47 protein-coding genes, 1 tRNA gene and 1 pseudogene (1 of these 49 running past the window's edge) are annotated in these 57,671 nt (G+C 74.4%); 28 read left to right on the forward strand and 21 right to left on the reverse strand.

What is annotated here, in order from left to right; translation table 11 throughout:
- Positions 1-257: 257 nt before the first annotated feature.
- The 8 genes and pseudogenes from AB0O36_RS31310 to AB0O36_RS31345 form a co-directional block, all read right to left on the reverse strand.
- Positions 258-776 (reverse strand): hydrogenase maturation protease, encoded by a 519-nt coding sequence (locus AB0O36_RS31310; RefSeq protein WP_365116020.1) that lies wholly within the window; start codon positions 774-776, stop codon positions 258-260.
- A complete protein-coding gene (locus tag AB0O36_RS31315; protein WP_365116021.1) occupies positions 773-2,239 on the reverse strand; it encodes a hypothetical protein in 1,467 nt (488 codons plus the stop codon). Before AB0O36_RS31315 ends, AB0O36_RS31310 begins: the two co-directional genes overlap by 4 nt.
- Positions 2,240-2,448: 209 nt before the next feature.
- Positions 2,449-3,084 (reverse strand): annotated as a pseudogene (locus tag AB0O36_RS31320) (DUF6084 family protein); the annotation flags it as partial.
- Complete coding sequence (locus AB0O36_RS31325; RefSeq protein WP_365116022.1) at positions 3,081-3,785, reverse strand: DUF5947 family protein; 705 nt, start codon at positions 3,783-3,785, stop codon at positions 3,081-3,083. The gene AB0O36_RS31325 and the pseudogene AB0O36_RS31320, both read right to left, overlap by 4 nt.
- Entirely contained in the window at positions 3,782-4,354 is a 573-nt protein-coding gene (locus AB0O36_RS31330) for a hypothetical protein (RefSeq protein ID WP_365116023.1), read from the reverse strand. Before AB0O36_RS31330 ends, AB0O36_RS31325 begins: the two co-directional genes overlap by 4 nt.
- A complete protein-coding gene (locus AB0O36_RS31335) occupies positions 4,351-6,135 on the reverse strand; it encodes a nickel-dependent hydrogenase large subunit (RefSeq protein WP_365116024.1) in 1,785 nt (594 codons plus the stop codon). The genes AB0O36_RS31330 and AB0O36_RS31335 overlap by 4 nt, the downstream gene beginning before the upstream one ends.
- Positions 6,136-6,262: 127 nt before the next feature.
- A complete protein-coding gene (locus AB0O36_RS31340) occupies positions 6,263-7,318 on the reverse strand; it encodes a hydrogenase expression protein HypE (RefSeq protein ID WP_365116025.1) in 1,056 nt (351 codons plus the stop codon).
- An 88-nt stretch (positions 7,319-7,406) separates the two neighbouring features.
- A complete protein-coding gene (locus tag AB0O36_RS31345) occupies positions 7,407-9,104 on the reverse strand; it encodes an enoyl-CoA hydratase-related protein (RefSeq protein ID WP_365116026.1) in 1,698 nt (565 codons plus the stop codon).
- An 825-nt stretch (positions 9,105-9,929) separates the two neighbouring features.
- On the opposite strand from AB0O36_RS31345, the gene AB0O36_RS31350 reads away from it, so the two are divergent.
- From AB0O36_RS31350 to AB0O36_RS31375, 6 genes are all read left to right on the forward strand, one after another.
- Positions 9,930-10,301: a hypothetical protein gene (locus AB0O36_RS31350; protein WP_365116027.1), complete on the forward strand. Its 372-nt coding sequence runs from the start codon at positions 9,930-9,932 to the stop codon at positions 10,299-10,301.
- Between the two features lie 106 nt (positions 10,302-10,407).
- Positions 10,408-10,481 (forward strand) — tRNA-Gly (locus AB0O36_RS31355).
- A gap of 3 nt (positions 10,482-10,484) precedes the next feature.
- Complete coding sequence (locus tag AB0O36_RS31360; protein ID WP_365116028.1) at positions 10,485-12,986, forward strand: hypothetical protein; 2,502 nt, start codon at positions 10,485-10,487, stop codon at positions 12,984-12,986.
- A 172-nt stretch (positions 12,987-13,158) separates the two neighbouring features.
- Complete coding sequence (locus AB0O36_RS31365) at positions 13,159-13,704, forward strand: hypothetical protein (RefSeq protein ID WP_365116029.1); 546 nt, start codon at positions 13,159-13,161, stop codon at positions 13,702-13,704.
- Positions 13,705-13,952: 248 nt separating this feature from the next.
- Entirely contained in the window at positions 13,953-17,969 is a 4,017-nt protein-coding gene (locus tag AB0O36_RS31370; RefSeq protein WP_365116088.1) for a Pls/PosA family non-ribosomal peptide synthetase, read from the forward strand.
- Positions 17,970-18,118: 149 nt separating this feature from the next.
- Positions 18,119-19,453 (forward strand): M1 family metallopeptidase, encoded by a 1,335-nt coding sequence (locus tag AB0O36_RS31375; RefSeq protein ID WP_365116030.1) that lies wholly within the window; start codon positions 18,119-18,121, stop codon positions 19,451-19,453.
- A gap of 69 nt (positions 19,454-19,522) precedes the next feature.
- Here AB0O36_RS31375 and AB0O36_RS31380 read toward each other — a convergent pair whose 3' ends face one another.
- Positions 19,523-20,278 (reverse strand): GntR family transcriptional regulator, encoded by a 756-nt coding sequence (locus AB0O36_RS31380; protein WP_365116031.1) that lies wholly within the window; start codon positions 20,276-20,278, stop codon positions 19,523-19,525.
- 302 nt (positions 20,279-20,580) lie between these two features.
- On the opposite strand from AB0O36_RS31380, the gene AB0O36_RS31385 reads away from it, so the two are divergent.
- The 7 genes from AB0O36_RS31385 (at position 20,581) to AB0O36_RS31415 (ending at position 28,281) form a co-directional block, all read left to right on the forward strand.
- Entirely contained in the window at positions 20,581-21,738 is a 1,158-nt protein-coding gene (locus tag AB0O36_RS31385; RefSeq protein WP_365116032.1) for an extracellular solute-binding protein, read from the forward strand.
- Between the two features lie 22 nt (positions 21,739-21,760).
- On the forward strand, positions 21,761-22,711 hold the full coding sequence (locus AB0O36_RS31390; RefSeq protein WP_365116033.1) for an ABC transporter permease subunit: 951 nt from the start codon (positions 21,761-21,763) through the stop codon (positions 22,709-22,711).
- Positions 22,699-23,544 (forward strand): ABC transporter permease subunit, encoded by an 846-nt coding sequence (locus tag AB0O36_RS31395; protein ID WP_365116034.1) that lies wholly within the window; start codon positions 22,699-22,701, stop codon positions 23,542-23,544. The genes AB0O36_RS31390 and AB0O36_RS31395 overlap by 13 nt, the downstream gene beginning before the upstream one ends.
- 8 nt (positions 23,545-23,552) lie before the next feature.
- Positions 23,553-24,734 carry an ABC transporter ATP-binding protein gene (locus tag AB0O36_RS31400; RefSeq protein WP_365116035.1) on the forward strand — a complete coding sequence of 394 codons (1,182 nt, stop codon included), beginning with the start codon at positions 23,553-23,555 and terminating at the stop codon, positions 24,732-24,734.
- An 83-nt stretch (positions 24,735-24,817) separates the two neighbouring features.
- Positions 24,818-26,773, forward strand: coding sequence for an HAD-IA family hydrolase (locus tag AB0O36_RS31405; RefSeq protein WP_365116037.1), 1,956 nt, complete (start codon positions 24,818-24,820; stop codon positions 26,771-26,773).
- A 132-nt stretch (positions 26,774-26,905) separates the two neighbouring features.
- Positions 26,906-27,487 (forward strand): GNAT family N-acetyltransferase, encoded by a 582-nt coding sequence (locus AB0O36_RS31410; protein ID WP_365116038.1) that lies wholly within the window; start codon positions 26,906-26,908, stop codon positions 27,485-27,487.
- A 56-nt stretch (positions 27,488-27,543) separates the two neighbouring features.
- Entirely contained in the window at positions 27,544-28,281 is a 738-nt protein-coding gene (locus tag AB0O36_RS31415) for a class I SAM-dependent methyltransferase (RefSeq protein ID WP_365116039.1), read from the forward strand.
- Here the strand turns inward: AB0O36_RS31415 and AB0O36_RS31420 are convergent.
- Together AB0O36_RS31420 and AB0O36_RS31425 are read right to left on the reverse strand one after the other, a co-directional pair.
- On the reverse strand, positions 28,250-29,032 hold the full coding sequence (locus AB0O36_RS31420) for a PIG-L family deacetylase (RefSeq protein WP_365116041.1): 783 nt from the start codon (positions 29,030-29,032) through the stop codon (positions 28,250-28,252). The two genes, AB0O36_RS31415 and AB0O36_RS31420, sit on opposite strands and share 32 nt — an antisense overlap.
- Before the next feature lie 32 nt (positions 29,033-29,064).
- A complete protein-coding gene (locus AB0O36_RS31425) occupies positions 29,065-29,715 on the reverse strand; it encodes a TetR/AcrR family transcriptional regulator C-terminal domain-containing protein (RefSeq protein WP_365116042.1) in 651 nt (216 codons plus the stop codon).
- Positions 29,716-29,794: 79 nt separating this feature from the next.
- Between AB0O36_RS31425 and AB0O36_RS31430 the strand changes: the two genes are divergently transcribed.
- Positions 29,795-31,288 carry an FAD-dependent oxidoreductase gene (locus AB0O36_RS31430; RefSeq protein ID WP_365116089.1) on the forward strand — a complete coding sequence of 498 codons (1,494 nt, stop codon included), beginning with the start codon at positions 29,795-29,797 and terminating at the stop codon, positions 31,286-31,288.
- A 119-nt stretch (positions 31,289-31,407) separates the two neighbouring features.
- Positions 31,408-31,836: an STAS domain-containing protein gene (locus tag AB0O36_RS31435; RefSeq protein WP_365116043.1), complete on the forward strand. Its 429-nt coding sequence runs from the start codon at positions 31,408-31,410 to the stop codon at positions 31,834-31,836.
- A gap of 50 nt (positions 31,837-31,886) precedes the next feature.
- Here AB0O36_RS31435 and AB0O36_RS31440 read toward each other — a convergent pair whose 3' ends face one another.
- From AB0O36_RS31440 to AB0O36_RS31450, 3 genes are all read right to left on the reverse strand, one after another.
- Positions 31,887-34,208, reverse strand: coding sequence for a SpoIIE family protein phosphatase (locus AB0O36_RS31440; protein WP_365116044.1), 2,322 nt, complete (start codon positions 34,206-34,208; stop codon positions 31,887-31,889).
- 117 nt (positions 34,209-34,325) lie between these two features.
- Positions 34,326-37,256, reverse strand: a complete 2,931-nt coding sequence (locus tag AB0O36_RS31445; RefSeq protein ID WP_365116046.1) for a HAMP domain-containing protein — start codon at positions 37,254-37,256, stop codon at positions 34,326-34,328.
- 129 nt (positions 37,257-37,385) lie between these two features.
- Positions 37,386-38,486 carry a glutamate--cysteine ligase gene (locus tag AB0O36_RS31450; protein ID WP_365116048.1) on the reverse strand — a complete coding sequence of 367 codons (1,101 nt, stop codon included), beginning with the start codon at positions 38,484-38,486 and terminating at the stop codon, positions 37,386-37,388.
- A 164-nt stretch (positions 38,487-38,650) separates the two neighbouring features.
- Between AB0O36_RS31450 and AB0O36_RS31455 the strand changes: the two genes are divergently transcribed.
- From AB0O36_RS31455 to AB0O36_RS31475, 5 genes are all read left to right on the forward strand, one after another.
- Positions 38,651-39,208: a hemerythrin domain-containing protein gene (locus AB0O36_RS31455; RefSeq protein WP_365116050.1), complete on the forward strand. Its 558-nt coding sequence runs from the start codon at positions 38,651-38,653 to the stop codon at positions 39,206-39,208.
- Positions 39,209-39,355: 147 nt separating this feature from the next.
- On the forward strand, positions 39,356-40,021 hold the full coding sequence (locus tag AB0O36_RS31460; RefSeq protein WP_365116052.1) for a hypothetical protein: 666 nt from the start codon (positions 39,356-39,358) through the stop codon (positions 40,019-40,021).
- The gene (locus AB0O36_RS31465) at positions 39,990-40,253 is read left to right on the forward strand and encodes a BON domain-containing protein (RefSeq protein WP_365116053.1); all 264 of its coding nucleotides are present in this window, start codon (positions 39,990-39,992) and stop codon (positions 40,251-40,253) included. The genes AB0O36_RS31460 and AB0O36_RS31465 overlap by 32 nt, the downstream gene beginning before the upstream one ends.
- The gene (locus AB0O36_RS31470) at positions 40,250-40,990 is read left to right on the forward strand and encodes a metallophosphoesterase (protein WP_365116054.1); all 741 of its coding nucleotides are present in this window, start codon (positions 40,250-40,252) and stop codon (positions 40,988-40,990) included. Before AB0O36_RS31465 ends, AB0O36_RS31470 begins: the two co-directional genes overlap by 4 nt.
- A 159-nt stretch (positions 40,991-41,149) precedes the next feature.
- The gene (locus tag AB0O36_RS31475) at positions 41,150-41,344 is read left to right on the forward strand and encodes a CsbD family protein (RefSeq protein ID WP_365116056.1); all 195 of its coding nucleotides are present in this window, start codon (positions 41,150-41,152) and stop codon (positions 41,342-41,344) included.
- Positions 41,345-41,485: 141 nt separating this feature from the next.
- Here AB0O36_RS31475 and AB0O36_RS31480 read toward each other — a convergent pair whose 3' ends face one another.
- The 3 genes from AB0O36_RS31480 to AB0O36_RS31490 all read right to left on the reverse strand — a co-directional run bounded on the left by AB0O36_RS31480 (position 41,486) and on the right by AB0O36_RS31490 (position 43,694).
- A complete protein-coding gene (locus tag AB0O36_RS31480; protein ID WP_365116058.1) occupies positions 41,486-42,511 on the reverse strand; it encodes an NAD-dependent epimerase/dehydratase family protein in 1,026 nt (341 codons plus the stop codon).
- Positions 42,508-43,110 carry a hypothetical protein gene (locus AB0O36_RS31485; protein WP_365116060.1) on the reverse strand — a complete coding sequence of 201 codons (603 nt, stop codon included), beginning with the start codon at positions 43,108-43,110 and terminating at the stop codon, positions 42,508-42,510. Before AB0O36_RS31485 ends, AB0O36_RS31480 begins: the two co-directional genes overlap by 4 nt.
- A 149-nt stretch (positions 43,111-43,259) precedes the next feature.
- A complete protein-coding gene (locus AB0O36_RS31490; RefSeq protein ID WP_365116062.1) occupies positions 43,260-43,694 on the reverse strand; it encodes a MarR family transcriptional regulator in 435 nt (144 codons plus the stop codon).
- A gap of 156 nt (positions 43,695-43,850) precedes the next feature.
- Here AB0O36_RS31490 and AB0O36_RS31495 point away from each other — a divergent pair, with 156 nt between their 5' ends.
- The 5 genes from AB0O36_RS31495 to AB0O36_RS31515 all read left to right on the forward strand — a co-directional run bounded on the left by AB0O36_RS31495 (position 43,851) and on the right by AB0O36_RS31515 (position 47,621).
- Entirely contained in the window at positions 43,851-44,414 is a 564-nt protein-coding gene (locus AB0O36_RS31495) for a DUF6153 family protein (RefSeq protein ID WP_365116063.1), read from the forward strand.
- 122 nt (positions 44,415-44,536) lie between these two features.
- Entirely contained in the window at positions 44,537-45,211 is a 675-nt protein-coding gene (locus AB0O36_RS31500; protein WP_365116064.1) for a DUF305 domain-containing protein, read from the forward strand.
- A gap of 254 nt (positions 45,212-45,465) precedes the next feature.
- On the forward strand, positions 45,466-46,380 hold the full coding sequence (locus tag AB0O36_RS31505; protein WP_365116065.1) for an SDR family NAD(P)-dependent oxidoreductase: 915 nt from the start codon (positions 45,466-45,468) through the stop codon (positions 46,378-46,380).
- Between the two features lie 313 nt (positions 46,381-46,693).
- The gene (locus AB0O36_RS31510; protein WP_365116066.1) at positions 46,694-47,302 is read left to right on the forward strand and encodes a DUF5709 domain-containing protein; all 609 of its coding nucleotides are present in this window, start codon (positions 46,694-46,696) and stop codon (positions 47,300-47,302) included.
- A gap of 55 nt (positions 47,303-47,357) precedes the next feature.
- Positions 47,358-47,621 (forward strand): hypothetical protein, encoded by a 264-nt coding sequence (locus AB0O36_RS31515; RefSeq protein ID WP_365116068.1) that lies wholly within the window; start codon positions 47,358-47,360, stop codon positions 47,619-47,621.
- Between the two features lie 81 nt (positions 47,622-47,702).
- Here the strand turns inward: AB0O36_RS31515 and AB0O36_RS31520 are convergent, their stop codons facing one another.
- The 3 genes from AB0O36_RS31520 to AB0O36_RS31530 form a co-directional block, all read right to left on the reverse strand.
- Entirely contained in the window at positions 47,703-48,506 is an 804-nt protein-coding gene (locus AB0O36_RS31520; RefSeq protein WP_365116069.1) for a methyltransferase, read from the reverse strand.
- A 162-nt stretch (positions 48,507-48,668) separates the two neighbouring features.
- Positions 48,669-49,331 carry an NAD(P)-binding domain-containing protein gene (locus AB0O36_RS31525; RefSeq protein ID WP_365116071.1) on the reverse strand — a complete coding sequence of 221 codons (663 nt, stop codon included), beginning with the start codon at positions 49,329-49,331 and terminating at the stop codon, positions 48,669-48,671.
- Positions 49,332-49,455: 124 nt separating this feature from the next.
- On the reverse strand, positions 49,456-49,887 hold the full coding sequence (locus tag AB0O36_RS31530; RefSeq protein ID WP_365116073.1) for a VOC family protein: 432 nt from the start codon (positions 49,885-49,887) through the stop codon (positions 49,456-49,458).
- Between the two features lie 185 nt (positions 49,888-50,072).
- On the opposite strand from AB0O36_RS31530, the gene AB0O36_RS31535 reads away from it, so the two are divergent.
- From AB0O36_RS31535 to AB0O36_RS31545, 3 genes are all read left to right on the forward strand, one after another.
- Entirely contained in the window at positions 50,073-51,434 is a 1,362-nt protein-coding gene (locus tag AB0O36_RS31535; RefSeq protein ID WP_365116074.1) for a serine hydrolase domain-containing protein, read from the forward strand.
- Between the two features lie 187 nt (positions 51,435-51,621).
- A complete protein-coding gene (locus AB0O36_RS31540) occupies positions 51,622-54,159 on the forward strand; it encodes a SpoIIE family protein phosphatase (protein ID WP_365116075.1) in 2,538 nt (845 codons plus the stop codon).
- Positions 54,156-56,798 carry a SpoIIE family protein phosphatase gene (locus AB0O36_RS31545; protein WP_365116076.1) on the forward strand — a complete coding sequence of 881 codons (2,643 nt, stop codon included), beginning with the start codon at positions 54,156-54,158 and terminating at the stop codon, positions 56,796-56,798. Before AB0O36_RS31540 ends, AB0O36_RS31545 begins: the two co-directional genes overlap by 4 nt.
- A 34-nt stretch (positions 56,799-56,832) precedes the next feature.
- Here AB0O36_RS31545 and AB0O36_RS31550 read toward each other — a convergent pair whose 3' ends face one another.
- A protein-coding gene (locus AB0O36_RS31550) for a virginiamycin B lyase (RefSeq protein ID WP_365116077.1) crosses the window boundary here: on the reverse strand, positions 56,833-57,671 show its 3' portion. The gene runs 70 nt beyond the window's last position; only the last 839 of its 909 coding nucleotides appear in the window; its start codon lies off the right edge, out of view; its stop codon occupies positions 56,833-56,835.

A 57,671-nucleotide genomic window follows, 5' to 3' on the forward strand; every position in this document is an offset into this window, starting at 1 on the left:
ACCATCGCGGTCGACGACGGCATCGCCATGGGCCACGCCGGCATGCTCTACTCCCGCCACGGGGGGTGCGGGGCCGTAGGGGCGGGTCAGATCCTGCGGATGTGCAGGTACCGCCTGATGTCGGGCAGCACCATCACCATGACGGCGGCTGCGACGGCGGCGAGGAACGCCCCGCCGGCGGCTGATTTGGTCATGCGCATCTCCTCGGTTCAGCGGTTGCGGAGTTCAGCGGTTTCGGAGTTCAGCGGTCGCGGAGTTCAGCTGTTGCGGAGTTCAGCGGTACCGATCAGGTCCAGGACCATCCGTACGGCCTCCGGCACGGCGGCGGCCACCGGGCCGCTGAGCCCGATGCCCTCCTCCACGCGGGCCGGTTCGCAGCCCAGGACGAGGACCCGCCGCGGCGGGGTCCCGCCCGTGCCCGCGCACAGCGTGCCGAGCAGGGCGAGCACCGTGTCGGGGGTCATGTGGTGGCCGTCGAGCACCGGCGCCCCGCCGGGGCCGCCCGGGGCCGCGGGCGGCGGTCCGCCGGCCGGGTCCGCATCGATCAGGTACAGGGTGCCGGGCGCGCCGCCGCGGGCGGTGGCGTCGACCAGGACCACGGTGTCGTACCCGTCGAGCATCTGGTACGCGAGGTGGACGCCGCGCACGCCGAAGTCCACCGCCTCGGTCCCCTCGGGCAGTGGGTGCCGGGACAGTTCGCGCACCGCCTCCACGCCGAACCCGTCGTCGCCGAGGAAGACGTTCCCGATGCCCGCGACCAGGGTTCCACCGCTCACCGAGCCTCCTCCAGGGGGGTGACCTCGTCCGGCTTGAAGTACAGGAAGCGGCCCTGCTCGCGGCGGATGTCGGCGCCCGGGTCGCCCTCCACGGTGACCGCGAGGTGCACCTCCCCGTCCACGTCGTGCAGTAGCGCCTCCACCAGCGCGGTCCGGTCCCGGAGGAACAGGTCCTGGGCGTCGGTGCGCCGGGCTCCGGGCCGCAGCCGCACCCGGCTGCCCGCGCCCACCGGGACGCCGTCGAGGTGGATCCACTCCGGCGGCGGGGGCCCCGCGTCCGACCCGGCGGGATCCCACCAGGGCGACTCGGGCCGGAACAGGGCGCCCTCCTCGCCGGATTCCGCCTGCGGGCCGGACGCGGCCCCCGCTCCGGACGCCGGCTGCCCGGTGATCTCGCGCAGGGACCGCACCGCGCCGTGCAGCCGGTCCAGGACCTCCGCGGGCAGCGAGTCGGCGAGGTCGATCACGGCGGCGGCCCGGTCGTCCGTGCCGCGCGCCTCCCGCTTCTCCTCGTCGGTCAGGGCCGCGGTGCGCAGGGCCAGGATCTCGTCGATCTCGAGGGCGTCGTACATGGCGCCGGCGCTCTCGGGCGCGATCGCGGGATGGTCCTCCAGGATGATCGGGGAGGACAGCACCACGTCGGTCCGGCCGGGCCCGCCGGCCAGCACCGGCCAGGTGTGCCGGTTCCCGCACGCGGCCACTTCGTGCCGGGCCCACTCCGGGGGGTCCGTCATCGACAGGAAGGCCCCGGCGCTCAGGCCGAGCAGCAGGTGCGCCGCGACCAGCGACCGGGGCAGGGCCGCGTCCCGGTCGGCGGCCTCGATGCCGTCCTCCGGCTGCCAGCCGCTGGTGTTCTCCACGACGGCGGTGAGCCGGAACGCCCGGTAGGGGACGTCGAGTTCGTCTGCGTGCAGCCGGACCGTGCCGTGTACGGGTGCGCTCCGACGGACGAGCCGTCCCACGGTCCGGCCGGCCTCGTCGAGCACGTGCTCGGTCTCCTCCCGGGCGGGCCGGGAGAAGGGGAAGACCAGCCCGTCGCCGGTGAGCCCGGCCACCGGTAGCCGGAACTCCACCCGTTCCTCGGCGGCCTCGTCCCAGGGGACCAGGACCCGGTCGGCCAGGTGGAGGGCGTCGGTGTCGGAGAATCCGCCGGGTCCGGCCCGCTGGACGGTACGCCGCATCGCGTGCAGGAAGCGCAGCTCGACGGCGAGTTCGGCGGCACCCCGCGGCTCCATCAGCAGCTGGGTCTGCGCGGCCGAATGCTCGCCGTGCGCGGGCCCCCAGGCGGGCGGGACGAGGACGCCGAACTGCCAGCGCAGCCGGTTCTTGGCGGCCGAAGCACGGTAGGGGTAGAGGACGTAGCCCTCGAACAGGACGGCGTCGGCGACCTGCCGGGCATGGACGAAGGGATCCCCGCCCGCCGTGCCGGACAGACCGGCCGGCGGAGCCTGGGTGGTGGTCATCGCGGCGGCCTCCCACCGGAACGGGACAACAGGGCACCCGGCCGCACCGGGACGGATCCGGCCGGGGGCGGCGGGGCGGCCGCCCCGGAGGCTCCGGGCGCCCCGGAAGCCCCGGCCGCCCCGGAAGAGCGGGCCGCAGGTTCATCGCCCGCACACGCATCGCCCGCACACGCATCGCCCGCACAGGCACCGCCCGCGGACCCGGCGTCCGGATCCGCGCCGCCGGCCGCCGCCAGCAGGGACGCCACCGTCGCCTCCCAGGACGCGAGCGCGTGCCGGGACCGGTAGGCGAGCAGTGCGTCCATCGATTCGCGGGGCAGCCGCAGCCAGCCGCAGCCCGGGAAGTGCTGCTCCATCATCTCCCGCCACACGGCCACCGGGAGGCGCACCGGGGCCTCGCGGTCCCAGGCCACCGGGGCCACCCGGAAACCCCCGGCCCCGGTGAACGCCGTACCGGAGAAGAGCAGGAGCAGCGGTGCCTCGCCCTCGCGGAGCGCCGCGAAGTAGCGGGTGGCCGCGATGTCCATGTCGTACGTGCACGGCACCGGCAGGTCGACCTCGGTGGAGCCGGTGAAGGAGGGCACCATCAGCGACACCTGGGCGAACTGCACCGGGTGGAGGGTGCTGTGCCAGCGGGAGCGTTCGCCGAACAGGTCGGTGAGCCCGGCCGCCTCCTCGGTCCCGTAGCCGCGCCGGGCGGGTTCGATGCGCAGCTGGCAGCGGAGCGCCAGGGCGTGCACCCGGGTGTCCGGGGCCGCGGTGATCCGCAGCCGGAACACCAGGGTGGGGCCCGCGGCGTACGGGTCGGCGCGTACGCCCGTGCAGGAGAAGTCGAGGTCGGTCACGGCCGCACCACCCCGCCGCCGGAGACCGTGCGCACGGTCGCGGCGGCCTGCCCGCCGTCCAGGGGACGGGCCCGCCGCTCGACCTCGGCGAAGAACTCCCGCAGCGCGGCCCGTGCCTCGGCCCCGCCGTCGAAGCCCTGCCAGAGCAGCCGCATCCGCCCCACCAGGCGGTAGCAGACGTCGATCGGCACCAGGTGGCAGCCGGTGCGGCCGTCCTCCCGGTGCACGAGCAGCGCCTCGACGTCCGGGCTCAGCATGCCTGCCAGCGGGGTGGCCTCCAGCACCGTCTGCCACAGCCCGGGGTCCAGTTCGCTCTCGGTGGCGCCGGCCGGGCTGGGGTAGAGGGCGACGAGCCGGTCGAGGGCGGCGTTGCGGAAGAAGAACGCCACCCCGACGGGGATCTGGAGCCGGTCCCAGGCGGACGCGTCGAGCCGGTGCGCGGGATCGGACAGGTACCGGTCCGGGACGGCCCGGAACCGCCCGGTGGCGGCCCCGGGCCGGTCGAAGAGCATCGCGCAGGCGGGGCAGGCGCAGACCAGGGTCCGCCGCTCGACCTCGACCAGGTGGCGGTGCCCGTCCCCGGACACGTCCGTCCCGCACAGCTCGCACCGTTCGGGGCGCGGCGGCCGCGGCCCGGCGAACCGGCGCAGTCCGCGCGGCCGCCGGGCCGGGGCGGCCGCCCCCGGCGCGGGGGCGCTCACCGCGCCCGGGCCGGGGCCGCGGCCGGCGGCCGGCTGCCGATCTGGAGCAGCGGCCGGGCGGGCGCGGCCGGTTCCAGCTCCACCGAGGCCACCTCGGGCACCAGCGCCGCGAAGGAGTCCTCCAGCGCCCGTACGTCGGGCCCGCCGCAGCCGCACCCGCCGCCCGCGCCGGCGGACTCCGCGGGGCGCAGCCGCACGGCACCGGTGTCCGGGTCGAAGGCGACCAGCTCCACCGGCTGCGGGGCCGCCGCCAGCACCCGGCCGATGCGCGCGCGCACGTCCTCCGGGTGCAGGTCGTGCAGGGCCAGCAGGCTCCCCACCAGCACGTCGTCGAGCAGCGGGGTGAGGCGGGCCGGTTCCAGGCCGGCCGTCAGCCGGGCCAGCCCGGCCCCGTAGAACTCCATCAGGACCCGGACGAGTTCCTCGGCGGCCGCGCAGGCCGCCCGGTCGCCGGTCGCGGCCAGCCCGTCCAGGACCTCCTCGACCCGCCGGCCCGCCTCGGCGGCGTCGGCGGGCCGGGAACCCCGTGCTCCGGCCGCGACCGGGACCCCGGCGGCGGTCGCGCTCATCCGCCCAGTCCGCTCAGCCCGGTGGGCACGTGCATCTGCTTGACGGTCTTGCCGCTGCCGACGTACATGTGCACACCGCAGGGCAGGCAGGGGTCGAAGCTGCGCACGGCCCGCATGATGTCGATGCCCTTGAAGTTCTCCGGGGAGTTCTCCTCGAAGATCGGCGTGTTCTGCACCGCGTCCTCGTACGGTCCCGGGGTGCCGTAGGAGTCGCGCACGCTGGCGTTCCACGGGGTCGGCGGGTACGGGTGGTAGTTGGCGATCTTGCCCTCGCGGATCACCATGTGGTGCGAGAGCACGCCGCGCACCGCCTCGGTGAACCCGCAGCCGATGGACTCGTCCGGCACCTCGAACTTCTCCCAGGTCTGGGTGCGTCCGGCCCGGACCTCGGCGAGCCCCTGCTCGGCGCAGTGCAGCGCGATGCCGGCCGCGTACGCCTGGAAGTACGTCCGGGCGCGGTTGCGCTCCAGGGCGTTGCTCCACTTGGGGATCCGCCACTCGAAGGTGGTCTCCGGCTTGGTCATGGTGCGCGGCAGGTTGATGACCACGCTGTGCCCGGTGGCCTTGACGTACCCGACGTCGACCAGGCCGGACAGGGCCGTGGACCACAGGCGGGCGAGGGGGCCGCCGCCGGTGTCCAGGGCCAGGTGGTCCTTGCCGTCGAACCAGCGGGGGGACATCACCCAGCTGTACTTGTCGTCGAAGTTCCGCTTCTGCGGGGCCGGGATGGTGTGCTGGTTCCACGGGTGGCGCGGGTCCACCGGGTTCCCGAGCGGGTCGTGCGTGACGAACTGCTCCTGTCCGGCCCAGTCCTCGTAGTACGAGCTGCCCAGCAGGATCCGGATGCCGAGGTTGATCTCGGTGAGGTCGTTGGTGACCAGCTTGCCGTCCACCACCACGCCCGGGGTGACGAACATCTTCCGTCCCCAGTCGGTCATGTTGGCGTAGGTGAAGTCGCAGTGCTCGGGGTCGTTGAGGGCGCCCCAGCAGCCCAGCATGACCCGGCGGCGGCCGACCTCCTCGTACCCGGGCAGGGCCTCGTAGAAGAAGTCGAACAGGTCGTCGTGGAGCGGCACCACCCGCTTCATGAACTCCACGTACCGCATCAGCCGGCTCATGTAGTCGGTGAACAGCTGCACGGACGCGACGGTGCCCACACCGCCCGGGTAGAGCGTGGAGGGGTGCACGTGGCGCCCCTCCATCAGGCAGAACATCTCCCGCGTGTAGCGGCTGACCTGGAGCGCCTCGCGGTAGAACTCGCCCTCGATGGGGTTGAGGGAGCGCATGATGTCGGCGATGGTGCGGTAGCCGTGGTCGGCGGCGTGCGGGGCCTCGGTGCGCTCGGCGAGCTCCAGCACGCCCGGGTTGGTCTCCCGGACCATCTTCTCGCAGTAGTCGACCCCGACCAGGTTCTCCTGGAAGATGTTGTGGTCGAACATGTACTCGGCCGACTCGCCGAGGTTGATGATCCACTCGCCGAGGTGCGGGGGCTTCACCCCGTAGGCCATGTTCTGCGCGTACACCGAACAGGTCGAGTGGTTGTCCCCGCAGATGCCGCAGATCCGGCTGGTGATGAAGTGCGCGTCCCGCGGGTCCTTGCCCCGCATGAACACGCTGTAGCCGCGGAAGACCGACGAGGTGCTGTAGCACTCGGCGACCCGCTTCTGCTTGAAGTCGATCTTCGTGTGGATGCCGAGACTGCCCACGATCCGGGTGATCGGATCCCAGGACATCTCCACCAGGCCACTGCCGTCACCGGCCGCCTTCGTGTTCGCTGCCATCGTGTCTGCCGTGACCCTTCCTGTTAAGGGGAAGTGAGGGGGTGGGGGAAGCGGGAGGAACGGGGGTGGCCGGAGGTGCGGAGGCGGCCGGAGGAGCGTGCGGACCTGCGGGTGCGGGCCGGGGAGGTCACCACGGCGGCCGGTAGCCGGTGGTGATCTTCGTGCCGGTCCGGCGCCACTTGGGCTCCTCGTCCACCGTGTGGGCGGTGATCGCCCGGAGCTTGCGGATCACCGCGCCGTACGCGCCGCTGGCCGTGGCGGACACCTTCGCGCCGGGCGGCTCGTCCATGAACGGCATGAACTTGTCCGGGAAGCCGGGCATGGTGCAGGCGATGCAGATGCCGCCCACGTTCGGGCAGCCGCCCACTCCGTTGATCCAGCCCCGCTTGGGCACGTTGCACTTCACGACCGGACCCCAGCAGCCCATCTTGACCAGGCACTTGGGGGAGTCGTAGGTGTGCGCGAACTGGCCCTGCTCGTAGTAGCCGGCCCGGTCGCAGCCCTCGTGCACGGTGGCGCCGAACAGCCAGGTCGGACGCAGCTTGTCGTCGAGCGGGATCATCGGGGCCGAGCCGGCCGCCTGGTAGAGCAGGTAGGTGAGCGTCTCGGCGAAGTTGTCGGGCTGGATGGGGCAGCCCGGCACGCACACGATCGGGATCCCGGCCTGGGACTTCCAGTTCCAGCCCAGGTAGTCGGGCACGCCCATGGCACCGGTCGGGTTGCCCTCCATGGCGTGGATGCCGCCGTACGTCGCACAGGTGCCGATGGCGACGACGGCGAGGGCCTTCGGCGCCAGCCGGTCGATCCACTCGCTGGTGGTGATCGGCTGTCCTGTCTGCGGGTCGTCGCCGAAACCGCACCAGTAGCCCTCGCGCTTGATCTGCTCGTTGGGGACGGACCCCTCGACGACCAGCACGAACGGATCGATCTCGCCGCGCTCGCCCTTGAAGAACCACTCGATGAACGTGTCGGCGCCGCCCACCGGCCCGCACTCGAAGTCGATCAGGGGCCAGTGCACCTGGATCTTCGGCAGGCCCGGCAGGGCGCCTGTCACGATCTCCTCGATGCTGGGCTGCATGGCCGCCGTAAGGGCGACGGAGTCCCCGTCGCAGCTCAGGCCGGCATTGATCCAGAGGATGTGGATCGGGGGGTCGTCCGCCGCGACCGCGGGGCTGGCGTTCATGCGGATGCCTCCTCGGGGAGGTGGTCGGGGAGGGGCCGGTGCACGGCCCCACCCTTCTTGCTAGCAGGGGGTGCGGGGACGTGCGCGCTCATGTTCGGCCGGTCCGGTGATCACGCTGCGTGAGGTGCGGCGGGGTGGCGGTCAGGGGCTCCTTGTGGACGAAGGCCCGGCGCAGTGCGTGGTAGGGCGCGGCGGGGTCGTCGAACACGGCCCGCATCCGGGCGAGCTCGGCCGCGCGGTACGCGGCGAGCGGCCGCTCCGCCTCGTCCCGCTCGCGCCGTTCCTTCTTCGCGCCGATCCGGGCCTGGGTCCGGGGCAGGGCGGCCAGGCGGACGGCCAGGCGGGCCGTCTCCCCGGCGAAGGCGTCGGGGGAGCAGCCGATCGTACGGTCGGCCAGGCCGGCCCGGACCGCGGCGGCCGCCCCCATCGGAAGCGCCTGGGCCATCAGCCGCTCCGAGGCCGCGGCGCCCGCCCGGCGCGGCAGGGTGTACGTCCAGTACTCCGAGCCGTACAGGCCCATCAGCCGGTAGTGCGGGTTGAGGACCGTGCCGGCCCGGCACCAGACCTCGTCGGCGGCCAGGGCCAGCATCGCGCCGCCGGCCGCCGCGTTGCCGCCCAGCGCGGCGACGACCAGCCGGTCGGTGGTGGTCAGCACCGCTTCCACCAGGTCGTCCATCGCGTTGATGTTGGCCCAGGACTCGGCCGCGGGATCCGCCGCGGCCTCGATGACGCCGAGGTGGATGCCGTTGGAGAAGAAGTCGCGGCCGCCGCCGAGGACCAGGACCGAGGTGGGGCGGGTGCACGCGGTCCGGTAGGCGTCCAGCAGCCGCCGGCAGCGGTCGGTGCTCATGGCGCCGCCGGGGAACGCGAAGCTCAGGAAGCCGACCGGGCCCTCCTCGTGGTAGCCGACGTCCGACCAGGTGCCGGGCCGGCCGGCCGGCCCCGGCGGGGCCGGTACCTCCGGGAGGTCCGGCAGCCGCTCGCCGAGGGCCAGCGTGGCCGGCAGCCGTACCGGGGCGGGCCCGGAGGGGACGCGTACGGCCCGCAGCTCGGGGATCCACACCGCCCCGTCCGCGGTGGCCCGGCAGACCGCCCCGGCCCGGGTGGCCAGCAGGTCGCCGGGCGTACCGCGCAGCCGCTCCTCCGGGTACCCGCCGTGCAGGTACCACTCGGCGCCCAGCAGTTCGTCCCGTACGCCGGGCAGGGAGTCGGCGGCGCGCAGCCGGGACAGCACCCGGGCGGTGGAGTCCCGCGCCCAGTCGATGCGGCGGTCGGCCTGCCGCACCGGCGGCCGCGCCGCGGCCGGTCCCTGGGGGAGGGGTGCGTACGTCCCGGACGTGAAACGCTCCACGGCGAGGAGGACGGCCTCCAGGGCGGCGTCGGCGATCTCGCCCCGGTACAGCGAGCTCTTGCCGACCTCCGGCACCTCGCACTCCGCGGCCGCCCACACGTCCCCGGCGTCCATCTCGGCGTTCGCCTGCAGCACGGTCACCCCCCAGCGGGCGGCGCCGTCGTGCAGGGCGTGGTCCAGGGAGGACGGGCCCCGGTCGCCGGGCGGGCCGGGGTGCACGATCAGGCAGGTGCGCCGCGACCAGACCTCCTCGGGCAGCGCGGTCCGCAGCATCGGCGCCACGACCAGGTCGGGGTCATGGCGGTCGACGGCGCCGGCGAGGGACGCCCCGGGCACGGCGAGCTCCACGGACACCCGGTGGCCGTGGTCGCGGAGCTCGGTGTGGACGCGCTGGGTCAGGCTGTTGAAGGCACTCGCGACGAGCAGGATGTGCACGTGGTCTCCGGCGTTCGGGGCGGGGGTCGGTGGGCACGGGCACCGGCGGACGGGCCGCGCGACGCGCCGCCGCGCGGCACCACCCGACCGGCCGCGCGCCACCGCCGAGGTGGCGGATGCGCCCGGCCGGCGGGGGCGAGCGCGCTCCCGCGGAAGCGGCGGGTACGCCCCCGCCGGCGCGGCGGGTACCCACTGCCACGGCGGAGGTGCGTGCCGCCGACGACGTGAGCGCACCCGGCGTCCGTGAACCGTGACCGCGCCCCGTGCGGGACCGGCCGCCAGCGATGATCCGGGACACCGCCGCGCGCCGCGGCTCCGCCGGGCAGCGGGGTCACCCGAAAGCGGTCCCGCCCAGGGCCGGTCGGCGGGCGCACGCGGGACCGGCCGCCCGCGGCCCGGACGCGACCCGCGCTCCGGCGGGTTCCCCGGCCCCTGTACCGGGGCCGGTCCCGGTCGCCTGCGGGCCTGTCTTCCGGAGGTTCGGCGAGTCCGCCGGTCACGGCTCGTCAGGACCGGCCGCCCGGGTCGCCCGGGCACGCCCCGGGGCGCGGCACCGGTTCCGGGAAGCGCAGGGCCGGTCCGGGAGCTCCCCGGACGGCTCGGGGCGCCCCGGCCCCGACGGTGGGGCCGGACCCCGGGCCCGGTGCCTTCCGTGCGTGTGGTGGGATGAGGTCGCCCGGGGTGCTGACCGGTGAGCACGGCCTCGCCTTCTCCGAGATCCGGCTCGTGCTGCCGGGGTCCTGACCGGCTCCCCTCCGGTGCGTGCCGCGGGCGGGTGTGCCGGCAGGCGGGTGTGGCGGGGCGTGGGGCGGGCAGGTGCCCGGTATGGCCTTTCAGCACCCGGCGAAGCGGCGGGACGACGGCCGTGGTGGGCGGTTCGAGCGCCTCGCCGAGCTGGCCTCGAACTTCACCAGCTCCGCCCTGTTCTCCTGCTTCTGCGTGGCCCTGGTCGCCGCGTTCGTGACCGTGCACGTCCTCGGCCTGCCCGTCGAGTGGCAGCACCTCGTGGGCGATGCGATGGGTGCGGTCTCCCTGCTCCTGCTCGCCCTGCTCAAGAACGCCGAACGCCGTGCCGAACACGCGATCCAGCGCAAGCTCGACGCGATCGCCAGGGCATTGCTGGAGGAGGGGCAGGGCCGCCCGGACGGGGCGCGCAAGGACCTGGAAGACGCCATCGGCATGGAGGAGGAGCTCTAGGGCCTGTCCGGCGGACCATGGCCGGGGCCGCGGCGTGCCCGCTGCCGGTGCAGCGCAATTCGATTGCCGGGCCCGGGGGATGACGCCTAGGGTCGTCCACATCGAACGGCGTGTAGCTCAGTCAGTCAGAGCACCGGGCTTCCTACCCGGGGGGCGCAGGGGCAGATCCTGCCACGCCGGCTTATGAACGAGAACGCTGACCAGCAGCCCCAGACGACCCCCGGCCGTCCCGCCGGGACGACGCCCGTGACCGCGCAGGCCGGCCTCGCCACCACCACTGCAACCCCCGCCACCGTCTCTGCGTCGTACGCCGCAGGCCAGTTGGCGCGTGCGCTGCGCACCTCCGAGTCGCACGCCGACCAGGCCACCCGCGACCGCGCACACGGCCGGATGCAGAAGTGGCGTGCGGTGCTCGCCGGCATGGCGGACGGCAGTCTGACCATCGGTTCGCGCACTCCGGTCGCCGGACTGCCCGCCTGGGTCACCCCCGAGGTCGTCCGCGGCGGCTTCGCCACCGGGACGCCCGCTGCCGGCGGACCCCTCGCCCCGCACGAGGCGGAGGCCGCCCGCCGGGCCGGCGTCCCCGCCGACCGGGCCGCGCTGTTCGCGCACGCACTGACCGAGCAGGGCCTCGCGGAGCTGTGGCGGCTGCTGGACACCGGCCGCTACGAGGTGTCCCTGCCCGAGGAGGCGGCCCTGCTGACCGTCGCCTGGCTCGTCCGGGCCGACGACTTCGACACGGCCGCGGCCCTCGTGACGGAGCTTCAGCCGTTCGCCGACCGGCTGCGCTTCCTGCCCCGCCCCACCGACCGGCCCGCTCCCGACGCGAGCGCCGTGCACCGGCGCAGCGTCGGCGAGGTCTCGGACGCGCTGCGCGCCCGCGGTCCCAAGGCCGCGATCGAGACCCAGCGGGAAGCACTGGCCGTCTGGCGTCCCTTCGACGACGAACTGCTCGGCTTCTGGCTGGAGCACGGCGACGGCACCGGCGACGGCACCGGCGTCGACGCCGGTGCGGCCGGGCAGGTGAGTGCGGGCCGGTCCGAAGCGGCGCGCCCGTCCGAAGCCGTGCGTCCGTCCGCCCCTGCGCGCCCCGCCGGCCCGCGGGCCGGCGCGGACGCGCGCGTGCGCGCCGGCGCCCTGCTGGAGCGCTACCGCGTCCTCGCGGACACCCACACCCGGTGCCGCAAGCACCGCGACCCGAAGTCCAACGCCGGGATCATGCTGCGCGCCCTGGAGGAGACCGCCGCGGGCCGACCGCTCGCGCCCCGGCTCGCCGGGCTGCTGCGCCAGGCCGTGACCTCGATGGTCGCCAAGCGCGGCCTGCCCGGCTCGGACCGGCACGCGCGGCTGCGCGCCGTGCAGGCCCGCCAGGCGGCCCTGCCCGCGCACCACGAGATCGCCGCCGTCGTGGTGGACCGGCTCGGAGAGCTGGACCAGCGGGCCGGCACGCCCGACGTCGACGGCCCGCTCGCACCGGTCACGGAGGCGGAGGCCGCAGGGACGGGCCTGCCCGCGGGGACCGCCGTCCCGGCGCGCCTGCGCCAGGTGGTCCGCACCTCGCTCAGCGCCCCGCCGGAGGAACTGGTCGCGCGCGGCCTGGTCCCGTCCGCGGAGGTGCTGGCCGAACTCGTCCCGCAGCTCGTGGCCAACGCCACGGCGCAGCGCCACGCCGACCCGGCCCTGCGCACCCTGGCGGCGGCGACGTACCGGGCGTTCCGCAACCGCCGTTCGCTGCTGCTGCTCAACCTGGCGCACCAGGTGCGGGTCGACGAGCTGCCCTGGGTGCGCGCGGTCGCCGGCCACGGCAGCGACGACGGCACGGAGGCCCGGGCCCGGGCGGCGGCCGAGGCCGCGCTGCGCCGGCTCGGCGGCCTGGCCGTCGGCGCGTTCCCGGGCACGCTGCTGCCCAACCCGCTGGTGCGGGAGATGTCCCACCTGGCGCGCCGGGCCGACCTCTCGGCGCCGTTCACCGAGGAGCTCGCGGCCGACATCTTCATGGGCACGTTCAGCCCCAAGTTCCTGAACGCCGCGCGCATCGCCGCCGACCTCCTGGAGGACAGCCTCTACGCCCGCTACTACGGCATCGACTGCGCGGCCGTGCGGAACATGGCGGTGGTCCACGCCGCCGACGGCATCGGCCGGACGCACCAGGCCCGGTCGGCCCCCGCCTTCGACCGGCTGTGCGGCGAACGGGCCGGGTCGGGATCGGCCCGCTCCTGGTCGCCGGCCGCCAACGGCACCGTCATCGAGCAGGCGCAGATCCTGACCACCCACAACCTGGCGGTCCTGGTACGGCGCGCGGACATCGCCCCGGAGGCCGGCTGGGAGGCCCTGGCCGAGCAGGCATTCTCGGCGGTGTGCCGCCTGGTCGCCCGCGTCCACGGCCATCCGCGCCCGCTGGGCACCATCAAGGACGCGGCGTACGCTTGGCGGCAGATGCTGTTCTTCCTGTCGCTGTGCCCGCCCGGCCGGCAGACCGCGCTGGTGCAGCGGCTGGCGGCGGAAGCGGCCGGGCAGCCGTGGCAGACGGCCGCCCGCCTGGCCCCGGCGATCGCCGGCCTGCGCCTGGTCGCGGCCGGCGGCACCTTCGACGCCGACGGCACCGGGCTCGGCGGCCTGGCGCGCCGCTTCCAGGGCTGGACCACCACCGGCCACTGGATGCGCGTACCCGCAGCTGCCCGCTGACGGGGTCCGGGACGGGCAAGACCCGGACCCCCGGTCCCGGATGCAGGATCCCCGGACTGCGGCTGTCAAGTCCCGGGATCCGGTGGCATGACCCGCCCGGCCTCCAGGGATGCAATGGAAGTGTCATCCGGCCCGGGCCGCCGGCCCGGGAATCCCGCGAAGGAGACTTCTGATGAAGCGCGCCTCCGGAAAGCGCACCCTCACCCTGCTCACCGTCTCGGGGGCCCTGATCGGCGGGGCCGTCATCGCCCCGGCGAGCGCGTTCGCCTCGTCGGTGGAATCACCGGCGGGTGTCCATGCCACGGTCTCCGACGACGGGTCGGACCGCGACGGGTCGGACCGGCACGGACACAAGCGCAATCACAAGCCCAAGCACGAGCTGAACCTCCCCAACGGGAACACGGGCATCGCTCCTCCTCGTGACGTACCGACAGGTCCCACGGGCCCGTCCGGTGACCGCAACCGGACCGGCAACGAGAACGGGAACGGCAACGGCAACGCGAACGGCAACGGGACCGGGAACGGGAACGGGACCGGGAACGGGACCGGCGGGTTCGGGACCGAGCTGCCCGTGGATCCCCCGCAGAACGGCAACGGCAACGCGAACGGCAACGGGACCGGGAACGGGACCGGCGGGTTCGGGACCGAGCTGCCCGTGGACCCCCCACAGACCGACGCGCAGACCGACGTGCAGGGCCGCATCAAGGCCGGATTCTGATCCCGGCGCCGGGGGTGGGGTTTTCCGTCGTCCGGCCGGCTCGGGGTCGGCGGCGGATTCCCTCTGTGCACAGAAGTCACCCATCGTCACGACCCGTGTACTAAACTGGAAGGCTGTTTGGTGAGGTAACGGAACAACCCGGAGCGAACCGGGACACACCGGCACCCGGACCAGTCCGGGCCGACACGTGAGGGCCGATGGCAGCCACACCCGAGCACGGTGAACTCACTCTGACCGACGACGGCGCGATGCCGGGGGAGCCGGGGCAGGAGGAGAGCGGGAAATCCGCCCGGTTCTCCACCGGGCCCGCCGCCCGGCCGCGCACCCTCGTCGACATCTTCGACGCCTCCGTACGGGCACACCCGGACGAGCTCGCGCTGGACGACGGCACCGCCAGACTGACCTACCGGGCCCTGGCCGCCGAGGTCGAGCGGCGCCGGCGGGCCCTCGCGGCGGCCGGGATCGGCCTCGGCGACCGGGTCGGGGTACGCGTGCCGTCCGGCACGAGCGAGCTGTACGCGGCCGTCCTCGCGGTGCTCGCCGCCGGTGCCGCCTACGTACCGGTGGACGCCGAGGACCCGGACGAGCGCGCCGAGCTGGTCTTCGCCGAGGCCGGGGTGCGCGCGGTGCTCGGTGCCGGACACCGCATCGACGTAGTCGACGCGATTGACACGATCGACGCGATCGGTGTGGTCGACGCGATCGGCGGCCTCGGGACGGCCGGCCCCGCTCCTTCCTCCGCCGGCGGCCACGCCCCCGACCGGCCCGCCGACCGGATCCGCGGCCTGGCCCACGGGCGGACACCCGCCCGGGCGGCCGGCGCCGCCGCCCCCCGCCCCGACCCCGGGAACGACGCCTGGATCATCTTCACCTCGGGCTCCACCGGCAGGCCCAAGGGCGTCGCCGTCACCCACCGCAGCGCTGCCGCCTTCGTGGACGCCGAGGCCGCGCTCTTCCTCGCCGACGAGCCGATCGGACCCGGCGACCGGGTCATGGCCGGGCTGTCCGTCGCCTTCGACGCGTCCTGCGAGGAGATGTGGCTGGCCTGGCGGCACGGCGCCTGCCTGGTGCCCGTACCCCGCTCCCGGGTGCGCAGCGGCGCCGACCTCGGCCCCTGGCTGGTTGAGCAGGAGATCACCGTGGTCTCCACCGTGCCGACCCTGGCCGCGCTCTGGGAGCCCGAGGCCCTCAACGAGGTCCGGCTGCTGATCTTCGGGGGCGAGGCGTGCCCGCCCGAGCTGGGCCGCCGCCTGGTCACCGAGGGCCGCGAGGTCTGGAACACGTACGGCCCCACCGAGGCGACCGTCGTCGCCTGCGCCTCGCTGCTGACCGGGGAGGAGCCGGTCCGGATCGGCCTGCCGCTGCACGGCTGGGAACTGGCCGTGGTCGACGCGGCGGGCGAGCCGGTGCCGATGGGCGGCAGCGGCGAGCTCGTGATCGGCGGCGTGGGCCTGGCCCGCTACCTCGACCCGGCGAAGGACGCCGAGAAGTACGTGCCGCTGGAGGCCCTCGGCTGGACCCGCGCCTACCGCAGCGGCGACCTCGTCCGGGCCGAACCGGAAGGCCTGGTCTTCCTCGGCCGCGGCGACGAGCAGGTGAAGCTCGGAGGGCGCCGGATCGAACTGGGCGAGGTGGACGCGGCCCTGCAGGCGCTGCCCGGGGTGTCCGCCGCGGCCGCCGCCGTACGCACCTCGGGCGCCGGCAACCAGCTGCTCGTCGGCTACCTCGTCACCCAGCCGGACTGGGACCACGCGGCGTCCGTCGAGCGGCTGCGGGCCGCGCTGCCCGCCGCCCTGGTGCCGCTGCTCGCGCCGGTCGGCGAGCTGCCGACCCGTACCTCCGGCAAGGTGGACCGGGACGCACTGCCCTGGCCCCTGCCGGACACGCAGCCCGCCGGAGGCCCCGCGGAGCGGCTGCACGGCACCGAGGCATGGCTCGCCCGGCAGTGGCGGGAGATCCTCGGCGTGGCCGTCACCGGCGCCGACGACGACTTCTTCGCGATCGGCGGCGGCAGTCTCGCGGCCGCCCGGCTCACCACCCTGCTGCGGACCCGCTTCCCGGCCGCGGCCGTACTCGACGTCTACCAGCAGCCCACCCTGCGCAAGCTGGCCCGGCGGCTGGAGAAGTCCGCGCAGGAGGACACCGCGGCCCGGACCGTGGCACCCGTCCCCCGCCGCACCCAGGTGGCGCAGTGCCTGCTGATGCTGCCGCTGGCCACCGTGGCCGGCCTGCGCTGGACGGTGGCGGTGCTGGCGCTGGGCAACGTACTGCACCTCTTCGGCCCCTACCCGTGGGCCCCGGCCGTCTCCTGGTGGCCGGTCGCCGTCGGTGCCGCCCTGTTCTACAGCCCGCCGGGCCGGCTGGCGATCGCCGCCGGCGGCGCCCGGCTCCTGCTGCGCGGGGTGGCTCCGGGACACCACCCCCGGGGCGGGGGCGTGCACCTGCGGCTCTGGACCGCCGAACGCCTCGCCGAATGCGCCGGCGCCGCCTCGCTCACGGGCTCCTGGCTGGAGCGGTACGCGCGCGCCCTCGGGGCCAAGGTCGGGCCCGACGTGGACCTCCACTCCATGCCCCCGGTCACCGGCATGCTCAAGCTGGGCCGGGGCTGCGCCGTGGAACCCGAGGTGGACCTCTGCGGCCACTGGCTGGACGGGGACCGCCTGGTCATCGGCCCGGTCAAGGTCGGCGCGGGGGCCGTGGTCGGCACCCGCAGCGTGCTGTTCCCGGGAGCGCGGGTCGGCAAGCGGGCCGAGGTGGCCCCCGGCTCCTCGGTGACCGGGCAGATCCCGACCGGCCAGCGCTGGGCCGGGGCACCCGCGGTCAAACTCGGCCGGGCCAAGCACAACTGGCCCGCGCTGCGCCCGCCCCGGTCGCTCCACTGGCGGGCCATGTACGGGGCGACGGGGTTCTCCTTCGTGGCCCTGCCGCTGTGCGCAGGCGTGCCCGCCCTGCTGGTGCTGACCCGCTTCGTGCCCTCCGGCGCCGGACCCGCCCGGGCCCTGGGCGGGGCCCTGCTCGCCGTGGTGCCCGCCGCGCTCGCCTTCGGTCTCGCCTACGCCCTGCTGCTGATGGTCGGCGTCCGGGCGCTGAGCATCGGCCTCCGTCCGGGCAGCCACCCCACCCACAGCCGGGTCGCCTGGCAGGCGTGGACGGTCAGCCAGCTGATGGACCTGTCCCGGCAGACGCTGTTCCCGCTGTACGCGGGGCTGATCACCCCGGTGTGGCTGCGCCTGCTCGGGATGAAGATCGGGCGGGGCGCCGAGGTGTCCACGGTGCTGGCGCTGCCCAGTCTGACCACCGTCGGCGACGGAGCGTTCCTCGCCGACGACACCCTGGCCGCGCCCTGTGAACTGGGCGGCGGCTGGGTGCGGATCGGGAGCTCCGAGATCGGCCGCCGCGCCTTCCTCGGCAACTCCGGGATGACCGCACCCGGCCGTACCGTGCCGGACGGGGGACTGGTCGGCGTCCTGTCCGCCACCCCCAAGAAGGCCAAGAAGGGCAGCTCGTACCTGGGCCTGCCGCCGGTCCGGCTGCCCCGGCCGGCCGCGGCCGCCGACCCGCTGCGCACGTACGACCCGCCGGCCCGGCTGCTCTGGGCGCGCGGGGCGGTGGAGCTGTGCAGGCTCGTCCCGGTGTTCTGCTCGGCGGCACTGGCCGTGCTCGCCGTGGCCGCGCTCTGGGCGCTCGCCTCGGAGGGCGGCCCGGGCGTGTGGGTCGCGGCGGCGCTGTCCGGGGTGGTGCTGCTCGCCGCGGGTGCGGCAGCGTGCCTGGTCGCGGTGGCCGCGAAGTGGCTGCTGGTGGGCCGGCACCGGGCCGGTCAGCACCCGCTGTGGAGCGGCTTCGTGTGGCGCAACGAGCTGGCCGACACCTTCGTCGAGGTCCTGGCCGTGCCGTGGCTGGCCGGATCGCTGTCCGGTACGCCGCTGCTGGTGGTGTGGCTGCGCGCGCTGGGGGCCCGTATCGGCCGGGGAGTGTGGTGCGAGAGCTACTGGCTGCCCGAGACGGACCTGGTCGTCCTCGGTGACGCCGTCAGCGTGAACCGCGGCTGCGTGCTCCAGACACACCTCTTCCACGACCGGATCCTGCAGATGGATACTGTGGTCCTCCAGGAGGGCGCCACCCTCGGCCCGGGCGGGATCGTCCTGCCCGGGAGCACCGTCGGGGCCCGCAGTACCCTCGGCCCCGCCTCCCTCGTGATGGCGGGGGAGTCCGTCCCCGAGGACAGCCGCTGGCTGGGCAACCCCATCGAGGCGTGGCGGTCGTGAACGCACGGCCCACGGACAAGGGCGCGCCCACGGGCAAAGGCACGCCCAAGGGCACGGGCGCGCCCAAGGGCACGGGCGGGCCCGCGGGCGGGAGCCGGCCGGCCGGTACGAGGCGGCCCACGAGCACAGGGCAGGGAGCGGAAGCGGCAGTGAGCGGCCAGCAGACACCGGGGTCCGACCCCTACTTCCCGGCCAACGGCGACCCCCGGTACCACGTGCACCGGTACGAACTCGCCCTGGACTACCGGCCCGGCCCCAACCGGCTGGCCGGCACCGCCCGGCTCAGCGCCATCGCCGGGCGCCCCCTGACCGAGTTCCACCTCAACCTGGCGGAGTTCCGGATCGGCCGGGTGGCGGTCGACGGCCGCGCCCCGCACTACGTCCACCGCGGCGGCAAGCTCCGGATCCGGCCGGCCAAGCCGCTGCCCGCCGGCGCCGCCTTCACCGTGGAGGTGCACTGGTCGGGCAATCCGAAGCCGGTCCGCAGCCCCTGGGGCGGCCTCGGCTGGGAGGAGCTGACCGACGGCGCGCTGGTCGCCAGCCAGCCGGTCGGCGCCCCTTCCTGGTTCCCGTGCAACGACCGCCCCGCCGACAAGGCCGCGTACCAGATCTCGGTCAACACGCCGTCCGCCTACACCGTGGTGGCCGGCGGCCGGCTGCTCACCCGCACCACCAAGGCCAGCACGACCACCTGGGTGTACGAGCAGACCGCGCCCACCTCCAGTTATCTGGTCGGCCTGGCGGTGGGCACGTACCAGATGGTGCTGCTCGGGGACCCCGGGCTCGGCGGCGTCCCGCAGACCGCCCACGTGCCGCCGCACCTGCTGCCCGGCTTCTCCCGGGACTTCGCCCGCCAGCCGGTCATGATGCGGGTGTTCGAGGAGCTCTTCGGCCCGTACCCGTTCGGCGAGTACGCGGTGGTCATCGCCGACGAGGAACTCGACGTACCGGTGGAGGCCCAGGGACTCTCCCTGTTCGGCACCAACCACGTGGACGGCGCGCGGGGTTCGGAGCGGCTCATCGCCCACGAGCTCGCGCACCAGTGGTTCGGCAACAGCGTGACCATCGCCGACTGGCGGCACATCTGGCTCAACGAGGGCTTCGCCAAGTACGCCGAATGGCTGTGGTCCGAGCACTCGGGGGGCCGCAGCGCCCAGGAACTGGCGGTGGCGGCCCACCGGCTGCTCTCCGTCAGACCGCAGGACCTGCGGCTGGCCGACCCCGGCCGCAAGCTGATGTTCGACGACCGGCTGTACCAGCGCGGAGGGCTCGTCCTGCACGCCCTGCGCTGCGCCCTGGGCGACGCCGCGTTCTTCGTCATGCTGCGCGACTGGGCCACCGCGCACCGGCACGGCGTGGTCACCACCGCCGCCTTCACCGCCCATGTGGGCCGCTACGCGACCGAGCCGGTGGACGACCTGCTCAGGGCCTGGCTGTACGAGCCCGGACTCCCGGAACTCCCGAGGCTCCCGGTCGCCGGGTGACGCCCGGCGGAGTGGTGACACCCGGGGGAGTGGCGGCGTACGGGGGCGCGGTCGGGAGCGGGGGCGCGCTCACGCGTCCCCGAGGGCCGGGCCGGTGCGGCGCGCCAGCGCGTTGTTGCCGATGGAGTTGTGCACGCTGAAGCTGACCGCGTCCGAGCGGTAGCGGTCGTCGGACCACTCGACCGGACGGCCCTCGCGAGTGGTGGTGATCCGGCGCACCCGCAGCAGCGGGCTGGTCCGCCGCACCCCGAGGAGCTCGGCGTCCAGGGAGCCCGCGGCGACCGCGTCGATGAGGTGCTCCCCGTACGCGAACACCAGCCCCGTGTCGTCCAGCAGGCGCTGCGTCACCGACGGGCAGTCCGGCTCGACGCGCTCGACGGCGGGTGCGATCCAGTCCGCGTACACGGTGCGCTCCAGCAGGACGGGTTCGCCGTCCAGCCCGCGCAGCCGCAGGACGTGCAGCACGGGCGTGCCGGCCTTCACCTGGAGCCGTACGGCGTCGCGGTCGTCGGCCGGCCGGTACTCCGAGGACACCACCCGGCCCGTGGCGGTGCGGCCCATGGCGCCCGCCCACTGGGCGAAGCTGCGCAGTTCCGCGAAGCTCTGGCTGCGGCGGCTGGCCAGCACCACGCGGCGGGCGCCCTGGCGGGAGCCGATCAGGCCCTCGCCGGTGAGCGCCAGCACCGCCTGGCGGACGGTGCCGCGGGAGACGCCGAAGCGGGCCGCCAGTTCCGTCTCGGCGGGCAGCAGTGCCCCGACCGCGTACTCCTCGCGGTCGATCGCCCGGCGCAGTTCCTCGGCGATCTCTTCGTGCCGGGCCGTCATCGGTGTGGCTCCCGTCCTTCCCATCGGAGTGTCGGAACGCTGACTGTGCGCTACCTGCGTGTCACGTACAGCCTAAGCGCAGAGCGGGCCGAAGCGGAACGGCGAGAGAGTGTCCAGCTCATTGGCTTGATCTCGTCGCCTCGCGTTCACCGGAAGGTCATGGATGCCGGGCCTACTGAGGCCAACTTGTTCAGACAAGTTGGCCTCGGAATCCGCGAATCCGCTCAATGGTGCATTCCCTGGTGTTCCTCCCCTTCCCCCGCCGCGCCCCCTCGCGCCGCCTCCCTGGAGAGACCGTGTACATGCCGAGACACCCGAGAAACATTGCCCTCGCGGGCTGCCTCGCCGCCGTCGCCGCCCTCACCCTCACCGCCTGCGGCGCCGCCCCCGACAAGGCGTCGGCCAAGACCGCCACCGGCAAGGACGCGGCCACCGCGACCTCCGCCGCCGACTTCGGGGGCATGGACGCCCTCGTCGCGGCGGCCAAGAAGGAGGGCGCGCTGCACGCGATGGCGCTGCCCCGCGACTGGGCCAACTACGGCGCCCTCATCGACGGCTTCACCCGGAAGTACGGCATCAAGGTCGAGGTCGAGAACCCCGACGGCAGCAGCCAGGACGAGATCAACGCGGTCACCGGCCGCAAGGGCCAGGACCGCGCCCCCGACGTGCTCGACCTGGGCACCTCCTTCGCCGTCAGCGGCGCCCAGCAGGGCCTGTTCGCCCCGTACAAGGTCGCCGCGTACGCCGACATCCCCGAGGGCCAGAAGGACGCCCAGGCCCGCTGGTACAACGACTACGGCGGCTACGTCTCCATCGGCTGCGACGCCAAGCGCGTCAAGAACTGCCCCACCACCTTCAAGGACCTCCTCAAGCCCGAGTACAAGGGCCAGGTGGCGCTCAACGGCAACCCGACGAAGTCCGGCTCCGCCTTCGGCGGCGTCTACGCGGCCGCCCTGGCCGGCGGCGGTTCGCTGGACGACATCCAGCCCGGCATCGACTTCTTCGGACAGCTGAAGAAGAACGGCAACTTCACCCCGGTCGAGTCCACCCCGGCCACCGTCGAGACCGGCGAGACGCCGATCAGCATCGACTGGGACTACCTGAACGCCGGCTACGCCGAGCAGTTCAAGGGCAAGGGCGTCGACTGGAAGGTCGCCGTCCCCGAGGACGGCAAGTACGCCCAGTTCTACGCGCAGGCCGTGAACAAGGACGCCCCGCACCCGGCCGCCGCCCGGCTGTGGCAGGAGTGGCTGTACAGCGCCGAGGGCCAGAACCTGTGGCTGAAGGGCTACGCCCGCCCGGTGCTCATGCCCGCCATGGAGAAGGCCGGAACCCTGGACAAGGACGCCGCCGGGAAGCTCCCCGTGGTCTCCGGCACCCCGGCCTTCCCCACCGAGGCGCAGTCGACCAAGGCCAAGGGCGTCCTGGCCCAGGGCTGGGGCAAGGCCGTCTCCGGCTGACCCGAAACGACCTGAAGAAGCCATGACCACACCCCTCAGCGAGGCGGCGGCCCCCGTGACCACCGCCCCCACCGCCCCCGCTGCACCCGCAGCGCCCGCCGCCCCCGCCGCCCGCACCGGGCGGCGGCGGGCCCGCCGGGGCGGCGGCGCCCTCGCCACCGTCCCCCTCCTGGTCTTCACCGCGGTGGCCTTCGGCCTCCCCGCCGCCGCCATGCTCGACGGCGCGTTCACCGTCAAGGACCCGGCCACCGGCGCCACCGCCTACACCCTCGACAACCTGACGGCCTCCTGGCACGGCGCGTACCTCACCGCCCTGCTCGGCAGCGTGAAGCTGTCCGCCACCTCCGCCGTGCTCGCCGCCGTACTCGGCCTGCTGCTCGCCCAGGCCGTCGTCACCTCCCGGCTGCGGGCCCTGCGCGAAGCCGTCCTCACCGCCTCCGGCGTCCTCGCCAACTTCGGCGGCGTCCCGCTCGCCTTCGCCTTCGTCGCCACCCTCGGCAACTCCGGCGTCCTGACCCGGAAGCTGGGCCTGGCCGACACCGGCTGGAACCTCTACGGCTTCTGGGGCCTGGTCCTGGTCTACCTCTACTTCCTCGTCCCCCTCATGGTCCTCACCATCACGCCCGCCCTGGACGGGCTGCGCACCCAGTGGCGCGAGGCCGCCCGCAACAACGGCGCCACCGCCCGCCAGTACTGGCAGCACGTGGCCCTGCCCGTCCTCGCACCCTCCCTGCTCGGCGGCCTGGTACTGCTCTTCGGCAGCGCCTTCGCCGCGTACGCCACCGCCGCCGCGATGGTCGGCAGCTCGGTGCCCCTGGTGACCCTCCAGATCGCCGACGCGATCTCCGGCAACGTGCTCATCGGACAGGAGAACGTGGCCCTCGCCCTCAGCCTCGACATGGTCCTCGTCGCCGGCCTGGTCATGGCGGTCTACCTGCCCCTGCAACGACGGAGCGCCCGATGGCTCGCCTGACCGCACCCACCGTGACCGAGGCACCCTGGCGGGCCCTCGTCCTGGCCGTGGCCGGGCTGTACTTCCTGGTCCCGCTCGCCGCCTCGGTGGTCTTCACCGTCGACGTGCCCGGCCAGGGCCTGACCGCCGACGCCTACGCCCGCGTCCTGGGCACCGAGGGCTTCCTGCCCAGCCTGCTGCTCTCCCTCGAACTCGCCGCCGCCACCATCGCGCTGGTGCTGCTCCTGATGCTCCCCGCGACCCTCGCGCTCCGGCTGTCCGGGAACGCGCGGCTGCGGGCCGTGGTCGACGTGGTCTGCTCGCTGCCGCTGGTCGTGCCGCCCATCGCCTTCGTCGCCGGCATCGGCACCGTCCTGAAGTGGGGCCCCGAACACCTCTCCCGGACCCCCCTCTTCCAGACCTTCGTCGCGGTCCAGAACCCCGACTTCCCCTTCGTCCTCGTCCTCGCGTACACCGTGATGGCGCTGCCGTTCGTGTACCGGGCGCTGGACGCGGGACTGCGCGCCGTGGACGTGCGCACGCTCGTCGAGGCGGCCCGCAGCTGCGGCGCGAGCCTGCCGCACGCGCTGCTGCGCGCCGTACTGCCCAACCTGCGCGGCGCCCTGCTCAACGCCGCGTTCCTCACCCTGGCCTTGGTCCTGGGCGAGTTCACCGTGGCCCAGCTGCTCGGCTTCCGGCCGTTCGCGGTCTGGATCGTGAACATCAGCGGATCGCAGGCCCAGATGTCGGTGGCGGTCTCCGTGATGAGCCTGCTGGTGACCTGGCTGCTGCTCCTGCTCCTGGCCGGCCTCGGCGGCCGCCGCACCCCGTCCCCGACCACCGACCGGAAATGACACCCCCCATGAGCCCCACCGCCCCCTCGTCCGCACCGGACGCCGCAGCCGCACCGGCCGCCGCCCCGGCCCACGGGCCCGCCGCCGCGACCGCCGCGACCGGCGCGGCCACCGTCGAACTGCGCGGCCTGCGCCGGTCCTTCGGCGCCACCACCGCCCTGGACGGACTCGACCTGACGGTGCGCCCCGGTGAACTCCTGGCGCTGCTGGGCCCGTCGGGCTGCGGCAAGACCACCGCCCTGCGCATGCTGGCGGGCTTCGAGACCCCGGACTCCGGCGAGATCCTCGTCGACGGCGAGGACATCACCGGCGTCCCCGCCCACCGCCGCGACGCCGGCATGGTCTTCCAGTCGTACAGCCTCTTCCCGCACCTGAACGCCCTGGACAACGTGGCGTTCGGACTGCGCATGCGCAAGGTGCGCGCCGCAGAGCGGCGTGCCCGGGCCGCCGAACTGCTCGACCTGGTCGGCCTCGCCGACAAGGGCGACCGCTTCCCCCACCAGCTCTCCGGCGGCCAGCAGCAGCGCATCGCCCTGGCCCGCGCCCTCGCCCTGCGGCCCCGCGTCCTGCTGCTGGACGAGCCGCTGTCCGCCCTCGACGCCAAGGTGCGCCTGACGCTGCGCGAGGAGATCCGCCGGCTCCAGCAGGAGCTGGGCATCACCACCCTGTTCATCACCCACGACCAGGAGGAGGCGCTCTCCATGGCCGACCGGGTGGCGGTCATGCGCGCCGGGCGGCTGGAGCAGATCGCGGAACCGGCCGAGCTGTACGCGCGTCCCGCGACGGCGTTCGTCGCCGAGTTCGTCGGCACGATGAGCCGCATCCCGGGCCGGCTGCACCCGGACGGTGCGACCGTCCGGGTGCTCGGCCGGCGGCTTCCGGTGGACGGTGCCCGGGCGGAGGCGGACGCGGTGCCCGATCCGGACGTGGTGCCCGGCCGGGACGCCACCGCGGTCGACGTGCTCGTACGCCCGGAGTCGGTCCGGGTCGCCGCCGAGGCGACGGGAGACGCCCGGGTGCTGGCCACCTCCTTCCTGGGCGCGACCGTACGGGTCACCGTCGGCCTCGCGGACGGCACCCGGGTCAAGGCCGACCTGCCCGCGCACGAGGCGGGCGCGCTGCCGGCGGGCACTGCCGTCCGCCTGTCGCTGCCCGACCGTCCGGTCCTGGTCGCCCCGCGCACGACCTGACCCGGTTCGCGCCGCCACCCCGCCCCGCGCGCCCGCGGTACGACGTCGTACCGTCTTCCCAACCGCCTTCGGAAAGAGAACCCGTGACGCCGTTTCAGGCCCCTGCCCCCACTCCGCTGCAAGCCGTCCTCTTCGACATGGACGGCACGCTCGTCGACACCGAGCAGCTCTGGTGGGACGCCGTCGAGGAAGTGGCCGCGGAACTCGGCTACGTCCTCGTAGCGAGCGACCAGCCGGACGTGCTGGGCCGACCCGTCGAGCACACCGCCGGCGTACTGGCGGAGCGGACCGGGGGCGTCACGGGTCCGATCGCGGCGGAGCTGCACCGGGCCTTCGCCGAGCGGGTGCGCGCCCGGATCGTCCCCCGGCCGGGCGCGCTGACCCTCCTCGGCGCGCTGCACGACGAGGGCGTCCCCACCGCCCTGGTCACCGCCTCCCCGCGGGAGGTCGCGGACACCGTGGTGGCGGCGCTGGCTGAGGCGGGACACGGCGGTTTCACGGTCACCGTCACCGCCGACGACACCGCGCTCACCAAGCCGAGCCCGGACCCCTACCTCGCCGCCTGCCGTGCCCTGCGGGTCGCGCCCGCCGCCTGCGTGGCGGTCGAGGACACCCCCACGGGCGTGGCCTCGGCCGAGGCGGCCGGCTGCCAGGTCCTCGCCGTGCCCTCGGCGGTCCCGATCGATCCGGCCCCAGGCCGCACCGTGCTGGACTCCCTCGAACAGGCCACCCCCGAACGGCTGCGGGCCCTGGTCGCGGACGCGCCCGCGCCGCGGTTCGTCGTCCCGGAGCTCACCACGGCCCCCGCCCGCATCGGCCGGCCCTTCACGGCCACCGTCGCCGGGCTGGTCCGGGGTGCGACCCTCCCCGTCACCTTCGCCGCGGGCGACGACGCCCCGCGCTGGCTCACGGTCCACGCCGACGGCACGCTGAGCGGCGTACCGGAGACCGCCCCCTGGGCCGTTCCGACGCCGGTCACGCAGACCACGGACGCGGTTGCGCAGACCACGGAGGCGGGCACGGAGACCACGGACGCGGGCATCCAGGTCACGGAGGTCACCGCGGCGGTCGCGGAGATCACGGCGGTCGACGCGCACGGCGCCACCGCCCGCCTCACCGTGCGCATCCCCGTCCGGCGGGCGGACGCGCCCCCGCTCGACCGGGTCCGGGTGATGAGCTGGAACCTGTGGCTCGGCGGCGGTTTCGTCGACGACCACCGCGACAAGCAGCTGGCCGTGCTCCTGGGCGCCAACGCCGACGTCGTCGGACTCCAGGAGACCGCGGTGCACGCCGGCCCCGAACTGGCCGCCGCGCTCGGCTGGTTCCACCACTCCGCCGGCGAGAACCTCGCGATCCTCAGCCGGCACCCCATCACGGCCACCCTCGGTGACCCCGACGTCGGCTTCTACGGCGCGACGGGCGCCCGCATCCGGCTCGGCGAGGACGCCGACGGCACCGCGCACGACCTGGTCCTGTGGACGGCCCACCTCAACTACACGCCGTACGGCCCCTACGACGCCTGCTTCGACGGCCTCAGGGCACCCGAACTGGCCGCCCGCGAGGAGGAATCGGGGCGGGTCCGCGAGATCGGGGACGTCCTCGCGGCGATGGGGCCCGGCCTGGCCGACGCCGACCGCACCCCGGTGATCCTCACCGGGGACTTCAACGCCCCCTCGCACCTGGACTGGACGACGGCCACCGCCGCGGCCGGACTGCACGAGGGCCACGGTCCGGTGGACTGGCCCGTCTCCCGCGCGGCCGAACGCGCCGGCCTGCGCGACTCCTACCGCGAGGCACACCCCGACCCGGTGGCCGCCCCCGGCACCACCTGGTCCCCCGTGCACCCGCGGCACGAGGACGGCAGTGGCCGCCCCGAGCCCCAGGACCGCATCGACTTCGTCCTCCACGCCGGCTCCCGGCTGACCGTCGTCGACTCCACGGCCCTGTCGTACGGACGCATCAGCCCCTGGCCGGACGTCGCCGCCAACGAGTGGCCCTCCGACCACGCGGCCGTGATCACCACGTACCGCATCACCTGACCGCCACCGGCACACCGGCGGCCCGGCACACCGGCGGCCCGGCAACCGGCCGCCCGGCGGACCGGGTGGCCGGCCACCCCGGGATCGGGCACCCGCGCACCCGGCTTCCCTGCGGACCGGCAGAATCCTCGTGTGGAGATCCTCTCGTTCCCCGAAGAAGCCACCCCGCCCGGACTGCGCGCGCAGGTGCGGGAGATCCAGGAGCAGGCGTGGCCGTCCCCGCCCGGGGAGGCGGCGCCGCCGGACGCGCCGGTCCACGACCCCGCGCTGCGGCCGCTGTCGATGCTGCTGGTGGACGGCGGGACGGTGATGGCCGCGCTGGACGTCCTCTCCAAGGAGATCGTCCACGCGGGCGCCCGCTACGCCGCCGGCGGGCTGAGCACGGTGGTGGCGCGGCGGGAGGCCCGAGGCCGCGGCCATGGCCGCCGTCTGGTGGCGGCGGCCCGGGAGTCGATGCGCGGGCGCGGCCTGGACCTGGGGCTGTTCACCTGTGACCGCCCGCTGCGGTCCTTCTACGAGGGCGCGGGCTGGCAGCTGCTCCCCGGCGCCGTACTGATCGGCGGCACGCCCGAGGACCCGTTCCCCAGCGACCGGCCCGGCTTCGACAAGGTGACGATGGCCGGCTTCTTCAGCCCCGCCGCCCGCCGGGCCGAGCCGCTGTTCCACGGCAGCCGCATCGCACTCCACCCGGGGGAGACCGACAGGCTCTGGTGACGAGGCGGCCGCGGAATTCGGATGCGGGCGCGGCGGGCGGCTGTCAGTCTCCGCTGGTGAAACGTGAAGAGATCTCCGCACTCGCCCATGCGCACCACCCGATCGCGGCCCCGGTCGACGACGAGGCGGTACGCCACCTGCTGGAGGGCGGCCTGCGGGGCGGCGCCCGGCGGGTGCTCGACCTCGGCTGCGGCGGCGGGGAGTGGCTACTGCGCGCCCTGACCGCGGACCCGGGCGTGCTGGCCGAGGGCGTCGACCGCGCCGGCACCGCACTGGCGCGCGCCCGCGAGGCCGCGACCCGGCTCGGGGTCGGCGACCGCCTGGTCCTCCACCACCGGGACGCCTCGGACTTCGCTCCCGCCCATGCCTTCGACCTGGTCCTCTGCGTGGGCTCCACGCACGCCCTCGGCGGGCTGCTGCCCACGCTCGCGGCGGCCCGCAAGCACCTGGCGCCCGGCGGACGCGTGCTCGTCGGCGACGCGTTCTGGGCCGAGGAGCCCTCGACCGAGGCCGCCGAACTGCTCGGCGACCTCGACGACCTGCCGACCGTCATGGACCGCGTCACCGCCGACGGCTGGGTACCGGTCCAGGGCCACATCAGCTCGCGCCGCGAACTCGACGCCTACGAATGGGCCTGGACGGGCTCACTGGCCGAGTGGGCCCTGGACCACCCCGCCCATCCGGACAGCGCCCGGGCCCTCGAAGAGGCCACCGTCCACCGGGACGAGTGGCTGCGCGTCTACCGTGCCGCGTTCGGCTTCGTCAGCCTGGTCCTGCGCCCCGGGGACCACTGACCCGGGGTCCTCCGGACCCGAGGCCGAACCTCAGGAACCACTCGGTCCCCAGGATCCGCTCCCGGGCGGCTACGGGCAGGCCGGCCAGCAGGGACGGCAGCGAGGGGTGCCGGGCGGCCTCCGAGCGGTGCGCGAGGACGGCGGCCCACTTGCGCTCCACCCACGGGTGCACGTCCACGGCCGTGGCCAGGTGGTCCGGTACGGTGTACAGCCGTTTCCCGGCTCCGGCGAGCAGGGCGGAGAGCTCGCTGCTCGCCTCCCGCGGATGCGCCGAGAGGTACAGGGCGCGCGGCTGCCAGGGCGGCCCGGCGTCCGGATGGAGATCGCCGTTCCCGGCCGCGTGTGCGGCCAGGAGCGTGACCCGGTGGGTGTGGACGTGGTCGGGGTGCCCCGACGATCCGGATGCGTCGTGGGAGAGCACGATGTCCGGTCGGAACGACCGGATGTGCGCGACGACGGCCTCCACGGTCTCGTCGAGGGGGGCGTCCCGGAACCGCGCCCGCCCGGGAGCCGATCCGGGCACCCGCAGGTCGGCGTAACCGAGCATGCGGGGTTCGCCCGCGCCGAGGATGCGCAGGGCGTCGGCCAGTTCGGCCGCACGCGGGCTGTCCGGCGCCCAGGTCGCCGTCACGACGGCGGTTCGGGCACCGGCCGCCGCGAGCCGGGCGAGCGTTCCGCCCGCCACGAGGGATTCGTCGTCGGGATGGGCGTACACCGCCAGAACGCTCGGCAGGGAGGCGGGTGCGGACACGGGCGTCGTCCTTCCTGGGGCCGGCCGGGGCTTCAGTGGATGCCGTAGCCGGTTTCGATGCCGGCGATGAGCAGCTTCAGGCCCTCCTCGAAGCCCTTGCCGAAGTCCTGGAAGAGTTCGGCGCCCGCGGTGGCCGCGAGGGGGAAGTCCGCCATGCGCGCGGCACGTTCGTCGACGTCGTAGCCGTCGCGGCGCTCGCCCGGGAGGGGCTCGACGCCCTGTTCCTCGGTGACGAAGCCCAGGGTGAAGAGGTAGGCCGTGGTGAGGGCGCGTACGGCCTGGGGAAGGGCGAAGCCGGCCGCGACGAAGGCGCGCAGGTTCTCCTCCAGCTGGACCGCGTGCTCGGTGCCGGTGAACCGGGAGCCGCTGTAGACCCTGGCGCCGTCGCGGTATCCGAGCAGGGCGGCGCGCAGGCCCGTGTTGGCGGCCGTGAGCCGCTCCTGCCAGGTGGCACCGGGGTCGATCCGCTGTCCGGCGACCATCCGCCGGTACATCTCCGTGGCCATCTCGTCCAGGAGCTCCTGCTTGTTCTTGAAGTGCCAGTAGAGGGCCGGTGCCTGGACGTCCAGCTCCCTGGCGATCGCGCGCAGGGTCAGACCCTCCAGGCCCACCTCGTTGAGCAGCCGCAGGGCGGTGTCGACGGCCTGCTTCTTGTCCAGCTTCGGGGTTCTCCTGGTTGCCACGCTTGACAGTTTAACAGCGTTAAGCACATGCTGAGGGGGCATCGCACTTAACGCCGTTAAGGAGATTGTCGTGGACACCATCAACGTGCACGCCCGGCACGCACAGCACGCCCAGGCACGGCACGCACAGGCACAGCACACGGACGTGCTCATCGTGGGCGCGGGCCCCACCGGTCTCGCGCTGGCCGTCGACCTGGCCCGGCACGGGGTGGACGCCCTGGTCGTGGAGCGGGCCGGTTCGCTCTTCCCCGGATCCCGCGGCAAGGGCCTGCAGCCCCGCACGCTGGAGGTGCTCGACGACCTCGGCGTGTACGACGCCGTACGCGCGGCCGGTGCCCCCTACCCCGTCGGGATGATCTGGCAGAACGGCACCCGGGCCGGCGAGCACCGGATGTTCGACGACGTGGAGCCGAGCGAGGCCGCGCCGTACCCGGGGCCGTGGATGGTGCCGCAGTGGCGGACCCAGGAGATCCTCGCCGCGCGGCTGGCGGAGCTGGGCGGCGGCGTCCGCTTCGGCCGGGAGCTGACGGGCATCGAGCAGGACGCCGACGGAGTGACGGCGACGTTCGCCGCCGGCGCGCCCGTTCGCGCCCGCTACGCCGTGGCCGCGGACGGCGGCCGGTCGGCCGTGCGGCGCGCCCTGGGCATCGGCATGACCGGCGAGACCGTCGACCCGAGCCCGATGCTGGTCGCCGACGTCCGCATCACCGGCCTGGACCGAGACCACTGGCACGTCTTCCCGCCGGCCGACGGCGCGGGCTTCCTCGCGATCTGCCCGCTCACCGGCACCGCCGACTTCCAGCTGGTGGCGCAGTTCGCGGAGGGCACCGAACCGGACCTCTCGCTGGACGGGATCCGCAAGGTGGTCGCCGACCGCTCGCACCTCGCGCCCGATGACGTGACGGACGTGCGCTGGGCCTCCGACTTCCGGCCGCGGGCCGCCATGGCCGACCGGTTCCGGGAAGGCCGCGTCTTCCTCGCCGGCGACAGCGCGCACGTCCACTCGCCCGCCGGTGGGCAGGGCCTCAACACCAGCGTCCAGGACGCCTACAACCTGGGCTGGAAGCTGGCCGCCGTACTGCGCGGGCAAGCGCGGGAGTCGCTGCTCGACTCCTACGAGGAGGAACGGCTGCCCGTCGCCGCCGAGATGCTCGGCCTGTCCACCCGCATCCACCGCGGCGAGGCCCGGCGGGGCGCGGCCACCCGGCAGCTCGGCATCGGATACCGCGGCTCGGCGCTCGCGGTGGAGACCCGTACCGGACTGCCCGAGGAAGCCCTGCGGGCCGGCGACCGCGCACCGGACGGCACCCGCGGCGGCATCCGGCTCTTCGACGAGTTCCGCGGCACGCACTGGACCCTGCTCACCGTCGGCGGCGCCACCGGCCCGGACGCCGGCGATCCGCTCCCGGGCGTATCCGCGCCGTCCGGCGTCCTCCCCGCCGTCCGCACCGTACGGATCCCCTCCTACGAGGCCTACGGGGACGGGGTGTTCCTGATCCGCCCCGACGGCCACATCGGCTGGGCCGGCACCACGACCGAGGGGGTGGCCGCGTACGCCGCCGCACTCGGGTGAGCGGGTGGGTCGGGTGGGCGGTTGGCACGTCCTCCCGGGCCCGCCCGGGTGGCATGGCCGGAGGGTCGCAGGGTAGGCGCACCGTACGCAGCGGGCCCTGGTGCGGACGGAGGGTTGCCATGACATCGCGATGGGATGCGGAGGCCGCACTGCCCGGGCGGGACGGGCCGGAGCCGGACGGGTGCGGCACCGAACGCTTCGCGGTGGAGGTGCGGCCCGTCACGGGAGCCGTCGTCGTTGCGCTCTCGGGCGAACTCGACTACGACACCGCCGACCCGCTGCGGGCGGCCCTGGAGGGCGCGCTGGCGGGTGCCGGGCCGACCCGGTTGGTGGTGGACTGCGCCGGGCTGCGGTTCTGCGACTCGACGGGGCTGAACGTACTCCTGCGGGCCCGGCTCGCCGCCCGCGCGACCGGGGGCAGCGTGGAACTCGCCGAGGTCCCCGACCAGGCGGCCCGACTGTTCCGCGTCACCGGTGCCGACCAGGTCTTCCCGGTCCACACCGATGTCGACGCAGCGTTGAGCGGGTCCGGCGCGGCCCCGTCCTGAACAGGGACCCCTCCTGAACGGGGCCCTCCCGGGAGCCCTTCCCGAACGCCTCAGGAGACCCTCACCACCACCAGGCTGGTGTCGTCGTCGGTGTCCCCGAGAGCCGCCGCCATCAGCCGGTCCGCCAGCTCCTCCACCGGCCCGGGCCGGAGCCGCTCGGCGGCCTTCCGCAGCGCCTCCAGGCTTTCGTCCAGCCCGATGCGGCGCCGCTCGACGAACCCGTCGGTGTAGAGCAGCAGCGTGTCCCCGGGCCGCAGACGCGTGGGGGTCTCCTCGTACTCGGCGCCCGGGAGCGCGCCCAGCAGGATGCCGCCCTGCACCGCCTCCAGGAAGCGGGCCCGTGCACCGCGCAGGAGCAGCAGCGGGGGATGCCCGGCGCTGGCCCAGCACAGCGACCGGTCGGCCGGGTCGAACAGCGCGCACACGACCGTCGCCGTGGGCTGACCCGCCGTGCCCAGGGCCACCTCGTTGAGCCATCCCATCAGCCGGCCGGGGGAGTTCCCGGTGAAGGCCAGGCCGTGCAGCGCCCCGCGCAGGGCGATCATGGCGGTGGCCGACCCGATGCCGTGCCCGGCGATGTCCCCGACCGTCACCAGCACCTTCCCGTCGGGCAGTGACTGGACGTCGTACCAGTCGCCGCCGACCCGGTACTCCGTCGCCGCGGGCCGGTAGCGGGCCGCGACCCGCAGCCCGGGCGGGGTCTCCAGGGCCGGAGCCTCGGGCACGATGGCCTGCTGGAGCCCCAGCACCAGCCGGTTGCGCAGCTCCGCCTCGGTGTGCGCGGCGGTGAGCTGGTCGAAGGTGGCAGTGAGCGCCATCTCGGTGTGGTGCTGCGCAGACAGGTCCTGGTAGACGCCGGTGACGCCCGTCAGGACGCTGCCGGTGAGCACCGGCTCGGCCGAGATCCGGACCCGGCGCACGCCGCCGTCGGCCCGGAACACCCGGACCAGGATCCGACCGCCTTCGTGCCGGTCCGCGAGCCCGGCCAGCAGGCCGTCCAGCAGGGCGGCGTCCGCCGGGTGCAGCCGGCGGCCCAGCGCCCGCAGCGGGACGGCCGGTCCCGCGGGATCGAGGCCGAACAACGAGTACGCCTGTTCGCTCCAGCGGCTGCTGCCGCCGGCCAGGTCGTCCTCGAAGACGGCCAGCCGGTCCAGCCGCGCCAGCGCGCGGATGACCGGCGGGCCGCGCAGGTCCTCGGCCTGCCACAGCAGCGCGCTGCGCCCGCGGCCCAGCGGCAGCACCCGCACCTCGGCCATCCCCGGCCCAGGCGGCTGCCGGTCGGAGGCCCCCCGCGCGGCGGTCGGGCGAGTGCCGGCCGAGGCGGCCGCCGGCAGGGCCTGGGCGTACTGCGGGGCCCCGGTGGCCTGGGCCAGGGCGATCAGCCCGGAAAGGTCCTCGTACGCGACCGGGAAGACCTGGGCGGCCGTCCGGCCGACCGGGTCCGGCAGCGGACCGAGGGCGCGGACCGCGGCCGGGTTCACGTACTCGACGGTGTGTACCGGGGCCATGCCGCCCGACGAACCGTCCCCGACCGGGTCCACCACGCGGAGCAGCGCGGCCGGCAGGATGAGTTCGGCCAGCACGGAGGTCAGCCGTGCCGGCAGGGCCACGCCGGTGTCCGGGTCGTCCAGCGCGTAGTCGGCCGGTGCGCACAGGGTCGCGATCGCGTCCCGTGTCGATCCGTCCAGGCGCACGGGCCCCGGCCAGACGACCAGCGCCAGCCCCGTGGGCTGACCGGCGCGCCCGAGGGGGATCAGTCCGCGTGCCGCCTCGGGAGGACTTCCCGGCAGCCGCCCTTCCGCTCCCGGGCCTTCGGGGAACCAGGCGGGTACGCCCACGGTGAGCACACGGTGCAGCGGACCGCCGGTCTCGGGCGGGACCCAGTGCCAGTGGGCGGCCTCCAGCGGGTTCGCACCGGCCTGCCCGGCCAGCTCCAGGCAGTCGGTCTCGGTACGCCGCCACAGGTAGACGGCTTTGGCGCCGAGTTGCCGCAGGCCACCCTCCAGCAGCCCCGCCGCCGCGTCCGCGGCCGTTTCGGACACCAGGACGCGCGAGGTTCCCCGGCGGATCCGACGGGCCTCCGCGGAAGAGGCCGGGACGGGCCCGGCGGTGTCCGGGGCGCCGGTCCGGTCGGAGTCCGGCCCGGCGGAGTTGACGATGTCGGCGGCCAGGTCGACGGCGCTGAGGCCGGTCGACACGGCCAGCTCCAGGAGATGGTCACGTGCCTGCGGGGCGGACACGCCCATCTGGCCCATGAGCATTCCGGCGGCCAGGTCCAGGAGGCTGCGCCGCGCACGGTCGGCGTGCAGGGCCGCCACCTCGGCCGAGAGGTCCGCGACGGCCGAGGACAGTCCGCTCTCAGACAGCGCCATCGGAACTCCAGGGCCGGTGCGGCCGGGCGGCACCGCCGCGGCACACCACCACCGCGCGCCGCCGTACCCCCGGGGCCGGGCGCCGGGACCGGCGGGGCCACGGGCGGTGGCGCCGGCTCAGCGGGGGCCGAGCCATGTGCGGAGGGCCGTGAGCAACCGGTCCGGATCGACCGGTTTGGTCACGTAGTCGGAAGCGCCGGCGGCAAGGGCCTCGGTCCGGTCGCCGGGCAGCGCCTTGGCGGTCACGACCACCACCGGCACGTCCTGCTGCCGGGGCATGGCGCGGATCGCCCTGGTGGTCGCGTAGCCGTCGAGGCCCGCCATCATCAGGTCCATCACCACCAGGTCGCCCTCCGGGTGCGCGGCCATCAGCCTGATCCCGGCCTCGCCGTTGTCCGCGGTCAGCACCTGCATGCCGGCCGACTTGAGCACCTCGGTCAGCGCGTAGACGTTGCGGACGTCGTCGTCGATCACCAGTACCGTCCGGTCCTGCAGGTCCTCGTCGGACCCGTCGCCGCCCGCCGGCCCGGCGGGGGATGGTTCGGTGGCGGCCGGACGGTCCTGCTCGTCGAAGGCCGCGGCCCGGGACCGCACCTCCGGCCTGCCGTCGTGTTCCGGCAGGTAGAGGGTGAAGCGGCTTCCCTGGCCGGTGGTGCTTTCGAGGGTGATGGTCCCGCCGAGCAGACGGGCGACCTCACGGCTGATGGACAGACCGAGTCCGGTACCGCCGTACGCGCGGTCGGCACCGCTCTCGCCCTGCTGGAAGGCGTCGAAGACGGACTCCAGCTGCTCGGAGGGGATCCCGATACCGGTGTCGGTGACCCGGAAGACCAGAACCGGGCCCGCCTCGCGCAGAGAAGCCGGCAGCTCCTCGCCGGAGGCGTTCTCGACCCGCAGGGAGACACTGCCCGCCTTGGTGAACTTCAGGGCGTTGGAGACCAGGTTGCGCAGCACCTGGCGCAGCCGGGCCTCGTCGGTGACCAGCCCCTCGCCGGCCGAGGGGGCCGCGCTCACCGTGAACTCCAGGTTCCGCTCGTCCGCCACGGGCCGGAAGGTGACGTCCACGTAGTCCAGCACGTGCTGGAGGGGGACCGGCTCCGGGTGCACCTCCATCCGTCCGGCCTCGACCTTCGACAGGTCGAGGATGTCGTTGATCAGCTGGAGCAGATCGGAGCCCGCGGAGTGGATGACGGCCGCGTATTCGGCCTGCTTGTCCGTGAGGTTCCCCTCCGGGTTCCGGGCGAGGAGCCGGGCCAGGATGAGCAGGCTGTTGAGCGGCGTCCGCAGCTCGTGGCTCATGTTGGCCAGGAACTCGGACTTGTAGAGGGAGGCCCGGGCCAACTGCCGGGCCCGCTCCTCCAGTTCCTGCCGGGCCTGCTCGATCTGACGGTTCTTCCGCTCGATGTCCCGGTTGCGGTCCGCGAGCAGGGACGCCTTCTCCTGGAGCTCGGCGTTGCTGCGCTGGAGCTCCTGCTGCCGGGACTGCAGTTCCTGGCCCCGGGCGCTGAGCTCCGCGGTCAGCTGCTGCGAGCGCTCCAGCAGCTCGTCCGTACGGGCATTGGCGATCAGCGAACTGACGCTGGCCCCCAGGAATTCGGTGAACTGTTCGAGGAAGTCCCGGTGCACCGGCGCGAACGGATGGACGGAGGCGAACTCCAGCGCGCCGAGCACCTGCCCCTCGACGACCATGGGCAGCACGATCAGCGTGGACGGGTCCGCCGCCCCCGTGCCGGAGAGGATCCGCGCGTACCCGGGCGGCAGCTCGTCCACGACCAGCACGCCGTGGTCCGCGGCGGCCTGGCCGACGAGGGACTGGCCGAAGCGGAACCGGCGGGGACCGGCCGACGGGTCGTCGGGGAGCCCGTAGGAGGCGATCGCGACGAGCTCGGCGCCCTCGGGGCCGTCCTCGACGAGGAAGAAGCTGCCGTACTGGGCCCGGACCAGGGGCGAGACCTCGCGCATGATGAGCTCGGCGACCATGGGCAGGTTCCGCGGCCCCTGGATCCCGGCCGAGATCCTGGCGAGGTTGCTCTTGAGCCAGTCCTGTTCCTCATTGGCCCGGGTCGTGGCGCGCAGCGACCCGACCATCGAGTTGATGTTGTCCTTGAGCTCGCCGACCTCCCCGGGGGCGTCCACGGTGACCGTGCGCGTCAGGTCGCCGCGGGCCACCGCGCTGGTGACCTCGGCGATCGCCCGCACCTGGCGGGTGAGGTTGCCCGCGAGCTCGTTCACGTTCTCGGTGAGCCGCTTCCAGGTGCCGGCGACGTCCGCCACCTCGGCCTGCCCGCCGAGCCGGCCCTCGCTGCCGACCTCGCGGGCCACCCGGGTGACCTCGGCGGCGAACGAGCTCAGCTGGTCGACCATGGTGTTGATGGTCGTCTTGAGCTCCAGGATCTCGCCCCGGGCATCGACGTCGATCTTGCGGGTGAGGTCGCCCCCGGCCACGGCGGTGGTGACCTGCGCGATGTTCCGGACCTGATTGGTCAGGTTCGTCGCCATCGAGTTGACGTTGTCGGTGAGGTCCTTCCAGGTGCCGGAAACCCCGTGCACCGTGGCCTGGCCGCCCAGGTTGCCCTCCGTGCCGACCTCGCGGGCCACCCGGGTGACCTCCTCCGCGAAGGAGGACAGCCGGTCGACCATCGTGTTGATGGTCTCCTTCAGTTCGAGGATCTCGCCCCGGGCGTCCACCCTGATCTTCTGGGTGAGGTCACCGCGGGCCACCGCCGTGGCGACCTGGGAGATGTTGCGGACCTGGGAGGTCAGGTTGTCGGCCATGCTGTTGACACCGTCGGTCAGCTCCCGCCAGACGCCGCCGAGGGCCGGCACCCGGGCCTGTCCGCCCAGCCGCCCCTGCCCGCCGACCTCCTCGGCGACCCGGGTCACCTCCGTGGTGACCAGCGACAGCTGGGCCACCATCCCGTTGTAGACCACCGCGATCTTGCCGGGCAGTCCGCCGGCGTCCTCGGGCAGACGTGTGTCGAGGTTGCCGTCCCGCACGGCGGTGAGCCCTGCGAGCAACTGCTCCAGTGTGCGTTCCGTCTCGTCCATCAGCAGCCCCCGGAATCCACCGTGGATTCCACTGTCGCACGAGCCCGGAGGGAAGGCCTCGCGCCTGTGGAAAACCAGTGAACCGCGCAGGTCAGAGGCACCCCGACTGGCACGGAGCCGCCCCGCGTGCTAGGCGGACGCCGTGGCCCGGGCCAGCTCGTCGACCACATCGGCGAGCCGGCCCCGCCGCTCCAGTACGGCCCGCTGCCGCGCCGCCCCGCTGCCCTCGCACCGCAGCCGCCGGACCAGGTCCTCCACCAGGGCGAGGTCCCCGGCCGCCTCCAGCCCCGGTGCCGCACGGGCCACCAGCCGGTCCACCAGGGTCCCGGCGGGCACCTCCTCGCCGCTGACGGGATCGAGCCCCCGACCGTCCAGCCCGTGCACCGCCGCCAGCTCGTGGGCCTTCAGGAGCCACCGTTCGGGCACCTCCGGCGGCGGATCGCCCTCCGCCACCTGTGCCCGCAGGCTCTCCGCCAGCCCGCGCACCAGGGCCGCGACGAGGACCACCGTGTCCACGTCGGCATTGCTGTCCGCCACCCGGATCTCCAGCGTGGGGACGTGCTCGTTCGGGCGGGCGTACCAGTAGACCATCCGGCGGTCCATCACGATCCGGTACTTGACGAGGGCGCCCACGTACGCCTCGTACTGGGCCTCCTGCAGCACCGGGGCCGGGCCGACGGTCGGCCAGCGGGAGAACGTCTTGAACCGCCAGCTGTCGAAACCGGTGTCCCGCCCGAGGCAGAACGGGGAATTGCCGGTCAGCGACTGCAGCACCGGCAACCAGGGACGCATGTGACTCGCCAGGGCCAGGGCCTCCGCCCGCCCCATGGCACCGATGTGCACGTGGCAGCCGCAGACCAGCCCGTCGTAGTCGCCCACGACGGCGGCGAATTTCCGCGCCATCCGCCGGTAGCGGTCCGAGTCCGTGACGGACAGCGGCCGTTCCGGCGGCACCACCGGCGTGCCCGTCGCCACCAGCCCGCACCCGGACTCCCCGGCCGCCGCCACCGCCACCCGCCGCAGCCGGGCCAGTTCGGTGCGCAGCTCCGCGGTGGTGGCCACCGGCACCGTGCAGACCTCCACCTGGGAAGCAAAGAACTCCGTCTGCACCTGCTCACCCAGCTCCCGCGCGGCCGAGGCGATCACCGCCGCGGCCCGCTCCGCGGGACGCCTGCTGCCCCGGTCCACCAGCAGGAACTCCTCTTCGACCCCCATCGTCAGCACACTCATCGCGATCTCCTCGCCCTGCGCCTACCCGCCGCGGGCCTGCGCACGCCCCGGGGGCCCGGGCAGGGGACCGGCGGGGCATGGCGGCGGGGGAGCTGGGCAGGCGCGCCACGTACGGCCCGGCGGGACGGCCCCGCCGGAGCGCCCACGAGAATCGGAGAACCGCCATGGGACACGGTGGAGACGTCATCCGGGAACTGACCGCCGACCACGACGAGGTCAAGGACTTCTTCGAGGAGCTGCGCGCCGCCACCACGCCGGACGAACGACGCGCAGCCGCCGACAAGCTGACGATCGAACTGGTCCGCCACTCGGTGGCCGAGGAGCAGTACCTCTACCCCGCGGTCCGCGAACACCTCGACGGCGGGGACACGATCGCCGACAAGGAGATCGCCGACCACGCCGCCGCCGAGGAGATGATGAAGAGGCTGGAGGACCTGGATGTGGCGGGGCAGGAGTTCTCCCGCTGCGTCGAAGGCCTGCGCACGGAGGTCCTGGCCCACATCAAGGACGAGGAGGAGAACCTCTTCCCCTCGCTGCGGCACACCTGCCCGCAGGCAACCCTCGACGACCTCGGCGACCGCATCCGCACGGCGAAGAAGCTCGCCCCGACCCGCCCCCACCCGGGCGCACCCTCCACCCCTCCGGCGAACAAGCTGCTCGCCCCGGGACTGGGGCTGGTGGACCGGGCCCGTGACTTCGTCACCGGACGCGGCAAGTCCTGACCGACCGGCAGCGGGAGCGGCGGTACCGCCGCCCACCCGGCGCGACCGCTCCGCCGACCCGCCGTGCCGCCCGCCACCCGGCTCCGGGGACCGTCTCCCGGAACCCGGGTGTTTCGGGCCTCCAGGCCAGGGCAGGTGCCGGACCCAGTGGACATCCCGTGCCCGCCCGAGGCGGTGAACGCCGTGACCGACCCCACCGACCCCGACACGCTTCCCCGGGACCACACCCAGGCCATCCTGGAGACCACGAAGCGCGTCGCGTCGCTCCTCAAGGAATCCGGCGTACCCTTCGCGCTCGCCGGAAGCGTCGCCGCGTTCGCCCACGGGGTGCCCGCCCGGTTCCGCCACGACACCGACTTCTGCCTGATGCGGCAGGACGCCGACGCCGCGGTGAAGGCGCTGGCCGCCGGCGGGATCACCCCCGTCGACGCCCCCGAGGACTGGCTGCTCAAGGCGCGCGACGGGGAAGAGGAGATCGACCTCATCCTCGACACCGCCGGCCGGCCCGTCGACGAGGACCTCCTGCAACGCGCCGAACTCCGCGCCGTGGACTCCGTACGCATGCCGGTGCTCGCCCCGACCGACCTCATGGACAGCCGACTGAACGCCCTGTGCGAGCACTACTGCGACTTCGCCGACCTCCTGCCCATGGCGCGGATGCTCCGCGAGCGCATCGACTGGGCACACCTCGACCGGCGGTACCGCAACCGCCCCCTGCCCGACTCCTTCCTCTACCTGCTGGAGCGCATGCAGGTGATCGAGCCCCGCGAGGAGGCCCGCCGTGACCCCGCACCACAGCGCGACGACGCCTGAATACCAGGCCCAGCACCTGCGCGAACGGCTCGCGCACGACGACATCGCCGAACTCGGCGTCCGCGTCGAGGTCCGCGGTGACACCGTCCTGGTCTGGGGGCCCGTCTCCACCCTGCGGTGCCGCGAGACCGTCCTGCGCATCGCCGGGGAGGTCCTTCCCCCGCTGCCCTGGCGCCACGACCTGACCGTCGTCAGCGCCCGGCCGCCCGACCACGGGGAGGACCTGCCGTGATCCGCGTCGCAGCCGTCGGGGACATCCACCTCGCACCCGGCAGCGAGGGAACCCTCCGTCCCGCCTTCGAGACCCTCGGCGAACACGCCGACCTGCTGCTCCTCGCCGGGGACCTCACCCGCCACGGAACCCCCGCCGAGGCTGCCGTCGTCGCCGGCGAGGTCACCGGACTTCCGGTCCCGGTCGTGGCCGTCCTCGGCAACCACGACCACCAGAGCGACCAGCCGCGCGCCGTCACCGGCATCCTCGCCGACGCCGGGGTGACCGTCCTCGAAGGCGAGGCGGCCGTCTTCCGCGTCGACGGAGCCACGGTGGGCGTGGCCGGGGCCAAGGGCTTCTGCGGCGGCTACGCAGGACGCTGCGCCAGCGAGTTCGGCGAACCCGAGATGAAGGCGTTCATCCTCCACACCCGCAGGTCCGCCGACACCCTCCGCCGGGCCCTGACCGACCTGGCGGAGGCCGGGACCGACCTGCGCATCGCGCTGACGCACTACTCGCCGGTGCCGGACACCCTGGCCGGCGAGCCCCCGGAGATCCATCCCTTCCTGGGCAGTTACCTGCTGGCCGAGGCCATCGACGAGGCGGGCGCCGACCTGGCCGTGCACGGACACGCCCACCTGGGCACCGAGCACGGGATGACCGCGGGCGGTGTCCGGGTGCGCAACGTGGCCATGCCGGTCATCGACCGCGCCTACGCCGTCTACCACCTGAACCCGCACGGCGGGGCGACCCCGTGACGGCACGGCCGGTGCCGCCGACCGTGACCCCCGACGCCGGCCCGCGCAGCGCGCCTGTGAACTCCGTTCCCCTTTCGGGTGTACGAGTGGACTGCCGGGGCAGGCGCGTCAGCGGAGCACAGCTGCGTGGACGAGATGGTCCGAGAAGGGAGCCCCGCCATGGCTGACAAGGCCAAGGGCAAGGCGGAACAGCTCAAGGGCAAGGGCAAGGAGGCCGTCGGCAAGGTCACCGGAGACGACCGGATGAAGGCCGAGGGCAAGATGGACCAGGCCAAGGGCAAGGCGAAGGAAACCATGGGCAAGGCCGAGGACCGGGCCCGCGGAATCGACGACTCCCTGCGAGGCCGCAAGTAGCGGCGCAATGCGCCGTGCCGGAACGCGGGCCCGTCACACGGGCCCGCGTTCCGCCGCGCCGGGTCGGAGATCAGGCCCGACTGGGTTTCCCCTACTGGGCTCTCCCTCCTGCGGGTTGCCGCCGGCCGGCCCTGAGGGTCGCTACCGGTCGGCGCCGCCGGCCGTGGCTCCGACGAGGGGCGGGGTGTCGAGGCCCGCGCCGTTGCGGAGGCCTTCGAGGAAGTCCCCGACCGCCTCCGTGGCCGTGCGCGTGGGCACCCAGCCGAGTTCCTCACGGGCCCGGCCCGCGTCGAGGAGCGGAAGCCGCAGGACGGCGTCCAGCAACCCGGGCGCGGCGGGGGCCAGATGCATCCGCCAGGCGGCGGCCAGAGCGGCCCGGGCCGCCGCGGCCGGCAGCGGCACCGTCCGCGCGTGCAGCAGCGCGGCCACCGCCGCCGTGTCCAGCACCGGGTCGGCGACCAGGTTGAACGGCCCCCGGACGGGCCGCACCACAGCCGCCCGGTACGCCTGGGCCGCGTCGTCGGTGTGCAGTGCCTGGAACCGGAGCCCCGCTATGGCCGGCAGCGCAGGGATCAGGCCGGGCCGGACGAGCCGCCAGGGGAGCAGCGGGCCTGCGAAGATCCGCCGCTGCTCGGACGCCGATGCCGTCTTGAACAGGAAGCCCGGCCGCATCCGCACCACCCGCATGTCGGGGTGGGCCAGCTGGTAGCCGTCGAGGTACCGCTCCAGATACGCCTTCTCCCGGGTGTACGCGGCGCCCGGCCAGCCGTGGGTGGGCCAGGACTCGTCGACGGGACGGCCGTCCGCCGGGGCCGGCGAGTACGCGCCCACCGACGAGGCGTACACCAGGGCGCGGACCCCGGCGCGGGCACAGGCGTCGAAGACCCGGATCCCGCCCAGAACATTGGTCCGCCAGGTCTCCACCGGGTCATGGGTGGGCTGGAACTTCCAGGCCAGGTGCACCACGGCGTCCGCACCCGCGAACAGCGCATCCAGATCGGCCCCGCCGGGGTCGATGTCCGCCGTCGCCCAGCGCACCCCCCGGATCTCCAGGTCCGGCCGGCGCCGCGCGGCGCCGAGCACGTCCGTCACCATCGGGTCCGCGGCCAGGGCCCGGACCACGCTCGTCCCCGCGTTGCCGGTCGCACCGGTCACCACGACCCTCATGACGCCCACCCGGCCCCGTGGAACGGATGGTGGAGCCGTGGGCGACGGCCGATCACCGACTGGTGCAGGGGCGGCCGGGAGCCGGGTGTGAACGTCCGGTCCACCGCTGCCAGCCGCAGCCCCTCCACCAGTTCGATCTGGCGTTCGGCGCGGGCCGCCAGCCGGTCGAGCGTCCCCGGGTCCAGCCGGCCGTCGGTACGGGCGAGGTTGCGGAGGGAGCGCCAGAGAGCCAGCTTGCCCTCCACTCCCAGCCGGAGCGCCTCCAGTTCGAGCACGTCGCTGAGCGGTGAGCGGGAGACCAGCCGACCGTTGAACTTGGCCCGGCCGATCTTCTCGGCGAACCGGACGGGCAGTGTTCGCGTCCGCCTGACGGATACGTCCAGGGCCCGCATGAGCTCCCCGAGGCTCCGGCGGTCCTCGGCGATCTCGTCCGCCAGTTGCCGCAAGCGTGGTCCGGCCGGGCCGCCGCGGTGCACCCGTGCCATGCGCCGGACGAGAGCGACGCCGCCGGCCGAGCCGGCGTAGTGGTCGTTGAGGTAGATACGGAGCAGGCGTTCCGGGTCCGGAGAGGACCGGGAACGGCCGGAGTCGGACTGCATGTCACCAGCTCCCATCGGAAAGCGTGCGCGGCGCGCAGCCGCCGGGAGACCGCCCACGGCGGCCGCGCGTTCCCCCCGCGCCTTCCCCGGCCGGGGGCGCGAAAACGGCGGTGGGCCGGATCCCCGCGCCCGAATCCGGCAGGCTGGGCTCAGGCACGGCGTGCTCCGGCGGGGTGCGCGTCGGGTGATTCGAGGTTGCGGGCCATCCGCTCCAGGACGAGGACCGCCGTGCGGTACTCCTCATCGGTGATGCCGGCGGTGGCCAGTCCACGGAAGGCGTCGACGCGCTCCTCCACGTCCGCCAGGCGATGGAACCCCTCGGGGGTGAGGTCGAGCAGGTCCGGTCCGGGGCGGCTCACCCAGGCATCGGTGAGGAGGGAGTCGACGGCGGCCCGCAGGGTGGCGCCGTCGGCATGCGCGGACAGGGTCGACAGGACGTCGGCGTCCGTGGCCCCGTCGGTCTGCCGGATGACGTTGAGTGCCTGCCAGGCGAGACGGGTGAGGCCGAACCCGCCCAGCATGCGGTCCATGTGGTCGGTGAGGGCCTTGTCGGTGCGGTTGAGCCAGTAGCCGATGGGCTTCACGGGTGCCTCCGATGAGGATCGATCGCTGCGCGGTGCAGTTGCTGTGTCATGCAGGAGCGTACCCGGATTTCCCTGCGCCACACAGGGAATTTGCTGTGGTCCTGACTGCCGGGACCGGCGGCCTGTCCCCCGGGCGGGGGACCGTACGATGTGCGCATGATCTCCGCCGTGCCGCCTCCGAGCCGCCGCAAAGCCGGGTACGGCTTCGCGCTGCTCGTGCTCGTGGTGCTGGCAGGGGTCCTGGGCATGCACGGTCTTGCCCCGGGGGCGGCCTTCACCGGCTCCCTGAAGACGGCGGCAGCAGTCGCCGACCACGGCGCGGGCAGCCACGGGGCTGCCGACCGAAGGACCGGCGACCGGATGACGGCCGGCCGGATGACCGCCGACCGGATGAATGCCGGCCCGATGGCTGCGGACAGTCGGACGGCGGACGGCCGGGCCGACGGCGGACACGGAACCGCCGGGCACGGAGCCGCTGCCGCGAGCCACCCGTCGGCCGGGGACTGCTCCCACACGGCCGGCGGCACGGGCCACGCCAACGGTCACGCGGACGCGATGTGCACGGCCGCAGGGGTCGTCACCGCGTACGCACCCCCGGCCCCGGCCCCCGGGCTCGCCACCGAGCCCGCCCCCGCCCCGTTCCTCTCGGGTGGGGCGGCAACCCGCGCGAGCGGGCGCGCCCCGCCCGACCTCTCCGAATTGCAGCTCCTGCGGATATAGGACCACCCGCACGGCACCCCGCCCCGGCTCCGGCCGGCGCGACGGGCTGCCGCGCCCCGGCACGTCCTCGTTCGTATCCGCGCGTGCCCTTCCGGGCCCGCGCACCAAGGAGTAGCACCGTGATGAGCAACAAGCGTTCCCTCGTACGCCGTACCGCCGCCGTCCTCGCCGCCGGCGGGGCCGCACTCGTCCTCGCCGCCTGCGGGTCGGAGGACGGCGGCGGGTCCGGACACGGCGGCCACGCCGCGAAGTCGCCCTCCGCGTCGGCCCCCGCCTCCCCGTCCGCCCGGGCATCGGCTCCGGCCGAACAGGGCCGGCCGAACGCCGCCGACGTGGCCTTCGCCCAGGGGATGATCCCCCACCACCGGCAGGCCGTGGAGATGGCCGCCCTCGCACCGTCCCGCGCGGATTCGGCCGAGGTGAAGAAGCTCGCCGAGGAGATCAGGAAGGCGCAGGACCCGGAGATCAAGACCCTGACCGGCTGGCTGACCGCCTGGGGCGAGCAGGTGCCCGCCGAGGGCGCCGCGGACCACTCCGGCCACGGTGGGTCCGGCGCCGCCGGCACGGGCGGAATGATGACCGCCGAGGAGATGACCAAGCTGAAGGACGCCGGTGGCAAGGCGTTCGACACCGCCTTCATGGAGCTGATGATCAAGCACCACGAGGGCGCGGTGGCGATGGCCAGGACCGAGAAGGCCGACGGGGCCTTCCCCGAAGCCAAGAAGATGGCCGACGCGATCATCACCTCGCAGAGTGCCGAGATCACCCGGATGAACACCCTGCTCGGCAAGGGCTGATCCGCCCGGGTGGCCGGGTGGGACGGACACCGCCCCCGCCCGGCCACCCCCGGCCGCCCCGGACCGGGCGCATCACGACCCGGTGCCCGCACCGGCGCCCGCTTCCGTGCTGCCCGCACCCGCGCCCGCAGCGTTGCGCCCGGACGGCCCACCCCCGCGCGCCACAGTGCCACCCGCTCCATAGCGTGGCGCTGTGGAAACGGCCGGGGCATCCGCGCCCGCCGCCGGCCGCCGCGGCAGCGAGGAACGAAGTCATGGGAAATCCGCACCGAACGGGCGCCGGCCGCCCGCTGGCCCTCGTCACCGGAGCCTCGAGCGGCATCGGCCTGGCACTGGCCGGGGAACTCGCAGACCACGGCCACGACCTCGTCCTGGCGGCCGAGGACGACACCCTGCACGAGGCGGCCGACCGCATCCGCCGGCACAGTGCCCCCTCCCCGGCCCGCACCCACTCCCGCGCGCATCCCCGTTCCCACCTCCACGCCCCGTCCCGCCCGCCCTCCCCAGGGCATCCGCACGTCCTCGCCGTCCAGGCCGACCTGGCCACGCAGGCCGGGGTGGAGGCGGTGTACGACGCCGTGTACGAGACCGTGCTGGTCCGCGACGCGCCGGTCGCGGTGGCCGTGCTCAATGCCGGGATCGGCCACGCGGGAGCCTTCCTGGAGTCCGAGCCGGCCGACCACGCCAGGGTCATCGACCTCAACCTCTCCTCGACCGTGTACCTGGCCCGCCTGCTGCTGCCCGGAATGGTCGAACGCGGCGAGGGCCGGATGCTGATCACCAGCTCCGCCGTCGCCGACCTGCCCGGCCCCTTCCACGCCGTGCACAACGCCTCCCAGGCGTTCCTGAAGTCGTTCGCGCTCGGCCTGGGCCGTGAGCTCGAGGGCACCGGGGTCACCGTCACCACGCTGCTGCCGGGCCTCACGGACTCCCGCTTCTTCGTACGGGCCGGCCTGCTGGACACCCGCCTCGGGCGGTCCCGGAAGACCGATCCGGCCGTCGTGGCCCGCCAGGCCCGGGCCGCACTGCTCGCCGACCGGCCGCGGGCCGTGGCGGGACCGCGCGGCGCGCGGGCCAAGGCCATGGCCGTCGGCCTGCTGCCGGAGCGCGTCCGGGTCGGCATCCACCGCTGGTGGGCCGAGCCGGGAGGCGGTCAGCGGGGCCTCTAAGTCATATGGGTGGTGCGTTTCGGATGAGGGCCGGCCCGGCCTGATCCGAAGGGCACGACCCAGGGCATCCGGGGGTGTCCACGGCACTCCCCGCAGGCGTGTCCCGTCCGGATCCGTCCACAGGGGGTGCGGTACCGGGCGTAGCGGGTCACGCTGATCAGTAAGAGGTGGCGACGGCTCCAGGGCCCGGCACCACAGCCCGGCACCACTGCCCGGCACGACCCGGAAGACAGCAGCCACGCCGTTCCGATCCGCCCGGAGCAGGCGTGAACCCCCGCTCCCCGCGAGCGGGACCCCGAAAGGAGGCGGCCCGATGAACGAGGTCGAAGCGGCTCAGGGCGACGACGTCTACCAGCCGCAGGCGGAGGCCGAACGGGCCGAGTCGCAGCCGGACATGGAGAACGCCCTCGGTGAGCCGGGTCTCGACGAGACCATGGACACCGGCTATTCGCCACCCGACCGGCCGCTGGCGGTGGCCCGCTACGGCACCACGGCCGCGGAACAGCGGGCGGGCGAAACCCTCGAACAGCGGCTCGCCCAGGAGGAGCCCGAAGGCGACCCGCGGAACCCGACCGGGAGCGGGAACACACAGGCACCCGAGTCACCGGCGGACACCGACCTCGAAGCGGCGGACCTCTCGGACTCGGACCGCGAGTCGGGTGGCCGCCGGGACGGGGACGAGGTCTCCGACGAGGACGTCACGCGCGACCCCTTCGGCGACACCCCGACCGCGGGCCGGCTCCGGGCGGGCCGGCTGACGGCGGCCGACGAGTCGGACCCGTCCCGGCACATCTCCGTACTGGCCCACGACACCGGCATCGACGGGGGCGCGGCATCGGCGGAGGAAGCGGCCGTGCACGTGATCGAGGACTGGGCCGTCGAGGAGTGGCAGGTCGGTCCCTCAGGGCCGGCCGAGGACTGAGCGGACCCCCGGCAACGGGCGCAGCAGACGGACACACGAGCAACCGGAGGTTGCCATGGAGGACCAGGGCGGTGCCGGCGGCGTGCCGCTGCACCACGGCGGGAGCGACGAGGAGCGGCGCAGGCCGCACGCGACCGGACCCGGCACGGACAAGTCCCGGAAGGCGCAGGAGGCGGCGGACAGTGCGCGCGGGGCGGACGGAGCGGACAAGCTCACCCGGGCCGCGGACACGGACGAGGCGAGCCGCCTCGACCGCCCGGAGCGCGGGGACGACGGGCACGGCGGCGGGACCCGGTGGCGGGGCCCCCGGCACGGCTGACCGGACCGGACCGGATCGGACCGAACCGAACCGAATCGGAAGGAACCGAACCGGGAGCCCCCGCGTGCCGGGGGAGTTCCGTCAGGACCGGGGCGACCTGGCCCGTACGGCCGTCACGGCGAGCGGGAACGACAGGTACCCGGGCTCGTCCATGGCGGACAGTGCCGTGTCGACCTCCGTCCGGGTGAGGGCGCCGGTCTCCAGCAGGCGCGGACCGAGCGCCGCCAGCGTCAGGGACCACCAGGTGGCCATGGGCGAGCCCGGGTGCACCGGCGGGATCGTGACCTCGACGGAGATGTCCGTGTAGCCGAGTCGGTGCAGCACCTGGGGCACCCGCAGTCCCCAGTCCGCCTCCATGCCGTACGAGTCGCCGAGGAGCTCGCTCGACGCCTTGACCGACCGGCGGACCGGATCGCCCTCGGGCATGTGGGTCAACGGGAAGTGGGCGATCTCCTCCAGCAGAACCGTTCCACCAGGAGCCAGCCAGTCGCGGATGCGCTCCACGACGCGCTCCCGCCCGGGGAGGTGCATCAGCACGCACCGGGCATGGACCAGGTCGAAGGAACCCTCGGGGAAGGGGTCCTCGGCCACGTCGTGGCGGAGCGCACGGACCTGAGCCGGAAGATCCGTCGGCAGATGGCTGGTGTCGAGGTCGGTGGCGGTGATCAGGCCGTCGGGACAGAGCGCGGCGAGCCGGGCGGCGACGGTGCCCTTGCCGGCACCGATCTCCAGCACCCGCGCGTCCCGGGCCAGGCCGGACGCCTCCAGCCGGCGGAGCGTGCCGGGATCCAGGGCGGCGGCCAGTGCGTCCAGTCGCGCCGCCTCGTCAGGGTTGGCGCGGCCGAGTTCGTCGGCGTAGTGGCTGTCGGCGGTGGGCGTGGACACGTGGTAACTCCTGCTCCGGACGGGTGAGTAAGGGGCAATCCGACGTTACGCCCTGTTCTGCGGGAATCCGCGAGCCTGACGGTCAACTCCGGCCGTCTTCCGACCGGTTTCGGTCAAATCGGCGCGACTGCCCACCCCAACTCGCCCAGTCGGGCGCTGCACTCAGCCGCGGAAGGCCTCCTGCCGCTCGGGTGAGGCCGCGGCCAGGGCGCGGGTGAGCTCGCCGATGCCCGCGCGCAGACCGTAGGCCGGAGTGCCGGGCTGCTGCCGCCAGGAGTCGTCCAGGCCGCCCGAGTCGACGGTGTCGAAGCCGAGTTCGTCGATCAGCGCCCGCACCTTCTCCTTCGCCACCGCGTCGTCGCCCGCCACCGGCAGGGCCATGCGGTTCGGATCACCCGAGGGGAGCGGCCGGTCCAGCAGGTCCTGGGCGTAGGTGCCGTTGAACGCCTTGATCACCGGATGGCCGACCTGCCGCTCCGTCCAGCGGCTCTCGGTGAGCCCCTCGTCCTCGATGCCCGGGATCCGTCCGTCCCGCTGTCGGGGGTAGTAGTTGCAGGTGTCGATCACGGCGAAACCGTCCGCCGCCCCCTCGAACAACCCGTCCGGCAGGTCGGGAACGGCCCGCAGCGGCACGGTCACCACGATCACCACCGCGCCCCGCGCCGCCTCGGCGGCGGGCACGGCGGTGGCGCCGGTCTCCTCGGTGAGTGCCTTCAGTGTCTCGGGGCCGCGGGAGTTGGCCACGACCACCTCGTGACCCAGCGCGCACAACCGCCTGGTCAGGTTGCCGCCGATGTTGCCCGCGCCGATGATGCCGATCCTCATGAGCCCGTTCCCTCCTTCTTCCTGCCCGTCCCCGCTGTCCGTCTGCGCGCCGTGCCGCCTGCTGCCTTCGCTTCAGCCTTCCCTTCGGCAAGCCTTCGCTTCCGCCTGCGTCGCAGCCGTCGCGTCAGCGTTCCGACAGCTCCGAGGGGGCCTCCTGAACGACCCAGCCGTTGCCGTCGGGGTCCTCGAACGTGAGGAACGAGTTCCAGGTGCCGCCCTTCCCGTCCTCCCATCCCTTCTCCCCGACGTGCCGGACGGGGGAAACGTCCACCCCGCGCCCGGCCAGCTCCTCACGGGCCGCCTCGATGTCGGTCACGCACAGCTGGAGACCGTGCAGCGTGCCCGGATCCATGTCCCGCGTGCCCGGCATGGGAGGCATTCCCTGGAGCAGGGCGATGGAGCAGCGCGAGCCCGGAGGGGTCAGCTGGATGATGCGGACACCGGGGGCGACCTCGTCGTCGAGGTCGACGGTGAAACCGACCCGGTCGGCGTAGAAGGTCTTCGCCCGGTCCGGATCGGACACGGGGACCGGAATGACTTCGAGCGTCCAGTTCATGCCGTCCACCGTCGCCCACCCGGCGCATCACGCGCACCCGGAACACGGAATTTCACACCACCGCGCATCTGGCCGGAAGCGGCTCAACCGTCGCGGGCACGGTCAACCCGGCAGAACCTTCCCGGGTCCTCGTCCGCGAACCGGGCCGGCACGTTGCCGCCCGGCAGCCGGAAAGGGGATCGACCATGGCAGGCCGTACGACGCCCACCCGCACCGCATCCACCCGCACCGCATCCACCCGCACCGCATCCACCCGCACCGCATCCACCCGCACAGCGCCCCTCCGCACCGCGCCCGGTCGCACCCGCGCGGTCCTCGCGCTCACCACGGCAGCCGCGCTCGCGGTCACCGGACTCACCACCCTCACCGGCGCCGCGTACGCCACGACCGGGTCGTCGACCGCGTCGACGACCGCGTCCACGGCCACAGCGACGACCACGGACAGCGGCAGCCCGGGCGGCGTCGGCCACCGCGCCACCCGGCGGGCCCTGGAGGAAGAGGTCCGGTCGTCCGGGCTGCCCGGCGGGCTCGTGGTGGCCCGGCAGGACGGGCACACCTGGGCCGGCGCCGCGGGCCTGGGCGACCTGCGGACCGGAGAGAAGCGCAGCGCCGAGGACCGCTTCCGGGCGGGTTCCATCACCAAGACCTTCGTCGCCACGGTGCTGCTCCAGCTGGAGGCCGAAGGCCGGCTCGACCTCGACGACCCGGTGGAGCACTGGCTCCCCGGCCTCGTACGCGGCCACGGGCACGACGGCCGGACCGTCACGGTGCGGCAGCTCCTCAACCACACCAGTGGCATCTTCAACTACACGGAGGACGAGGAGTTCGGCCGGCAGATCCTCGGCCGGGGGTTCCTCCGCCACCGCTACGACACGTGGAAGCCCGAGCAGCTCGTCGCGGCGGCCATGCGGAACGAGCCGTACTTCGCCCCCGGCGCCGGCCTGCACTACTCCAACACCAACTACATCCTCGCCGGCCTCGTCATCGAGAAGGCCACCGGCCGCCCCTACGCGAAGGAGGCCGAGCGGCGGATCCTGCGCCCGCTCGGCCTCGACGCCACCGAGTTCCCGGGAACGCGCACGGGCATGCCCGAGCCGTCCGCCCGGGCCTACTCCAAGCTGTCCGAGCCGGGCACGCCCCCCGACCCGGCCGGCCGGACGTACGACGTCACGCGCCTCAACCCCTCCTGGGGCGGCTCGGCCGGCGAGATCGTCACCGATGCCCGCGACCTGACCGACTTCTACCGGGCCCTGTTGTCGGGCCGGCTGCTGCCGCCCCGCCAGCTCGCGGCCATGACCGACACCATCGCCGTCCCCGAGCTGCCCGGGGCCGGGTACGGCCTGGGCCTCATGCGGGTGAGACTGTCCTGCGGGACGGAGGTGTGGGGCCACGACGGGGGCATCCACGGGTCCGGCTCCGTCGCGGTGAGCACCCGCGACGGCCGTCACCAGCTGGCCCTGAACTTCAACGGGGACTGGGCCGGGGACGCGATGAAGGTGACCGAAGCGGAATTCTGCGGCGACGGCCGACAGGACCCGCGCCCCTAGCCTCCACGCCCGCCCCGGAGCCGGCCCCCCAGCCGGCCCCAGCCAACATCCAGTCGTCCTCCAGCCATCCCCCGGCCCGCCCGACGGCCGCCCCGCCCCGGCAGCCGTCGGCCCCCCACCCAGCCCCCGTGAGGATGCGCCCCGCGCGGGGAAGGGCGCATCCTGACTGTGTGACCGGGAGAGCGACGTGACCGGGAGGCCGGATGACGGCGGACGGGTTCCGGACGAATTGGCCCTGGTGCTCGCCCAGGCCACGGTGGGCGCGATCGAAGCCGTCGGCGGCTACGCCGGTGGTGTCTACCTGCGCTCGAGCACCCCGGGGCTGCTGCGGCTGGCCGCCATCGGCGGGCTCCCCGTCCCCCTGTTCCGCCCCTGGTGGCGGATGAACGCCAACCGCCCCTACCCGGCCGCCGAGGCGCACCGCACCGGTCACGCCGTCCTCCTCGCCAACGCCGACGAGGCCATGCGCCGCTACCCCCAGCTCATGGCCGGCCTGCCCTTCCCCTTCGGCTCGCTCTACGTGCCCGTCGTCGCCGGACCCGAGCGGTTCGGCGTCCTGATGGTGCTGCGCGCCGCCACGCCGGGCGCCGTCGTCAGCGGCACCGACGGCCGCCGCATCCGCCAGGCGGCGCGCGACCTGGCCGGCCGGCTGGCCGGGCTCGCCGCGGTCGGCACGCCCGTCGTGTGGGAGGACGAGCCGGCCGGGGTCAGCCTGCCCGCCCACGCGACCACGCCGCTGCGCACCGGCCACCTCCACTGGGACCTCGACACCGGCCTGATCACCCCCGACGAGGACCTGTGCGCCATCGCCGGCCTGGATCCGGCGGACTTCCCGGCCGGCCTGGACGAGTTCACCCGCAGCTGGCTGCCCGAGGACCGCAACGGCCTGTGGGTGGTCGCCCGGGAACTGGCCGACCCCCACGGCCCGCCGGCCCGGCGCCTGGCCATGCACGCACGCGACGGCCGGCGGCTCATCCTGAACCTCGAAGCCCTGCCCGGCCGGCCGGGCAGGACCGGCGGGACCGCCGACGTCCCCGCCGGTCCCGGCCGCGCGGGGCAGGGCCACGAGGACGCGGCCGGCGGCAGCAGGCCGCTGTCCGGCCTGGTCCTCGACCTCGGCCGCGGCCCGCTCACCGACCAGGCCGCCGACCGGCTGCCCCAGGCCCTGCTGTCCCTGGACCGGCTCGGCCGGATCACGTACGCCAACGACGGGGTCCCCGCGCTCCTCGGCCCCACCCGCGCCGAACTGTCCGGCCGGGTGCTGTGGGAGGCCATGCCCTGGCTCGGGCACCCCGCGTACGAGGACTACTTCCGCGCCGTCATGATGGGCACCGACTCCGTGCAGTTCATGGCACGCCGCTCGCCCAAGGAGTGGTTCTCGGTCTTCCTGCACTCCGGTCCCGGCGGCATCACCGTCGCCGTCACCGCCGAGGAGCACCCGGCGTACGCCCCGGGCTCACGGGTGCGCCCCGGTCCCGGCCCGGGCTCCCCGGCCGACCGGGCCGGGGCCCTCTACCGCCCCGTCGCCCTCGCCATCGCCCTCACCGAGGCGGTCACCCCGCGCCAGGTCTCGGCCGTGGTGACGGACGAGCTGCTGCCCGCGTTCGGCGGCCGCCAGCTCGCCATCTACCTGCTGAACGAACGGCACCTCTACCTCGCCTGGGAGACCGGCTTTCCCCAGGGCTTCCTCGACCCCTTCGACGGGGTCTCCCTCGAAGTACGGCTGCCCGGCGTGGAGACCCTCACCTCCGGCCGCCCCATCTTCTTCGAGTCCATGGAGCACCTCGCCGCCGCCTATCCCGGCATCCCGCTCGACGCCGACGTCGGCGCCCGCGCCTTCCTGCCGCTGATCGCCTCCGGACGGCCCGTCGGCTCCTGCATCCTCGGCTTCGACCGGCCCCGCGGCTTCAGCCCGGAGGAGCGGACCGTCCTCACCGCCCTCGCCGGGCTGATCGCCCAGGCCCTCGAACGAGCCCAGCGCTACGAATCGGAGGCAGCGGTCGCCCGCGGCCTCCAGGACGCGCTGCTCCCGCGCCACCTGCCCGTCGTCGACGAGGTGGAAACCCTCGGCCGCTACCTGCCGGGCACCGCCGGCATGGACATCGGGGGCGACTGGTACGACGTCATCGAGACCGGCTCCGGGGGACTGGCCGTGGTCATCGGGGACGTCCAGGGACACGGTATTCCGGCCGCCTCCACCATGGGCCAGCTGCGCAGCGCCGTACGGGCGTTCGCGCTGAGCGGCAACGAGCCGGAGGACGTGGTCGGCGGTACCAACCGCCTGCTGATCGACCTCGACCCCGGCCAGTTCGCCAGCTGCTGCTACATCGACCTCGACCCGGCGAGCGGGGCCGCCCGCGCCGTACGGGCCGGACACCCGCAGCCGCTGCTGAGGCACCCCGACGGGCTGACCGAGGTCCTGGACCTGCCGGGCGGGGTCGTCCTCGGAGTCGACGGCGAGGCGACCTATCCCGTCACCGACCTCCACCTCGAACGGGGCGCCGTCCTCGCCCTCTACACCGACGGACTCGTGGAACAGCCGGGCACCGACATCGACGTCGGAGTGGAACGGCTGCGGGTCCTGCTCGCCGAGTCCGGCGCGGGCAGCCTGGCCGAGACCGCCGACCGCCTCATCAGGGAGGCCGGAGAGGCCGCCGACCGCCCCGACGACGTCGCCCTGCTGCTGGCCGCCCGCCACAGCCCGGAGTGGAGGCAGGCGTCGTGAACGCCATCCCCGGCTTCGGTGAACTCCACGGCCCCCTCGACGTGTCCCGGGCGGCCATGGCGGTCCTCGACGGGCAGGGCCGGGTGGTCGGCTGGAGCCCGGCCGCGGCCGAGCTCCTGGGCCACCCGGCCGACGCGGTGCTCGGCCGACCCTTCACCGACCTGGCCGTGGAACCCGGCCACCCGGCCGTGGAACCCGGCCACCCCGTCGTCGATCCCGGCCACCCGGCCGCCGTAGCAGGCCACCCGCCCACCGCTCCGGACCACCCCGCCACAGCCCCGGACCACGCCTCCACCGCTCCGGACCACCCCTCCGCAGCCGCGGACCACCCCTCCCCGGCGCCGGACCACTCCACCGCCTCCCGGGGCCGGCCCGCCACCACCCCGAACCACCCCACCGCCTCCCTCGACGACACCGCAGTACGGGAACTGCGCCCCGGCCTGCGCTGCGCACTGCGCCTGCGCCGCCACGACGGAGGCACCCTGCGCACCGCCGTCGCCGTGCTCAGCCTCTCCCCGGCCCGCGGGCACGAATTCGCCGGACCGCCCGCCGAGGACCTGTGGGGCGGCGCCCCGGCCCGGCCGGAACGCCTCCTCGCCATGGCCGACGCCGCCGAGGCCGAGCAGTGGGACGCCCTCCAGTCGATGCTGCGCGGCCTGGCCACCCAGTCCCCGGTCGGCCTGGCCATCTACGACACCCACATGCGCGTGGTGTGGACGAACCACGCCCTCGTCGACGAGATGGGCCCTTCCGAGTACGTCGGTGTCGGCCCGGACGACATGGTCACGCACGGCACCGTCCTCACCCACGGGACACCCGGCACCCTCGAAGAGGTCATGGACGGGGTCCTCGGCACCGGCGAGCCCGTCATCGAACTCCACTACCGCGGCCGCCCGCCCTCCGACCCCGACCGCGACCACGTCTGGTCCTGCTCCTACTACCGGCTCCAGGACGCCTCCGGCACCCCGCTCGGCGTCTGCGAGGAGAGCGTCGACATCACCGACCGCTACCTCGCGCAGCAGCGCCTCGACCTGCTGGTCCGGGCCGGCAGCGGCGTCGGCACCACCCTCGACATGGCCCGGACAGCCCGGGAGTTCGCCGCCGTCACCACCCCGCACTTCGCCGACTCGGTCACCGTGGACCTGCTGGACACCGTCCTCGACGGCGAGCGCCCCGTCCCCGGGACCTCCCACGACGACCGCCTCGTACGGGTCTGGCCCCCCGGCCGGCACCCCGTGCTGCACCCGCCCTCGTCCGCGGAGGCCCGCGCACTGGCCACCGTACGGCCCGTCCACGACGGCCCCCGACTGGCCGTGCCCCTGCGCGCCGAGGGCACCGGCCTGGGCGTCGTCTCCTTCGCCTGGGCGGACCGCGGCATCCCGTTCGACCCCGGGGAACTGGCGGTGGCCGACGAACTCGCGGCCCGGCTGGCGGTGTGCATCGACAACGCCCGCCGCTACGCCCGCGAACACGCCGCCGCGCTCATGCTGCAGCGCAGCCTCCTGCCGCGGCTGCTGCCGCAGCTGTCCGCCGTGGAGCTCGCCTACCGCTACCTGCCGGCCGACAACAGCGCGGGAGTGGGCGGCGACTGGTTCGACGTCATCGCCCTGTCCGGGAGCCGGGTCGGGCTGGTCGTCGGCGACGTGGTCGGGCACGGGCTGGGCGCCGCGGCCACCATGGGCCGGCTGCGCACCAGCGTCCGGGTGCTGGCCCGGATGGACCTCGCCCCCGACGAGCTCCTGACGCGGCTCGACGACCTGGTCACCCAGGGCACCAACGAACGGGCCGCGGTCCGCATCGAGGGCGAGGAGCACCCCGAGGACGAAGCCCTCGGCGTGACCTGCCTGTACGCCGTCTACGACCCGGTCTCCGGCAGCTGCACGATGGCCCGCGCCGGGCACCCGCTGCCCGCCGTCGTCGACCCGGACGACGGGACGGTGACCTTCCCCGAACTGCCGCCCGGCCCGCCGCTGGGCCTGGGCGGGCTGCCCTTCGAGTCCGCCGAGCTCACCCTCCGGCCGGGCAGTCTGATCGCCCTCTTCACCGACGGGCTGGTCCGGGCCCGCGACCGCGACCTGGACGAGCAGCTGGACGCCCTGCGCACCGTACTGACCGGCTCCGTACGCTCCCTGGACGACCTGTGCGACGAGGCCGTCGAGTCGGTCCTGCCGGCCGGACCGACGGACGACGACGCGGCCCTGCTGCTGGTCCGCACCCGGGTCCTGGGCCGGCACCAGGTGGCCGAGTGGGAGCTCACCGAGGACCTCCAGGCCGTGGGCCGGGCCCGGGCCGCGGCCGCCGCCCAGGTCCGCGCCTGGGGACTGGACGACCTGGTCTTCACCACCGAACTGGTGGTGAGCGAACTGGTCACCAACGCCATCCGCCATGCCGCGCCCGGCCCGGTGAAGCTGCGCCTGATCCGCGACCAGACGCTGATCTGCGAGGTGTCCGACAGCGGACACACCACCCCGCACATGCGGACCGCGGCGGGCGACGACGAGGGCGGCCGCGGCCTGTTCCTGGTGGCCCAGACCACCCAGCAGTGGGGCACCCGCTACACCGCCGCCGGCAAGACCATCTGGGCGGAACAGGCCCTCCACCCGGCGAAGCACCCGACGTCCCGGGCGCACCCGGAATGACACGCGCCCGGGGCCCCGGGGCGCCCGGCGCCGGTCACACCCCGCTCACGTCCCACCGGGTGACGGCGCCGCTCTCCTGCGCGACGTACAGGGTGCCGTCGGGCCCGAAGAGCAGACCGTGCGGCTCGCATCCGGGGTCCGGCAGGGGCACTTCGGAGATCCGGCCGTCGACCGTGACCCGGCCGATCCGCCCGGTGGCCCATGCGGTGAACCAGCACGCCCCGTCCGGTGCCACCGCCACCGCGTGCGGTCGGCACCGGGCGTCCGCCAGCGGGTACTCGGTGACCTCGCCCCCGGCGTCCATCCGGCCGATCCGGCCGGTGCCGATCCCGGCGAACCACAAGGCCCCGTCCGGTGCCGCAGCGAGCCCGACCGGGGCCGTACCGGCCGCGGACAGCGGGTGGGTCCGGACCTCGCCCGACACGGTGATCCGCGCCAGCGCGTCAGTCTGGTTGAGCGTGCACCACAGGGCGCCGTCGGAGCCCGCGACGACGAAGGACGGGAAGGCGCCCGCGCAGGGCAGCGCGTACTCGGTGACCTCGCCGTCCACCGTGATCCGGCCGATCCGGTCGGTGTGCATCCCGGTGAACCAGAGCGCGCCGTCGGGCCCTGCGGTGATCCCGAACGGCCCGGAACCCGCGCCGGGCAGCTCGTACGAACGCGCCTGGCCGTCGGTGGAGATGCGGCCGATCCGGTGGTCCCGGTTCCGGGTGAACCACAGGGCGCCGTCGGGGCCGGGGGCGATCAGGGACGGCCCGCAGTCGGGCGAGTCGAGTGCGAACTCGTCGAGGTGCCCGTCCGGGGTGAGCCGGGCGATGCGTCCCCCCTGCACGAGGGTGCACCAGAGGTTGCCGTCGGGCCCGGCGGCCAGGG

Origin of the sequence: Streptomyces sp. NPDC089799 (genome assembly GCF_040684755.1) — a bacterium.
GTDB lineage: Bacteria > Actinomycetota > Actinomycetes > Streptomycetales > Streptomycetaceae > Streptomyces.

Coding starts and splice junctions, on each gene's coding strand:
- AB0O36_RS31315 (WP_365116021.1), bottom strand. CDS start 2,239: ATGACCACCACCCAGGCTCCGCCGGCCGGTCTGTCCGGCACGGCGGGC.
- AB0O36_RS31330 (WP_365116023.1), bottom strand. CDS start 4,354: ATGAGCGCGACCGCCGCCGGGGTCCCGGTCGCGGCCGGAGCACGGGGT.
- AB0O36_RS31335 (WP_365116024.1), bottom strand. CDS start 6,135: ATGGCAGCGAACACGAAGGCGGCCGGTGACGGCAGTGGCCTGGTGGAG.
- AB0O36_RS31340 (WP_365116025.1), bottom strand. CDS start 7,318: ATGAACGCCAGCCCCGCGGTCGCGGCGGACGACCCCCCGATCCACATC.
- AB0O36_RS31350 (WP_365116027.1), top strand. CDS start 9,930: ATGGCCTTTCAGCACCCGGCGAAGCGGCGGGACGACGGCCGTGGTGGG.
- AB0O36_RS31360 (WP_365116028.1), top strand. CDS start 10,485: ATGAACGAGAACGCTGACCAGCAGCCCCAGACGACCCCCGGCCGTCCC.
- AB0O36_RS31365 (WP_365116029.1), top strand. CDS start 13,159: ATGAAGCGCGCCTCCGGAAAGCGCACCCTCACCCTGCTCACCGTCTCG.
- AB0O36_RS31370 (WP_365116088.1), top strand. CDS start 13,953: ATGCCGGGGGAGCCGGGGCAGGAGGAGAGCGGGAAATCCGCCCGGTTC.
- AB0O36_RS31380 (WP_365116031.1), bottom strand. CDS start 20,278: ATGACGGCCCGGCACGAAGAGATCGCCGAGGAACTGCGCCGGGCGATC.
- AB0O36_RS31385 (WP_365116032.1), top strand. CDS start 20,581: ATGCCGAGACACCCGAGAAACATTGCCCTCGCGGGCTGCCTCGCCGCC.
- AB0O36_RS31390 (WP_365116033.1), top strand. CDS start 21,761: ATGACCACACCCCTCAGCGAGGCGGCGGCCCCCGTGACCACCGCCCCC.
- AB0O36_RS31395 (WP_365116034.1), top strand. CDS start 22,699: ATGGCTCGCCTGACCGCACCCACCGTGACCGAGGCACCCTGGCGGGCC.
- AB0O36_RS31400 (WP_365116035.1), top strand. CDS start 23,553: ATGAGCCCCACCGCCCCCTCGTCCGCACCGGACGCCGCAGCCGCACCG.
- AB0O36_RS31435 (WP_365116043.1), top strand. CDS start 31,408: ATGACATCGCGATGGGATGCGGAGGCCGCACTGCCCGGGCGGGACGGG.
- AB0O36_RS31440 (WP_365116044.1), bottom strand. CDS start 34,208: ATGGCGCTGTCTGAGAGCGGACTGTCCTCGGCCGTCGCGGACCTCTCG.
- AB0O36_RS31445 (WP_365116046.1), bottom strand. CDS start 37,256: ATGGACGAGACGGAACGCACACTGGAGCAGTTGCTCGCAGGGCTCACC.
- AB0O36_RS31450 (WP_365116048.1), bottom strand. CDS start 38,486: ATGAGTGTGCTGACGATGGGGGTCGAAGAGGAGTTCCTGCTGGTGGAC.
- AB0O36_RS31455 (WP_365116050.1), top strand. CDS start 38,651: ATGGGACACGGTGGAGACGTCATCCGGGAACTGACCGCCGACCACGAC.
- AB0O36_RS31475 (WP_365116056.1), top strand. CDS start 41,150: ATGGCTGACAAGGCCAAGGGCAAGGCGGAACAGCTCAAGGGCAAGGGC.
- AB0O36_RS31480 (WP_365116058.1), bottom strand. CDS start 42,511: ATGAGGGTCGTGGTGACCGGTGCGACCGGCAACGCGGGGACGAGCGTG.
- AB0O36_RS31485 (WP_365116060.1), bottom strand. CDS start 43,110: ATGCAGTCCGACTCCGGCCGTTCCCGGTCCTCTCCGGACCCGGAACGC.
- AB0O36_RS31495 (WP_365116063.1), top strand. CDS start 43,851: ATGATCTCCGCCGTGCCGCCTCCGAGCCGCCGCAAAGCCGGGTACGGC.
- AB0O36_RS31500 (WP_365116064.1), top strand. CDS start 44,537: ATGAGCAACAAGCGTTCCCTCGTACGCCGTACCGCCGCCGTCCTCGCC.
- AB0O36_RS31505 (WP_365116065.1), top strand. CDS start 45,466: ATGGGAAATCCGCACCGAACGGGCGCCGGCCGCCCGCTGGCCCTCGTC.
- AB0O36_RS31510 (WP_365116066.1), top strand. CDS start 46,694: ATGAACGAGGTCGAAGCGGCTCAGGGCGACGACGTCTACCAGCCGCAG.
- AB0O36_RS31515 (WP_365116068.1), top strand. CDS start 47,358: ATGGAGGACCAGGGCGGTGCCGGCGGCGTGCCGCTGCACCACGGCGGG.
- AB0O36_RS31525 (WP_365116071.1), bottom strand. CDS start 49,331: ATGAGGATCGGCATCATCGGCGCGGGCAACATCGGCGGCAACCTGACC.
- AB0O36_RS31530 (WP_365116073.1), bottom strand. CDS start 49,887: ATGAACTGGACGCTCGAAGTCATTCCGGTCCCCGTGTCCGATCCGGAC.
- AB0O36_RS31535 (WP_365116074.1), top strand. CDS start 50,073: ATGGCAGGCCGTACGACGCCCACCCGCACCGCATCCACCCGCACCGCA.